The following is a 57,359-nucleotide window of genomic DNA, read 5'->3' as shown; positions in this document are numbered from 1 at the left end:
CAGCGCGTGCACCCGCAGCTGGTGCGTGCGCCCGGTCTCGGGCCGGAAGCGGATCAGGCTGTGGGGGCCGAGCTGCTCGACCAGCTCCCAGTGCGAGACGGCGGGCTTGCCCTTCTTGGCCGCGATCATCCGCCAGCCTTTCTCGGCCGAACTGATCTTGGCCAGCGCAAGTTCGATGGTGCCGCCCGTGCCCGGCGGGTGCCCGGCGAGGATCGCGAGGTAGGTCTTGCCCACCAGCCGTTCTTCAAAGGCGCGGTTGAAGCGGGCGAGCGCCTTGGGGTTGCGCGCCAGCAGCAGGCAACCCGAGGTGTCGGTATCGAGCCGGTGCACCGCCACCGGCGCGCGCTGGAAGCCCAGTTTCAGGCGCTCGAGGTGGTCCTCGAGGCAGATCCCGCCCTTCCTCGGCCGGTCGACCGCCATGCCCGAAGGCTTGTCGATCACCAGCGCCTCGCCGTCTTCGTAGAGGATCGGCAGGCTCATGCGAGCACCGCCTTCATCAGCCCGCGCAGCGCGTTGCCGACGAGGAAGCCGCCGGAGAGGTCATCGAGGGTGAGGTCCCCCTCGCGCGCGCGGCCCCGTGCGATGAGGCTCGCGCGCAGCACCCCGGGCAGCAGGCCGAGGCCAAGCGGCGGGGTGACGAGCACGCCGTCCGGCCCTTCGGCGAACACGCTGGTCCAGCTGCCCTCGGTGACCAGACCCCCACCCGCTTTGGCGCCGCGCACCAGCAGCGCCTCGTCCGCGCCCAGCCCGCGCGCGGCGGCGAGCGCGTCCTCGTAGAAGCCGCGATCGGAGGTCTTGTGCATGAGGCGCCAGTCGGAGGGATCGAGCGGATGCGGCAGGGCGGCGAGCTTGACCGGCGCGGGGACAGCGGCGGGGAGCGGCGCGGTCTCGAGCGCGCTCGCCCCGCTGCGCGCCACCAGCAGCCGCACCTTCGCGGGCGCATCGAGCTCGAAGCACAGCGCCTGGATCTGGTTGCGCAAGCCATGGCGGTCGAAGGCGAAGCCGAGCGTGGCCGCGCTCGCCTTCATCCGCGCGAGGTGGTCTTCAAGCAGCGCAATGCCGGTGTCGGGCTCGAAGCGCATCGTCTCGATGAGGTCGCACTGCGGGGCGGCGAGGCCGGGCGCCGCCCGCCGCACGAAGCCTGCCTTGACCTCGCACTCGCGCCGTTCGGCGAGGGGATCGCTGTCGGCAACGATCGCCGAGCCGATGCCGAGCACCGCCGCGCCTTGCCCGTTCTCGATAGGGGTGAGCCGGAGCGTGCGGATCGCGACGTTGAACGCCGCGCTACCGTCTGCATCGATCCGGCCGATCGCTCCGCAATAGGCCCCGCGCGCATCGCGCTCGGTTTCGGCCAGCAGCTCCATCGCGCGGATCTTGGGCGCGCCGGTGATCGAGCCGCAGGGGAACAGCGCGCGCACCAGATCGACCGCGCCCTTGCCGGGGCCGAGCCGCGCGCGCACCGTGCTGACCATCTGGTGCACCGTCGGGTAGCTCTCGACCGCGAAGGGCGCATCGACCCGCACGCTGCCCGCCTCGGCGACGCGCGACAGGTCGTTCCTCATCAGGTCGACGATCATCAGGTTCTCGGCGCGGTCCTTGACCGAGGCCGCCAGCTCTTCGGCCGCAGCGCGGTCCGCCTCGGGCGAGGCGGCGCGGGGGCGGGTGCCCTTCATCGGCTTGACCTTGGCCTCCTGGCCGTTGAGAGCCACGAACAGTTCGGGCGAGAAGCTCAAGAGCCAGTGCGTCCCGTCGAACACCAGCCCGCCATAGCCCGCTGCCGCCGCGCCGCGCAGTGCGGCGTAGAGCCCCACGGGGTCGCCGCGGTAGGAGCCGGCGAGCGGGTAGGTGAGGTTGGCCTGGTAGATGTCGCCGGCAGCGATCGCCTCGCGCAGCGCCGCGAAGGCCGCGCCGTAGCCGCCGGGCGAGAGCTGCGGTTCCAGCGGGCCGAGCGTGCCCGGCCCCTCCGCCCGCTCCGCCAGCCACGCGGGCACAGCGGCGGCGGCGATGCGCTGCGGGGCGCCGAACAGGCCGAGCCACACCAGCGGGCCGTTCGCTCCGGAGCGCCGCGCGGCGCGGGCGACCAGCCGCGGTTCGAGCGCCAGCCCCGCCTCGTAGGCGATCACCCCTGCAAGCGCGCCGCCCTCCGCCAGCCGTGCGGCTTCCGCCGCGGCCAGCACGGTCCCGACCTCCTCGGGCCGGTGCGCGACGAACAGCGCGCGCGGCGCCTCGTAGAGCAGCGCATCGGCAGCGCCTGCGCCGGAGCGGGCGTCATCGAGCAGCACGAACGGAGCAGGCGATCCCATCACGCCGCCCGCCTTGGCCCAATCGCGTTGCGAAGTCGAGCGCCGCGCGGCCTGCGGGCGCCTGTAGGAGACACATGAGACACTGTCCTGGGCCCGAAATCCGCCCCCCGCGCGCCGCGCCCGGGGCAGGGCTGCGGCGGGGCGTTGCGGGGCAATCGGCACGTCATCCCCGCACCCCTAACAGACCGTGCGCGTGTAGGAAACGCCTGCCCGCGCGCTCGACAGGCGAGCCAATTGCGATATGGGAGAGCATCGACACCAGGGCGACGGGGGACAGGCACATGAGCGAACAGACCGGCGACATCTTTCTCGGCCTCGGCGCGGACGGATCGCGCCAGACGCTGCTGCTCGGCCGCGCCAACCGCCACGGGCTGATCGCGGGCGCGACCGGCACCGGCAAGACCGTCACCCTCCAGGGCATCGCCGAAAGCTTCTCGGCTGCGGGCGTCCCGGTGTTCCTCGCCGACGTCAAGGGCGACCTGTCCGGCATCGCCATGCCCGGTTCGCCCACCTTCAAGCATGCCGACAAGCTGGAGGCGCGGGCGAGGGAACTGGGCATCACCGATTACGCCTACCGCGACAATCCGGTGATCTTCTGGGACCTCTACGGCGAACAGGGCCACCCGATCCGCACCACGGTGTCGGAAATGGGCCCGCTGCTGCTCTCGCGCCTGCTCGACTTGAACGAGACGCAGGAAGGCGTGCTCCAGATCATCTTCCGCCATGCCGATGAAAACGGCCTGCTGCTGCTCGATTTCGAGGATCTTTCGGCGCTGCTTGCCTGGGCGAACGAGAATGCTGCCGAGCTTTCGGGCCAATACGGCAATGTCACGCGGCCCTCGGTCGGGTCGATCCAGCGGCAATTGCTGAGCTTCGAGGCGCAGGGCGCAAACCACTTCTTCGGCGAGCCGGCATTGGAGATCGGCGATTTCCTCAAGCTTGATGACCACGGGCGCGGCTATGTGAATGTGCTCGCCGCCGACAAGCTGATGAGGAGCCCCAAGCTCTATGCGACCTTCCTGTTGTGGCTGCTCGCCGAGCTGTTCGAGGCGCTGCCCGAGGTCGGCGATCCCGACAAGCCCAAGCTGGTGTTCTTCTTCGACGAGGCCCACCTCTTGTTCGATGATGCGCCCAAGGCGCTGATGGACACGATCGAGCAGGTGGTGCGCCTGATCCGTTCGAAGGGCGTGGGGGTGTATTTCGTGACCCAGAACCCGATCGACATTCCCGAGGAGGTCGCCGGCCAATTGGGCAACCGCGTCCAGCACGCGCTGCGCGCCTTCACCCCGCGTGACCAGCGCGCGATCAAGGCGGCGGCGGAGACCTTCCGCGTCAACCCCAAGCTCGATGTCGAGAGCGCGATCACCGAGCTGAAGGTCGGCGAGGCGCTGGTCTCGACCCTCGACGATGACGGCGCGCCGAGTGTGGTCGAGCGCACGCTGATCCGGCCGCCATGCTCGCGCCTCGGCCCGGTCGAGCCCAAGGAGCGCGCGATCATCCAGTCGGTGAGCCCGCTGGAGGGCAAGTATGACACGCCGGTGGACCGCCAGAGCGCCGCCGAAGTGCTCGCCGCCAAGGCCGCCGATGCCGCCGCGACCGCCGAGGAAGTGGCCGAGAAAGGCGTGGAAGAGGTCGCCAGGCGCGAGCGCCGCACGCCCTCGGTCTGGGAGAAGGCCGGCAAGAGCGCGATGACCGCGGCGAGCGGCTCGCTTGCCTCGATGGCGGTGGCGATGGTGCTGGGCAAGAAATCGGGCGCCGATCCGCTGCGCACCGGGGCGACCGCCTTCGTGCGCAACCTTCTGGGCGGGCTGATGCGCTGACAGCCCGTGCCGGCGGCACGGGCGACGTGGCCGCTGGCGTGGCGCCCCACCCCCCGGACCCCCTCGCCGCGGAGAGGGGGAGAGGCGACGTGGCCGCTGGCGGAGGCCCCTGCGCCGGGCGGGGCGGGCGCGGCTCTAGCGCGGCCGGTGCTGGGTGCCCTCGCCCGCGGTGATGAAGATCGCGGTCGCGCTGTCGGGCACATCGGCGGTGTGCCACACGCCCGGCGGGTTGATCGCATATTCGCCCGCCACGAGCGGCGTCGTCACCACCTGCCCGCCGGCAAATTCCTGCACCAGCGCCATCGCGCCATGCGTGCAGATCACCACCTCGTCGCCCGCCGGGTGCATTTCCCACGCGGTCCAGCTTTCGGTGAAGGTGTATTGCGACACCAGCCGGCCTTCCGCGCCGTCTGCGGCATGGCGCGCGCCATAGGCCGCATACCACTCCATCCCGGCGAAAGGCGGCTCTTCCACCGCCTTCGCGCCGAGGCCCAGATGGATGAAGCGCTCCGAGAGGTGCGGCGCGCTCACGAGCCGTCGCCGACCGGTGCGGCCTCGGGCGCGACCATGCAGAAGGCATTCAGTTTGTTGCCGTCCGGATCGCGGAAATAGGCGGCGTAGAAGCCGTCATTGCCGCGCGGGCCGGGTGCGCCCTCGCAAGCGCCGCCATGGGCGAGCGCGGTTTCGTGGACCGCGTGGACGACCTCCGGGGTCTTGACCTCGAGCGCGACCATCACCCCGTTGCCGACCGTGGCGGGCTGGCCATCGAACGGCAGGGTCGCCGCGATGCCGGGCGCGCCGCCCCATTCGCCCCACGCGATGAAGGCTTCGGTGTCCATCATCCGCCCCACGCCGAAATGGGCGGCAAGCGCGTCATAGAAAGCCGCCGCGCGGGGCAGATCATTGGTGCCGAGGGTGACGTAGCCGATCATGTGAGTTCCTCCCTTACCGCGACTCGGTGTTGGAGAACATTACTAGAACATTGAGGTGGTCACAAGGTTTGACGAGATCGCATGATCGGCCCGCCAACGGACGGGCCGCAAGGCCGACCGGCCGCCCGCAGGCGCCCGGACCCCGGACTTGATCCGGGGGGAGGAACAGCGCCGAGGACGAACGCGCGGAGGCGCGTTCGCAACCAATCAAAGCGGCGCGGTTTCCCGCTCCAGCCATGCGAGTTCCTCGCCCGCGAGGCGCGGCGCGAGCAGGGCGCGGACCTCGGCATGGTAGCCATCGACCCATGCGATCTCGCCGGCCGTCAGCAGGCCCTTCTCGATCAGCTTGCGGTCCAGTGGCACGAAGGTCAGCGTCTCGAAGCCGAGATACCGGCCTTCCGCGCCGGCAATCTCGCGTTCCTCGACCAGCACGAGGTTTTCGATGCGGATGCCGTAGTGGCCCTGCTTGTAGTAGCCCGGCTCGTTCGAGAGGATCATCCCGGCGTGCAGTTCGGTCCCCGTCCCCGCCTGCCCGCCAGAGGGCTTGGCGATGCGCTGCGGGCCTTCGTGGACGGCAAGGAAGCTGCCGACGCCGTGGCCGGTGCCGTGGGCGTAATCGACCCCCGCCTCCCACAGATATTGCCGCGCCAGCACATCGAGCTGCGCTCCGCACGTCCCTTGCGGGAAGACCGCGCGGGCGAGCTGGATGTGGCCCTTCAAGACGCGCGTGTTGCGGTCGCGCATTTCCTGTGTCGGCGCTCCGGGGCCGACCCAGACGGTGCGGGTGATGTCGGTGGTGCCGCCGCCATGCTGGTCGGCGTATTGCCCGCCGGAATCGACCAGATAGATCGAGGAGGGCGGCACCGCGATATTGCTGTCCGCATCCACCTTGTAATGCGGCAGCGCGGCGTGGCCGGCGGCTGCCGAAATGGTGTCGAAGCTGAGGTCCTTGAGGCCCGCGTCCTCGGCGCGGAAGGCGGCGAGGCGCGCGGCGGCGCCGAGTTCGTCGACGGTGCCCTTCGGCCCCTCGATCTCCAGCCAGCGCAGGAATTTGGCTACAGCCGCCCCGTCGCGGGCCTGCGCGTCGCGGTGGCCCGCCTGTTCGGCAGCGTTCTTGATCGCCTTGGCAAGGATCGTCGGGTCCTGCTTGAAGGCAAAGCGCGCCCCGCCTGCCCGCAGCGCCTGGGCGATCCCGACCACTGCGAAATCGGGGTCGAGCGCCACGCTCTTGCCCGCGAAGGCCGAGGCCAGCGCCCCCTCGAACGCATCGCGATCACGGATCGTCACCGCGTTGCCCAAGTGCCGGGTGAGCTCGGGCGTGACCTTTTCGGGCGCGATGAACAGCTCGGCGCTGCCGTCCTTATGCGCGATCACATAGGAGAGCGCGACGGGGGTGTGCGCCACGTCGCTCCCCCGGATGTTGAGCAGCCACGCGACCGAATCGAGCGCGGGGATGACCACCGCATCGTGGCCTTCTGCCGCCAGCCAGTCGGCGATCGCCGCGCGCTTGTCGGCCGACGAGCGGCCCGCCAGCGCCTCGTCATGGGGCACGGCGAGGGCGGGCGAGGGGGCGGGGCGGTCGGCCCACACGGCGTCCACCGGGTTGCCCACCGCCGGGACCAGCACGATGCCCTTGGCCGCGAGCCGCTTCTCCAGCGCCTCGACCCAGGCCCAGGTGTGGAGCCAGGGATCATAGGCGATTGTCGCGCCGCTCTCCGCCACCTCGGCCAGCCAGCCGCCCAAGGTGTCCTTCGGGACGCTCCGGTATTCGAACAGGTTGCCGTCGACCTGCTCCCTCACCTGCACGGTGTAGCGCCCGTCGACGAAGATCGCGGCGTGGGTGAGCGTTACGCAAGCGAACCCCGCCGAGCCGCCGAAGCCCGTCAGCCAGCCGAGGCGCTGGGCATAATCGCCGACATATTCGCTCATGTGTTCATCGCTGATGGGGACGATGAAGCCGTCCAGTCCCCGGCGCTTCAGCTCCTCGCGCAGGGCGGCAAGGCGGGCTTCGTGAGTGGACATAAGCATATCGTCGTTCCTCGGGCGAGGCGCGGGCACTTGCCGCGCACCAATGTCGCATTACAACCGCATCATAGGCCCGATGGGCTTGTCTTTCCACCCAGACCGACACACGGGAACCTGCATCCAGATGGCTCGCCTGACCAGCCTTCACGCTCTTGCCCTTGCGCTTGCCGCCACCACCTTTGCCCCGGCCGCCATGGCCGAGACCCGAGAGGATTCCGCCCCTGTGACCAAGCCTGCCTCCGCCTCCGAGAATATTGGCGATATCAAGCCCCCCGTCGCCGCCAAGCGCCCGCACACCTACACCGTGCACGGCATCACGGTCGAAGACCCCTATGACTGGCTCTACGACAAATCCTATCCGACCGTGGACGATGCGCAGGTGCTCGATCACCTCAAGGCCGAGAACGCCTATTTCGAAGCGCAGATGGAAGGCCGCAAGGCGCTCACCGAGGCGCTGTTCGCCGAGATGCGGGCGCGCATCAAGGAGGAGGATTCGACCGTGCCCCAAAAGGACGGCGACTATCTCTACTGGAGCGAGTTCGAAGAGGGCGCGCAGTATCGCAAGCACTACCGCAAGCCTGTTGCGGGCGGCGAGGCGGAGCTGCTGATCGACGAGAACGCGCTTGCCGAAGGGCAGGAATATTTCCGCCTCGGCGCGGCTTCGGTGAGCCAGAACGGGCGCTTCCTCGCCTATGCCACCGACACCAGCGGCGGCGAGCGCTACACCGCGCGGATCAAGGACCTTGTGACCGGCGAGCACCTGCCCGACGTGTTGGAAAACCTGCGCGGCGATCTGGTGTGGGTGAAGGGCGATACCGCGCTGGTCTACGGTCCCTCGACCGAGGAATGGCGCACATTGGAAGCGAAGATGCACGTCATCGGTACGCCGGTGGAAAGCGACGTCACGCTCTACAAGGAGGAGGACCAGAGCTTCGGCGTCGGCACCGGGCTTTCGGCGCAGGAAGACTGGCTGATCATCGCCACCGGCGACAACGAGACGAGCGAGGTGCGCCTCGTCCCCGCCAGTGACCCGACCGCCGCCCCGATCCTCGTGCGCCCGCGCAAGAAGGGCGTCGAATACGGCGTCGATGTGCGCGACGGCGAGCTGTGGGTGTGGACCAACGAGGATCACATCAACTTCCGCCTCGCCAAGGCGAAGCTGGGGACGCCGGGGGAATGGCAGACCGTCATCCCCGGATCGGACGATTTCTATCTGACCGGTTTCGAGCTGTTCAAGGGCTTCTTCGTCACCGAGGGGCGGCTGAACGGCCTCGACCAGATCCAGCTGCGGCAATATGCCGACCCCGCGCAGATCACCCCCGTGACCTTCCCCGAACCGAGCTACACCGCGGGCCTTTCGAGCAACCCCGAATATGACGTGGCGACGCTCAGGCTCTCCTACCAGTCGATGGTGACGCCCGGCACGGTCTATGACTACGACGTCGCCACCGCCTCCCTGACGAGGCTGAAGACGCAGGAAATCCCGAGCGGGTATGACGCGTCGCAATATGTCTCGCAGCGCCTGACGATCACCGCGCGCGACGGCACGCAGGTTCCGGTCAGCGTGCTGATGCGCCGCGACCGGGCGGAGATCCTCAAGAAGGCGGGGATCGAGGGACCGGGACCGCTCCACCTCTATGCCTATGGCGCCTATGGCTATGCCGTGCCGCCGGGCTTCTCGACCTCGCGGCTGTCGTTGGTGGATCGCGGCTTTGCCTATGCCATCGCCCATATCCGCGGCGGCGACGATCTCGGGCGGCGCTGGTATCTGGGCGGCAAGCTGTTCGAACGGCGCAACACCTTCAACGATTTCGTCGATGCAGGCAGGGGCCTGATCGCGGCGGGCTACACGGCGGAAGGGATGGTGACCGCGAGCGGCGGCTCGGCCGGCGGCGAGCTGATGGGGGCCGTCATCAATCAGGACCCGGCGCAATATGGCGCGGTGGTGGCGCATGTGCCCTTTGTCGACGTGGTGGGCACCATGCTCAACGCAAAGCTCCCCCTCACCCCGGGCGAATGGCAGGAATGGGGCAACCCGATCACCGACAAGGCGGCGTTTGCCTATATGCTGTCCTATTCGCCCTATGATCAGGTCAGCGCCAAGGCCTACCCGCCGCTGCTGGTGACCGCCGGGCTCAACGATCCGCGCGTCACCTATTGGGAACCCGCCAAGTGGGTCGCCAAGCTGCGCGAGCTCAAGACCGACGACAACCTGCTGCTGTTGAAGACCAACATGGGCGCAGGCCACGGCGGGCAGTCCGGGCGCTGGAACAGCCTCAAGGAGACAGCGGAGGAATTCGCCTTCATCCTGTGGCAGATGGGGATGGCGCCCAAGGCGGCGGGCGAGTGAAGGCGCCTAACTACGATCGTGGCTTGGCCGCAATTGCGATGGGACTGGTGCTGTTGCCGTTCGCGCTCTGTCTGATCCTTGAACTGTTGATCCGCTTCGTGCCGGAATAACCCGCCCGTGCCCAACCGCTTCACCCGCACCTTCCGCGCCGAGCCGCAGCACATCGACGCGCTCGGCCACGTCAACAACACCGTGTGGGTGCAGTGGATCCAGGACATGGCGACCGCCCATTGGGATGCGGTGGCGCGCCCCGAGGATCGCGCCGCCTTCTTCTGGGTCGTGGTGCGGCACGAGATCGACTACCGGGGCAACGTGTCCGAGGGCGAGACCGTCCATGCCGAGACATGGATCGAAGGCCCCGCCCAGGGTGCCAAGTCGCTCCGCCGGGTCGAGTTCACCGATGCCGCGGGCAAGCGCCTCGTCAGCGCGGCGACCACCTGGGCGATGCTCGACCGCGCCACCGGGCGGCTGGCGCGGGTGCGGCCCGAGGTGCTCGCGCCGTTCGCATGATGTCGCCAGCCCCTCCTCCGGGGGAGGCGCCGCTCATGCCGCCCGTTCGTCCTTGCGCCGGCCTTCGGGCGCGCTGCGGAACACGGTGAGGCGTTCATAGGCCATGCGGTTGCGCCCGCTTGCCTTGGCCTCGTACATCAGCGCATCGGCGCGGGCGTAGAATTCGCTGAACGCCATCTTGTGCGCATTGGCATCGGCGAGCACCACCACGCCCATGCTCGCGGTCACCGGCAGGTCGAGCCCGGGGACTTCCTTGGCGATCCTGAGCGGGATCGCCTGGCGCAGCGCCTCGGCGCGTTCGAGCGGGCGGGGGCCGCGCAGCAGCACCACGAATTCCTCGCCGCCCAGTCGCACCGCCACCGCATCGCGGTCTCCAGAGGACCGGATCGCGCTCGCGCAGGCGACCAGCGCGGCATCGCCGACCTGGTGGCCGTGGACGTCGTTGATCGTCTTGAAGCGGTCGAGATCGACCAGCGCGAAGGTATCGTAGCCCTGCGCCAGCAGTTCGTCGAAACGCGCCTCGATGGCGCGGCGGTTCATCAGCCCGGTGAGCGAATCGCGCGCCGAGAGCTGTTCGAGCATCTTCGCCTCGGTCAGCGCCGCATCGCGCTCGCGGCGCAGCGCGAGGAAGCGGTCGGCGATGGCGAGGCTGATCACCACCACCTCGATCCCGATCGCGACGTAGAGCATCTGGTCGAGGCTCGAAGGGCCGGTGTGCCAGCCCAGCCCGCGCAGCAGGCGTTCGCTCGAGGCGGCGATGATCGGCGCCCAGGCGGCGGCGATGAACCGCGCCGAACGGCTGCCGCGCAGCAGCGCCTCGATCACCGCGGCGCTGAACACGATGATCGCAGGCAGGAAGGCGACGAAATAGCCGACATCGTCGAAGCGCTGGGTGGCATCCAGTTGCAGCGCGAAGAAGCCGGGCACGATCATCGTGAACCAGCCGGTCGCGATGGTCACATGGCGCATCGTGCCCGACTGCGCGCCGCGTTCGAGAAAGTGTGCAAGGAACAGCGCCGAAAGCCCCGCACCGATCGCCCAGGACAGCGCGCCCGCCACCGCCATCACCGGCACCGGCAAGGTGACGAAGGCCGAGGCAAGGCCGCCTGCGGTCAGCACATAGATCATCATCGCGCTGACCATCGCCGCGTGGAGCACCACGAAGCGCTCGCGCAGCACCACGAAGAAGCTGATGTCGAACAACAGCGGCAAGATCAGCATCCCGGCGACAAAGGCGAGCAGCATCATGTCGATCTGCGACCAGTCGGCGTGGCCCGGATCATGGGTGATGCGCGCCTCGGTGAGCAGCGGCACCGAATGCGGCGCCTCGATCCGGGCGACGAGCGCGGTGGTCGCGGGCGTGATCGCGGGGAGCGGGAGCTGGAATACGGGGCCTGCCGCAAAGGGCGTGCCGTCGGCCTCGCGCAGCACCAGGCTGCGCACCGCGCCGCCCTTGTCGATGGCGTGGAAGGTGATCGTCTCGAAGCGCGCGTTGCGGGCGAAGAAGTAGCGCGGAAGCCGGTGCTGCTGCCAGTCCCTCGCCTCGAAGCGCAGCCACACGGCGGGCACGTCCGAGCGCCAGCCGGTGTCGTTGCAGGTCCACCCGGCGCGCGGGCCCATCGCGGCAAGGCTGGTCGCAAGCGCGGTCGCCGCGTGGCAGGCAGGGGCATGGGTCGGCACGACGTGGTCGTCTGCCGCCACCGGTCGGGCAGCGAGCAGCACCAGCATCGCGGCGACCATGCCGAGCCGGGTAAGGAGGCGCAGAAGTGCCATACCTCGCAGCCCTACCATGCAAGCTCTTACGATGCTGTTAAGCCAGTTCCCTGCGTTTTGGAGGCAATCTGCCGCGATTTGAGAGGCTTGGCCTGCCCGGCAGGCCGCGCTGGACCGGGTATGCTGCGCAGAGTAACGGACCTGTCACGAAAGGCTCCTAGCCCACATTACGCCATACCTCGCGCCGCTGGCGCCGACCGGGATCCGACATGCTCCAATCTATCTCTGCCCTGTGCACGTCCGGCCTCCGCCGGACCGGCGCCGTCCTGGTGCTTGCCGCGATCACGCTGTCCGCCTGTGATTCGACCGGGGCCGCGGGCGCGCAGTCGGTCCATGCGGTGGGCTCCTCGACGGTCTATCCCTTCGCCAAGCTGGTCGCCGAGAACTTCTCGCGCAACTATCCCGACATGCGCTCGCCGCTGATCGAATCCACCGGCACCGGCAACGGCATCCAGCTGTTCTGTTCGGGGCTCGGCCCCAACACCCCCGACATGGTCAACGCCTCGCGGCGGATGAAGCCGTCCGAATTCGATACCTGCGCATCGAACAAGGTCGACGAGGTCATCGAACTCCAGGTCGGGCTCGACGGGATCGCCTTCGCCTCGGCCAAGGGCGGGATCATGCTGAACCTCTCGCCCGTCACGGTCTACAAGGCACTGGCCGCGCGGCCCTATGGCAAGCCGCAGACCGCAAAGACCTGGGCCGATGTCGATCCGGCGCTGCCCGCCCAGCCGATCCTCGTCTACGGCCCGCCCAGCACCTCGGGCACCCGCGATGCCTTGAAAGAGCTGATCCTCCATGTCGGCTGCGACGCCGATCCGGCAATGAAGGCGCTCAAGGAACGCGACGAGACCGAATACACCCAGATCTGCACCGAGATCCGCGATGACGGCGCCTATTCGGACCAGGGCGAGCAGGACAACCTGATCGTCAACAAGATCGTCGCCAACCCCGGCATCGTCGGCATCTTCGGCTATTCCTACCTCGAGGAAAATCTCGACAAGGTGCAGGACCTGCCGATGAACGGGGTGCAGGCGACCTACGAGAACATCGCGAATTTTTCCTACCCCGGCGCGCGGCCGCTCTACGTTTACGTCAAGAAGTCGCATATGCGCGCTATCCCGGGCCTTGAGGATTTCATGAAGGAGTGGGTCAAGAGCTGGGGCAAGGACGGGCCGCTCGCGCGCGTGGGCATGGTGGCGATGCCCGCCGAGACGATGGCCGCCAATGCCGCCAAGGTGCAGAACCTGACGATCCTCACCAAGGCCGAGCTCGCGGCAAAATAGACCCGCTTCTCCATGGTCTCATGACCACAGGGGGAGGGTATGATGTCTGAAGCAAACGGGAAAAAGGTGATCGGACGCACGGCTGCCATGGCGCTGGCGCTGGCGGCAATGTCGGCATTGCCGGCCTGCGGCGACAATCCGCAGGATGCCGCCGCCAAGGCGATCAGCGTGGTCGGCTCCTCGACCGTCTATCCCTTCGCCAAACAGGTCGCCGTGGATTTCCTCGCCGCCAATGAAGGGCTCGCCCCGCCGCAGGTCGCCTCGTCGGGCACGGCGGACGGGATCAAGGCCTTCTGCGCCGGGATCGGGGCGACCACCCCCGATATCGTCAACGCCTCGCGCCGCATGACCCGCGCCGAATTCGCCGATTGCGCCGCACGCGGCGTGGGCGACATCATCGAGATCGAGGTCGGGCTGGACGGGATCGTCTTCGCCTCGGCCACCGACCGCGGGATCGACATCAAGCTGACCCGCGACAATGTCTACCGCGCGATTGCCAACAAGCCCTTCGGCCGCGAGCAGACCGCCAAGACCTGGGCCGATGTCGATCCGTCGCTGCCGGCCATGCCGATCGTGGTCTATGGCCCGCCCGAAAGCTCGGGCACGCGCGAGGCGCTGCTCAATCTCGTGGTCCAGCCCGGCTGCCGCCAGAACAGCGCGATGGCCTCGTTCGAGAAGAGCGATCCGGAACGCTTCCAGCGCGATTGCCACGCGCTGCGCAGCGACAGCGGCTACAGCAGCCAGGGCGAGCAGGACGACCTGATCGTCCGCCGCGTCGCCTCCAACCCCGAGGCGATCGCCATCGTCGGCTATTCCTATCTCCTCAAGAACAGCAAGGCGATCAAGCCGCTGGCGCTTGATGGCGTGCTGCCGACCTCGGCGACGATCGCCGACGGCAGCTACGAGGCCAGCCGCCCGCTGTATATCTACGTCAAGAAGGCGAACCTGCCGGTCACCCCGGGGCTCGACACGTTTCTCGCCCAATGGGCCAAGAGCTGGGGCGCCGATGGTCCGCTCGCCAGGATCGGGCTGGTGCCGCTGCCCGCCGACCGTCAGGCCAAGGCCGCAGCCGCGATCCAGAACCAGACCGTGCTGACGGTCGCCGCGCTCGAAGCGGCGCAGTAACGCTCGCGCGTGATTGCGGCATGGCGGGGAGGCGGCTAACCTCTCCGCCATGAACGCGCGCAAGATCGCCGAATGGCATGCGGCCGGCCTGATCGATGCGGCCACGCGCGATGCCCTCATCGCCTATGAAGCCGCGCACACCCGCCCGCTGCTGCTGTGGGCGGTGTGGGGCATCGGCGCGCTCGCCATCGGGCTGGGCATCGTCTCGGTGGTCGCCGCGAACTGGGAGGAGATCCCGGGACTGGTCCGGCTGGCGGTGCACCTGGCGCTGATCGCGGGCCTGCTGGGGCTGGTGTTCGCGCGCGAGGAGCAGATCGACGCGGCCTCGCCCTGGGCGCTCGAGGCGCTGGTGTTCATCGCCGCCGCGCTGGGCCTCACCTTTTTCGGGCATCTGGGGCAGGTCTACCAGACCGCCGCACCCTTGTGGCAGCCGTTGTCGATGTGGCTGGCGCTGCTTGCCCCGCTGCTGCTGCTGACCGGGCGCGGCTGGCCCACCGCGCTGGCGGTGCTGGGCGGGATGGTGTGGACCGCGTGGGAATATGCCGGCGCCGCCGCGCCGCCGGGGGCGCAAGGCACCATCGGCTGGGGCATCTGGCTCGCCTTCGTCATCGCCCTGCCGGTGCTGGCCGCGCCGCCTGCCGCTGCCCTGCGCGCGCGCAGCCGCCGCCCCGATTTCTGGCTGGCGCTCGAGCAGCTGGCGCTCGCCTATGCGGCCTCCGGGGCATCGCTGGCCGCGGGGCTCGCGAGCATCGGCGGCATCGAGGCGGACCCTTCGGGCAGCAAGCTTGCCGCGGCGGCGACCTGCGCGCTCACCGGTCTGGCGGCGGGGGCGGGGGTGGCGGCCCTGCGCCCGGGCCGTTCGGGGCAGATGACCGGCGCGATCCTCGCCGGCGCAGGCGCGGCGATGCTGCTCGCCTATCCCGCCGATGACCGCAACATCGCCGCCGCGCTGGTGTTCTTCGCGCTGTGGACAGGGATCGCCGCCGCCGCGCTCGGCGCGCAGTGGCGCGGGGTGTTCCAGATCGCGGTGGGGGCGATTGCGCTGCGGCTCGTCATCCTCAGCTTCGAACTCGCCGCCGACCTCTTGACGAGCGGCTTCGGGCTGATCCTTGCAGGGCTGCTGATCCTCGGCGTGGCGTGGGGCGCGGTGCGGGTGTCGAAGCGCTTCGCCCCGGCGCGGGAGGGCAAGGCGTGATGCGCTATGCCCGTCTCGCCGCCGCGGCCTTGCCGCTGCTCGGCCTCGGGGCGCTGTGGGCGATCGGCGACCGCACCTACAATTCGGGCACCGAATGGGAGGTGCCGATCCAAGGCTACGACCCGCGCGATTACCTGCGCGGGCACTATGTCGAATTCAGCTATGATTGGCCCGGTTACGACGAGGCGCGTGACGGGGCGCTCACCGGACTGTGTCTCGCCGGAGAGCCGCCGCGGCTGCACGAGGCCACCCGGCTTGTCGAAGGCCGGCTTGTCGAAGGGCAGCCTTGCCCTCACCCGGTGCGGGTCGATGAGGCAGGCGTCTACCGGATGAACGGCCTCGTCACCGGGCGCCTCTATATCGGGCAGGCCCGCGCCGCGCAGCTTCAGGAGCAGCTCCGAAACCGCGACCAGCGCGGGATCGTGACGATCCGCCAGCGCGGGGACGGCAGCTTCACGCCCGTCGCCATCCGCTTCCGCCCGCTCACCCCCGCAGAAATCGCCGAGCGCGATGCCCCGGCGGGCGCCGCCCCGCTGTCCCCCTTCGATCCGCTCGGAGCCCCCGCGGTGATGGAGAAATGAGCTAACGGAAATCCTCGCCCGTCGCCGCGATCCGGCTCTTCAGGCCCGCCTGGCAGATGTTCTGGATCTCGATCCCCGGGTGGGCATTGACCTCGATCACCAGCGGGCCGTCGTTCACGTCGAGCACGATGTCCGCCCCGCAATAGCCGAGGCCGACCGCCGGCCCGCATTTCGATGCCAGCTCCAGCACCCGCTTCCAGCCCGGGATCTCGAAGCCGATGAGGTTCACCCCGGTATCGGGGTGGCGGGTGATCGGCACGCCTTTCACCACCGCGCGGGTGATCCTGCCGGTCTCCATGTCGATCCCCGCGCCTATCGCGCGCTGGTGCAAGTTGGCCTTGCCGTCGCTCTCGATGGTGGGAAGGCGCACCATCGCCATCAGGGGCGTGTGGTGCAAGCTGATGACGCGCAGGTCCGGCAGGCCTTCGGGCACGATGCGCGAGAGCGCCGGGTCGGCGATGATCAGCGGCTCGATCAGCGCGGCGTCCTCGGCGGCGGAATCGCCAGAGAAGCCGCCGTCGACCACCTTCTGGATGTGGTGCATCACCATGTCTTCGGGCAGCGCCGCGCCCGAGCCCTTGTACCAGGTGTTCCCCTCACGCCGCACCGCGAGCAGGATGCCGTCGCCCTGCGATCCGCGCGCGGGCTTGATCGCCCAGGCATCGGGCATGTCGCGGCTGGGCTTGAAATCGGCGACCTGCTGGTGATCCTCGAGCACCGCGACCGTGCCGGTGCAGGATATCCCCGCCGCCTCCAGCGCGCGTTTGGCGGCGACCTTGTCGCGCGCGCGCTCGATGGCGTGGCGCGGATTGTATCTCTGGATCAGCGCGTTCCTCATGTTGATGCCGAGGATCTCGCCCTCGATCAGCCCGCCCTCGCCAAGGCCGAGCCAGCGGTTGAGTGCCTTGAACATCTCAGACGTCCTCCACCTTGCGGATCACCCAGGCATTGTGGACCGGCGGACGCTGCGCGGGCCCATCGGCGGCCCGGCCGTCCACCGCGCGGCCCCCGGATGCGACAAGGCGGGGCCGCGAACGGGCCCCGCGATCGGGGAGAGGCTGGGGCACGCGGCGCCTTGTGCCCGGCCTCAGCTCGTCAGGAGAGCCGATCACCCACATGCCGCGCAAGGGTGGCGCCCGCCCCGCGAGCGCGGCGAGCACCATGCCGTGACTGCGGTGGAGCGGGGTGAGCCGCGGGGTGCGATAGGCGGCGAGGGCCGGCACGGGCACGGGCTCGGGCACAGGTTCGGGCGGGGGCTGGGGCGGGGGCTCGGGCATGGCCTCGGGTTCGGGCACCCGGCGCGTATCGGGCAGGCCCTTGCGGCGATCCTCGCTGACCCCTTCGGGCAGGGCCACCGCTTCGCCCGCCGCCTCTGCCGCGGCCGCCCGCGCCCGGCGGCGGCGCTCGAGCCAGATCGGGGCGAAGCGGCTGATTTCGGAGAGGCGCAGGCCGCGATACCGGCCGAGAATCGCGATCGCCACCGCGGTCGTCGCGGGCATCAGCAGCGGCGACCATTCGATCAGCGCCATCGCGAAGTCCGAAACCATCACGAATTCGATCATCAGCGCCAGCACGAAGGTGTTCAATGCCATCCTGGCGGCGGGCTTGGCGCCGTCCTTGCCCCACTGCTTCCACCACCGCTCGACGCACAGCGCGCAGACGATGACGGGGAAGGCACCGACCTGAAGCTGGGTATCGAGCACCATCTGCAAGCCCACCAGCACCAGCACGATCAGCGAGATCAGCACGCCGAGAAAGCCGACGCGGGTCATGCGCAGCTTCAGCAGGGTGGGGGTGACGATCATCCCCACCAGCACCGAGGAGCACAGCACCACCGGCCCCATCACCGGGCCGATCTGGAGGAAGGCGAGCGCGATCAGCTTCGGGGTGAACAGCCCGAAGGCCTTCAATCCGATGAAGCTCCTCGCCAGCACCACCAGGAACGCGCCGAGCGGCAGCACCATCAGCAGGTTCGAGGGCTTGAGCCCCCAGATCGCCTGCGATGCCGCCACGCCCTCGAAGGATGAAGGCAGCGCGAGGAAGGTTTCGGTATTGGCGACCCCGAGGCCGACCAGCACGGCGAGCACCGCCGCGACCGCCAGCCCGATATAGAACGGGCGGCGGACCTGCGGCGTTGCGTTCGCCCAGATCTGGCCGACGCGGGCGATCATCTCAGAATGCGTAACCGACCGACACCGTCAGGCGATAACCCTCGCGCTCGCGCGCGCTCTCGTTGCTGGCGAAGAACACGTATTTCGCCTCGGCCTCGATCCGCCACTTGCCCGGCCACCACAGCAGCTCGATTTCGGGGACGATCTGGCGGTCGCGGCGCAGCGTCCCGTTGTCGGCGATGCGGCCATCGAAGCGGGTCTTGATCAGCTCGACCGCCGGGCGCAGGCGCAGGTCCGGGCCGATCGGGCGGGTATAGGCGACCCCGGCCGAATCCCGCTCGTAGCCGCGCTGCGGATCGTCCGAACGGATCGTCTCGCTGCGCAGATCGAAGGCGAGGTAGTGGTAGGCACCGAAACGGCGGCGGTATTGCGCATCGAGCCGCAGCCCGTCGCCGGTGGTCGCGGGCCCCGCGCCGTTATCATATTGCCGCTCGCGCCAGGTGCCCTGCACCCGGAAGCGGTTGTCCTGCGTCGGCTCGAAGGTCGCGCGGGCGGAATATTCCCAGCCATCGGTATCGGCGGATTCGACCGTGACGAGATCGTCGTAGCGCCGCACCTGCGCCTGCATCTCGAAGGTGTCGGTGACGTCGTGCTCGACGCTCGCGGTCAGCCGGTCGCGCGAGACATCGTTGCGCCCGTTGCCGAGGCGGAACACCTCGATCCGGTCGGCCTCCAGCCGCACGCGGGTGTGCCTGCCTTCGATGCCGAGCCCGACCTGTCCGCGCACCGAGATCGCCTCGCCGTCGATCACCAGCTCCTCGTCGCGGGTGGTGGTCTGGGCGCTGACCGCCTGGACATCGATGCGGGCATCGGGTTCGAGCTTCCAGCCCGGTTCGTCGGCCGCGGCAAGCGGTGCGCCCGCAGCGAGGCCCAGCGCCAGCGCCGCCGCCACGCGCCATGCCTTGCGGGCGGGCTGCGGATCGCGTGCAAATCTCGTGAAGAACATGGTGAAGCCCCCGTTAACCACGTCGGCTTACGGGGTGCACCGTTTAGAAAATGCTAACTCTGAACGTAAACTTTCGAGGCCGGGGGCGCCGCCCGCCATCCCCTTGCCAAGCAAAGCGGCGGGGAACCCGAGGGTCCCCCGCCGCGATGGGCCGCAATCGGGCGCGATCAGAACTTCGCGGTCACTTCCACCCCGTAGAAGCGCGGTTCGGCGGGGATGAAGGTGGGGATGGTGAAGGCCCCGCCGGTGTTGCCGGCATCGAGCAGGTAGTCTTCATCGGTGGCGTTGCGGATGAAGCTGGCCACTTCGTACTTGCCTTCGGCAAAGCTCACCCCGGCGCGCGCATTGACCAGCGTCACCGCGTCCTGCGAGATCAGCGGGTTGTTGGGCACCTCGAAGAAGATCTGGCTGCGATAGGTCACGCTCGGCGTGGCGAAGACGCGGATGCCGTTCCCGAACTCCTTGTCGATGGTGATCCCGCCCGACGCCTGCCATTCCGGCTGGAGGCGGAAGCGCGCGCCCGAGAAGGCCGGCGAGAAGGCGCCGTCCTTGTCGATGCCGCCGTCGATATAGCCGACATTGCCGAACACCTTCAGCCAGTCGGTCACGTCCACGGCCAGTTCCGCCTCGACCCCGAGGTTCGAGGCCTTGCCGGCGCTCGCGGTGACGAAGGCGCCGGTCGGGTTGCCGTTGGCATCGAGCTGCGCGACCGAGACCTGGAAGTCGTTGTAGACCTGGTAATAGACCCCGACCGAGCCCGAGATGCGGCCCGTGGCAAGCTTGAGGCCGCCCTCGTAGTTCCACACGGTTTCTTCGGCGATGTTGGTGACATTGGGCTGGGGCGCCCCGGCCACACGCCGCGCGGCGACGCTGATGACCGGCGAGCGGCGGCCCTTGGAGACCGTGGCAAAGACGTTCACGTCATCCGAGATGCGGTAGAGCGCGTTGAAGCGCGGCAGCCAGGCGTTGAAGCGGCCATCGGCGGTGAAGGTCCGCCCCGCCGTGTCGATCTGCCCCGGGATCAGCGGGGCGAGGCTCAGCACCGAATTGGGCACGTTGGCGAAGAAGCCCGAGCGGCGGTATTCGTTGAGCCAGCGCAGGCCCGCGGTCAGCTCGAGCTTGTCCCACAGGATGTAGGTCGCATCGGCGAACAGCGAATAGGCCTCGTTGCGGCCCTGGTTCTCGAACACCGAGCTGTAGGGGATCGCGGTGCGCGCGCCGCCGGTGGCGAGCGCGGTGACGCCGGCCGCCGGCACGGTGCCGCCCGGGGCGACGCAGGCGATGCCCGGGATCAGCGGCGCGCCGAACAGCGAGGTGAGGCACTGGAGGAAGGTGCCCTCTTCGGTCGCGAAGGGCACGTTCTGGCTGCCGTCCTCGATGAAGGCGTTCCAGCCGAAGCTCGCGCGCAGGGACTTGCCCGAATAGGTGAAGCGCCCTTCGTGGCTGACCTGCCAGCCATCGGCGATCTCGGCGAATTCGAGGAACGGCGCGGCCGAACCGTCGGCGTCGAACACTTCGGCGCTGTCGAATTCGCGGTAGCCGTTGACGGTGGTGAAGCTCCAGTCGTCCTCGAACTGGTGGTCGATGGTGAGGTTGAAGTCATAGACTTCGCGGTTGAGACCGAGCTGGTCATCGCCCAGCGCCGCCGCGCCCGCGGGATTGCCCGAGAGGTTCGCGTCACGGAAGGCATTGGCCGCACCGCCCGGCGCGCCGAGGAAGGCGGGGAAGCGGCCCGAGACGAAGGGCGTGCCGCCATTGCGCTGCTGGTCGTAGGTGCCGACAAGGTCGACCGTGGTGCGGTCGCCCGGCGTCCAGCGCAGCGAGGCGCGCAAGCCCAGCTGGTCCTGCGCGTAGAGTTCCTCTTCCTGGTTGGGGTTGAGGTTCTCGACATAGCCGTCGCGCGTGCGCCATTCGCCCGCGAGGCGGAAGGCGAGGCTGTCGCTGCCGATGTTGACATAGCCGCCCAGCAGGGTCTGGTTGTAGTTGCCGTAGCCGGCGCGCACCTCGGCCGAGAAGCCGGGCTTGGGCTTGGCCGAGACAAGGCTGATCGCGCCGACCGCGCTGGCGGTGCCGAACAGGGTCGCCTGCGGGCCCTTGATGACCTCGACGCGCTCCAGATCGTAGATCGCCTGGTAGCTGCCGCGCGAGCGCGAGATATCGACGCCGTTGTAATAGAGCGTGACGCGCGGGCCCTGCTGCGCCGAGCCGCTGTCCGAGGTGATGCCGCGGATCACGACGCCGGGGTTGTTGGCGCTCTGCTCCTGGATGAGCAGGCCCGGGACGTAATAGGACAGCTCGTCAAGATCGCCCACGCCAAGCTCGCGGATCCGCTCGCCGGTGGTGGCGGTGATGGTGATCGGCACGTCGAGCGCGCGCTGTTCGATCTTCTGGGTGGTGACGATGATCTCGTTGCCCGAGGCGGTGTCATCCTCGGCGGCTGCGGCGTCGTCCTGCGCCAAGGCGACCTGCGGCGCGGCGGCGAGGGTTGTGGCGAGCGCGATCAGCGAGGCGCGCGTGAAGCGTGTGCGAAGCATGGGGGAAAGCCCTTATCCGTGGAGAGAGGCCTTGCCCGTGACAGCGCCGGATGACGCCGAAGCGACGGCGCGGTGACGCGCGCGTTACGGCGGATTTACAATTTCGGGACGTTGCAGAATTGCATCGGCGCGCTGCCCGCAGTCCTCTCCCCACACACGCTGTCATCGCCGCGCAGGCGGGGACGACAGGGGGATAGCCAAACGGCTTGGCCCCTGTCACCTCACAAGGGGTTGCCGTCCTTGTCGCGATAAATCTCGCGGCGGCCGACATGGTTGGCCGGGCCAACGAAGCCGTCTTCCTCCATCCGCTCGATCCACTTGGCCGCGGTGTTGTACCCCACGCCCATCTGGCGCTGGAGCCACGAACCGGAGGCCTTCTGGTTCTCGAACACGATCTGGCAGGCCTGGCGATACTTGCGTTCTTCCGGGTTGTCCGAGGCGGTGAGATCATCGTCGAACCCGAAGCCGAAGCCTTCCTCGGGCTCTTCGGTGACGGCATCGACATATTCGGGCGCGCCCTGGCCGCGCCAGTGATCGGCGACCGCCTCGACCTCCTCGTCGGACACGAACGGCCCGTGGACACGCACCATCGCGCCGGTATTGGGCTTGTAGAGCATGTCGCCCTTGCCGAGCAGCTGTTCGGCGCCCTGTTCGCCGAGGATCGTGCGGCTGTCGATCCGGCTGGTCACCTTGAAGCTGATGCGGGTCGGCAGGTTCGCCTTGATGACGCCGGTGATGACATCCACCGAAGGCCGCTGGGTCGCCATGATGAGGTGGATGCCTGCCGCGCGGCTCTTCTGGCTGAGGCGCTGGATCAGCACCTCGATTTCCTTGCCGACGGTGACCATCAGGTCGGCCAGCTCGTCGACGATCAGCACGATCTGGGGGAGCGGCTGGTAATCGAGCTGTTCCTCCTCGAACAGCTCCTCGCCGGTTTCGGCATCGAAGCCGGTGCGCACCCGCCGGCCCAGCGGCTTGCCCTTGGCGATCGCGGCGCTGACCTTTTCGTTGAAGGAGTTGATGTTGCGCGAGGAAATCGCGCTCATCATCCGGTAACGCCGCTCCATCTCCTCGACCGCCCATTTGAGCGCGCGCACCGATTTGGCCGGCTCGGTCACCACGGGGGAGAGCAGGTGCGGGATATCGTCGTAGGTCTTGAGTTCGAGCACCTTGGGATCGATCAGGATCAGCCGCAGCTCGGCCGGCGTGAAGCGGTAGAGCAGCGAGAGCAGGATGACATTGAGGCCCACCGACTTGCCCGAGCCGGTGGTGCCCGCGACCAGCAGGTGCGGCATGGCGGCCAGATCGGCGATGATCGGCTCGCCCGCGATGTCCTTGCCGAGAATCACCGGCAGGTTGCCCTTGGCATCGACGAAGGCGGCGGCCGCGGCGAGCTCCTTGAGCATCACCACCTGACGGTCCTGGTTGGGCAGTTCGATCCCCATGACGGTGCGCCCCGGGATCGGCGAGACGCGCGCGGAGATCGCGCTCATGTTGCGGGCGATATCCTCGGCAAGGCCGACCACGCGGCTGGCCTTGATCCCGGGCGCAGGCTCCAGTTCGTACATCGTCACCACCGGGCCGGTGCGCACCGCGGTGATCTCGCCCTTGACGTTGAAATCGTCGAGCACGTTCTCGAGCAGCCGCGCATTGCGCTCCAGCGCCAGCTTGTCGAGCTTGGGGCCCTTGTCGGCGGGCGGCTCGGCGAGGAGGTCGAGGCTCGGCAGGGCAAAGCGCGCGAACATGTCGGTCTGCGCGCTCCTCCCGGCGGCGGCGCGCTTGGGCGGGGCCGAGGGGTCGGAGATTTCGGGCGGGCGGCGCGGGCGCTCGTCGGCGACCGGCACTGCCGCGGCCTCGGCCTTGACGGGGCGGCGCGGGCGGGCGGGGGCGGCGTCATCCGCGTCATCGGCGTCGACATCGCCCGCATAGGCGAGCGCGCCCTCGGCCTTGCGTCCCGGCAGCGGCAGGCGGCGCATCAGCCCGGCGAGCGAGCCGCCGCCGAGGAAATCGGGCAGGCTCACCAGCACCCGCCAGTCGATCGCGAAGATGCGCGTGAGCAGCGCCACACCCGCGCCAAGGCAGACGAGCGCGAGGCCGAGGATCACCCAGCCCTCGGCAGCCTCCCCGAAGCGCGCCGCCACCGCGCGGATCGCGCCTGCGCCAAGCAGGCCGGCAAGACCCCCCGATTGCGCCGGCAGCGTGCCGCCCGGCCCTTCGAAGACGAGGCTGAGCACCGTCGCCACCAGCGTCATCGCGATCAGCAGCAGCGCGGTCGGCATCCACCAGGCGGTGGTCTCCGGCGCGTCACCATTCTCGACATCGCGCCACAGCTTGCGGGCGCTGACATAGAGCAAGGGCAGCAGCAGCACGCCGGGCAGGCCGAACACCAGCAGCACGCGGTCCGCCGCCCAGGCCCCGGCGCGGCCCATCCAGTTGGCGACCTCGGCCGGGTCGGCAGCGGTCGAGGGGCTGGGATCGGTCTGGGTGTAGCTGGCGAGCGCGAGGGCGAGGAACACCGCCGCCCCCAGCAGCAACCCCGCGCCGGTCATCTGCGCGATGCGCCGGATCGAACGGCGCAGGCCAGCGCGCCACTCGGCGTCGGTCTGGCGAACGGGTTTATTCGGTGCGACCGCGCGGCTGGCCATGGGGGTTCTCCTGTGCGGAACACATGATGAATCCTAGCCGGACTCCGGTCAAGGAAAGAGCGATGAACGACATGGGGGCGGGGATCGCCCCTAGCGGCTAGGACAAGCCGTCGATGGCGGCCCAGCGCGGCCAGTCGAGCTCGCGCGCGCGCTCTGCCGTCATGCCGCCGAGCGCGATGACCGGAGCCTCGGCCAGCGCCGCCAATTCGCGGAAAAGGCTCGCACCGAGACAGGTGCCGCCCGGGTGCGAGCGGGTCGGAAAGACGGGTGAGAGGAAGATGCCGTCCACCTCTGTCCGATCGGCGCGGTGAATCGCGAAGGCACTGTGGGCGGTGGCGAGGCGGATCAGCCCGGGCAGCTTGCCAAGCTTGCCGGGCGGACCGTAGATCCCGTCCGCTCCCCAATCCCGCGCCATTTCCGCCGATCCGGAGAGGATCACGAGATGCCCGCCTGCACGCGCCACAGCAGCGAGCGCATCGAATCGGGCGCGGCGTGCTTTCTCGTGCAAGTGATAGTGTCGGAACACGAAGGCGTTTTCCCGCGGCAAAGTGGCAAGCGCCCATTCGAGCTTCGAGTCATTGCGCTCGTCACTCAGAAGCCACAGGGCGGGGAGGGTCTTTGCGCAGGCCACGGCTCCGCTATAGAGCGCCCCCATGGAAAATGCAGCCACCCGCCTCGATACCGTCCGCGCCAATATCGCCCGGATGTGCAAGCCCGCGCGGCGCGAGCCCGGGGATGTCACGCTGATCGCGGTCAGCAAGACCCACGATGCGCCCGCAATCCAGCCGCTGATCGGCGCGGGCCAACAGGTCTTCGGGGAGAACCGCGTGCAGGAGGCGCAAGGCAAGTGGCCCGCCTTGCGCGAGGCCCATCCGGGGATTGCGCTCCATTTGATCGGCCAGCTGCAATCGAACAAGGCCGAGGAAGCCGTCGCGCTGTTCGACTGCATCCATTCGCTCGACCGGCCGAGCCTGCGCAACGCGCTCGCCCGCGCGATGGACAATGCGGGGCGGCAGGTGCCCTGCTTCGTGCAGGTCAATATCGGCGACGAGCCGCAGAAGGGCGGCTGCCCGATCGGCGATCTGCCCGCCTTCCTCGCCGAGGTCCGGCAGACCGCCATCCCGCTTGCCGGGCTGATGTGCATTCCCCCGGCGGGCACCGAAGCCGCGCCGTTCTTCGCGCTGCTGGCGAAGCTTGCCGCCGATCACGGGCTCTCGGGCCTCAGCATGGGGATGAGCGGCGATTACGAGACCGCCGTGATGCTGGGTGCGACCCATGTGCGGGTGGGGACGGCGCTGTTCGGCAGCCGGGGCTGAACCCAAAGAGAAAGGGGCGCCCTTGCGGACGCCCCTCCCCGAATTGCACTGGTGGCCCCGATCAGAAGTTGACGCGGCCCGTCACGCCGTAGACGCGCGGTTCGGCGAGGAACTGCGAGAACAGCTGGCGCCCGCCCGGATAGACCGGATCGGTGAAGGGCGCCGCGGTCGTGCCCGCCTGGAACGGCGTGTTGAACGCGACCTGGGCGTAGTCCTTGTTGAAGATGTTCTGGCCCCAGAACTCCAGCGACCACTTCTGCTCGGGCCCGCGGATGCCGATGCGGGCGTTGAACAGCGCGAAGCTTTCCTGCTCCTTCTGCGGGAACAGGTCGGAGCCGGTGTTGTAGCCTTCGGTGTAGCGACCGTCGAAGTAGAAGAGGCCGCTGAGGCCGGTCGAGCCGATTGCAGGGGTCCAGGTGATGCTGCCGGTGGCGACCCATTCGGGGGCGTTCGACAGGTTGTCGCCCGGCAGCTTGCGCAGCGCCGGATCGAGCGGGGCGCCCGCGCTGTTGCCGACCAGATCGTTGACATAGCGGGTGCGCGCATAGGTCACGCCGCCGCCGATGTTGAGATCGTCGAACGGGTTGATCTGGGTTTCGATTTCCAGACCCTGGGTGCGCACGCCGTAGCTGACATCGCTCGCCGCGCACGCGCCGGTGGCAGCGCTGGTGTCGGTATCGGACGAAGGTCCGCCGACGAGGTCGCCCTTGCAGCCGTTGACGTTCTGCACGAGGAACACCGTCCCGTTGAAGGTGTTCAGCTGGAAGTTGCTGAAATCCGAACGGAAAGCGGCAACGCTGAGGCTGAACGGACGGGTCGCGTACTTGATGCCGAGCTCGTAGCTGTCGACCAGCTCGGGATCGAACTGAAGGTTGCGGACCAGCGCCTGCGCACCGCCGACCGAGGCGAAGCTCGCGATCGGCGACTTGAGCGCCGAACGGTCGAGGTTGAAGCCGCCCGCCTTGTAGCCGCGCGCGAAGCTGGTGTAGACGAGGAGGTCGTCGGTCGCCTTCCACGACAGGATGCCGGTGCCGGTCCATTCGTCTTCGCTGCGGTCATCGCTGATCGAGACGTTGTTGAGCTCGGCGGTCGAGTTGCCCTGGCACGATAGGCCGATGAGGCCGCCCGCCACCGCCGCAAGGCTGGGAGTGGCGAGGAGCGGGCTGACCAGACCCTGCACCGTGGTGCAGGCGGTGTTGTCGTTGCGGAAGGTTGCCGAGAAGTCCTTCTTGTCATTGGTGTAACGCACGCCGAACGTCAGATCGAGGCGATCGGTGATGTGGAAGATGTTGTGCGTGAACAGCGCCCAGTTGCTGCCGTCCTGGTTGTACTGGTCGTCTACCGAACCGCGGTTGCGCAGCCCTTCGAGGGCGTCGTAGGCGGCGTAGATCGCCGGCGATGCGGCCCCGAAGGCGGCGGGACGGGCGGCAAGGCAGCCCGGCGAGGTCGGCGAATAGAGGCCCGCCAGACCGCCGCCCGAAACCAGACGGCAGCTGGCAAAGCGGCCGTAATCATTGCCGAAGCGCAGGTTGTCGCGCACGGTCAGCTTCTCGTTGGCGTAGAAGCCGCCGACCAGCCAGTCGAGCTTGCCGTCGAAGGCCTCGCCCTGGAGGCGCAGTTCCTGGGTGAAGGTGTGGAACTGGCGGTAGGCATCGTCGCTCGGGGTGCGGAACAGGATGTCGACGGTGCCGTAATCGACATCGCCGCCCTGCCCGGAACGGTATTCGCGGTAGGCGGTGATCGAGGTCAGGTTCGCGCCGCCGAGGTCATAATCGACCTGCGCCGAGAAGCCGTAATCCTTGGTCTTGCCCGCGTAGCTGCGGCCCGGCGTAACCGAGACGTTGCGGCTGTAGCCCTGGTTGAACGCCGCCACGTTCTGCCCGAGATCGCGCAGCACGTTGATGATGTTGTTGCCGTTGGTCTGGAGCGGGGTGAGCGGGGTCGAGGGGTTGTTGAGGTTGCCGATGAACGGGTTGACGCTGCTGTCGACATAGGTCGCCGCGCAGCACTGCTCGTCACGGAAGGTGTAGTCCGCGATCAGCCGGATCGACAGCGCGTCGTTGGGCTCGATCAGCAGCTGGCCGCGCAGGAAGTAGCGATCACGGTCGTTGATGTCGGTGTTGTTGGCGGTGTCGGTGTAGAAGCCGTCCCGCTTGACGTAGATCCCATCGAGGCGGGCCGCGATGTTCTCGGCGACCGGTCCGGTGATGCTGCCGCCGAGGCGGAAGAAGTTGTAGTTGCCGTAGCTCGCCTCGGCGGTGCCGCCGAAATCGAATTCGGGCTTCTTCGAGAAGATGCTGATGAGACCGGCCGAGGAGTTGCGCCCGCCGAGCGTGCCCTGCGGGCCGCGCTGCACTTCGACGCGGTCGATCTCGCCCAGTTCGTTGAGGCCGATCCCCGAACGCGAGCGGTAGACGCCGTCGATGAACACCGGGACCGAGCTTTCGAGGCCGGGGTTGTCACCCACGGTGCCGATGCCGCGGATACGCGCCGAGCCGTTGGCTTCCGAACCGGTCGAGGACACCAGCAGCGAGGGCGCGACCTGGTTCAGCTGGCGGATGTCGTTCGCGCCCGAATTGATGAGCGTGTCCGAATTGATCGCCGAGATCGCGACCGGCACGTCGGCCAGCGCCTGCTGGCGGCCCTGCGCGGTGACGATGATGACGTTGTCGGGCTGGAGTTCTTCCTCGCCTTCGGCATCCTGTGCGAAAGCGGCGGTCGGAACCAGGGCCATGCCGGCGCCAAGCAGCGCCATCGCCCGCAGCGAAGTGAAGGTATTCATCAGGTTTCTCTCCCAGAGTGTGAACTGGCTTGTTTTGCCAGTGGACTAACCCGATCGCGCGCGCCTGCAAACGGGGCATTCACGCAAATGTCAAATTTCCCCGCAGGTGTGGCATTTACGCCTTTTCGAGCTGCTCCTGGCGCTGGTCGCTGGCAGCGGCGAGCAGCGCGGCCTCGATCTCGGCGAGGCGTTCGGGGGCCTTGATCTTCGCGGCGGTGAGGTCGGTCACATAGAAGGTGTCCGCCGCCGCCTCGCCGTAAGCGGTGATATGCGCCGAATGGACGATGAGATTGGCCTTGTAGAGCGCGTGGGCGAGGCGGTTCAGCAGCGCGGGCCGGTCGCGCGCGGTCACCTCGATCACGGTGAAGTGGTTCGAGGCGTCATTGTCGAAGCCGACCAGCGGCGCGACATCGAAGGCTTTCGCGCGCGAGTGCGCCAGCGGTCGTGCCGCCAGTTTCGGCACGAGTTCGACCTGCGCGAGCAGCGCGTCGCGGATGCCCTTCTCGATGCGCGCCATCTGCGCGGCCTCGCGGAAGGGCTGGCCGCCCTGATCCTGCACCAGGAAATTGTCGACCGCATAGCCCGAGCGTGCGGTGTGGATGCGCGCGTCGATGATGTTCGCGCCGGCCAGGTGGATGCCGCCCGCCATGCGGTAGAACAGCCCCGGGTGGTCCAATGCGATGACGCTGACGCGGGTCGCGCCGCGGGTCTCGTCGACCTCGCAGGCGATCGAGAGCGCCTCGCCTGCGGCTTCGGCGGCGTCGTACTGGGCAAGGTTGCGGGCGATGATCTCCTCGGGCTCGGCGATCCAGTAGGCATCGCCGAGCAGCGCGCCGACCGTATCGACGAGGTGGTCCTGATCCCCCAGCAGCCGGGCGACCGCGTCCTTCTTGGCGGTGACCCGCGCCTTGCGCCCCGTGCCCTTGTGGCCGAGCCGGAGGCGTTCCTGCGCGGCGTCGTAAAGCTCGCCCAGAAGCTGGCCCTTCCACGAATTCCACGTCCCCGGCCCGACCGCGCGGATATCGACCGCGGTGAGGATCGCGAGGTTGCGCAGGCGTTCAAGGCTCTGCACTTCGCCGACGAAATCCTCGATGGTCTTGGGATCGGTGAGGTCGCGCTTTTGCGCGGTGCGGCTCATCAGCAGGTGATGGAGCACCAGCCAGGCGACAAGATCGGTCTCGCGCGCGTCGAGGCCGAAGCGCGGACACAGGCGGTAGGCGACATCCGCGCCGAGCACCGAGTGGTCGCCCCCGCGCCCCTTGGCGATATCGTGGAGCAGCACCGCGACATAAAGCGCGCGGCGCGAGGCGAGCCTCGGGAACTCGGCGGTCGCGCGCGGGTGATCGTGGCCAAGCAGCCCGCGCTCGATCTGGCTGAGCAACCCGATCGCGCGGATGGTGTGCTCGTCGACCGTGTAGTGGTGATACATGTCGAACTGCATCTGCGCGTTGACCCGGCCGAAATCGGGCACGAAGCGGCCGAACACCCCCGCCTCGTTCATCCAGCGCAGCGCGGTCTCGGGGTCCTTGCGGCCCGCCAGCAGATCGAGGAACAGCGCATTGGCGCGCTTGTCGCGGCGCAGCTTGCCGTCGATCAGCTTCGCATCGCGCCCGGCCTGGCGCATGGTTTCGGGGTGGACTTCGAGCCCCTCGGCCTCGGCGAGCTGGAACACCTCGATCAGCCGCACCGGATCGGCCCGGAACCAGTCATCGCCCGGCGCGCGCAGCCGCCCGCCTTCGACGGTGTAGCCCTTGAACTGGCGGGGGCGCTGGGTCCAGCCGGCGAAGAACCCGGTGCGCGGGCGCTTTTTCGCCATCTCCTCGTCGAGGTGGGCGAGAAACACGCCGGTCAGGCTGCCGACGCGTTTCACCTGGAGGAAGTAGTATTGCATGAACCGCTCGACCGCGCTCTTGCCCGGGCGGTCGGCGAACAGCATCCGCTCGGCCACCTGGCGCTGGAGGTCGAAGGTCAGCCGGTCCTCGGCACGGTCGGTGATGATGTGCATGTGGCAGCGCGCCGCGAGCAGGAAGCCCTCGGCGCGGCGGAAATTGCGGTATTCGCTGGTGGTCAAGAGGCCCACATCGACCAGCTGCGCGGCATTGTCGACGCGGTGGACATACTTGCCGATCCAGTAGAGCGTCTGGAGATCGCGCAGGCCCCCCTTGCCCTCCTTGATGTTGGGCTCGACGACATAGCGGCTGTCGCCCATCCGCTTGTGGCGGGCATCGCGCTCGGCGAGTTTCTGGGTGAGGAACTGCCGTTCGCCGCCCCTAGCCACCTCGTTCCAGAACCGCGTGCGCAGCTCCTCGTAGAGGGCCTGTTCGCCCCACACCAGCCGGCTTTCGAGCAGCGCGGTGCGGATCGTCAGATCCTCCTTGGCCATGCGGATCGTGTCGGAGACCGTGCGGCTCGAATGGCCGACCTTGAGGCCGAGATCCCACAGGATGTAGAGCATCGTCTCGATCACCTGCTCGCACCACGGCGCGCGCTTGCCGGGGGTGATGAAGGCAACGTCGACATCCGAATGCGGCGCCATCTCGGCGCGGCCATAGCCCCCGACGGCGAGGATCGCGAGGCGTTCGGCCTGGGTGGCGTTGGGGACGGGGTAGAGATGCGTGGTGACGTGATCGTGGATCACCCGCAGCAGCTGGTCCATCAGGAAGCTGAAACCGGCGGTGACCTCGTGGCCGGCCGAGGGGGTTTCGAGCAGCCGCCGCGCGAGCTCGGCGCGGCCCTCGTCAAGCGCGCTGCGCAGCGCGGCGACGATCGCGGGGCGCGCGCCCGAGCCGCCGCGCGCGAACAGCGCCTCGATCTCCTCGGCCAGCGCGCGCCGGTCGATGATCGCGCGCTGTCCGGGGACGCGGCCGGGGCTCATGTCCCGGTCACGCCGGGACCGCCTGCCCGAGATAGCGGGCCTTGACGGTGCGCTTGTCGATCTTCTGCGTGCCGAGCCGCGGCAGGGCCTCGGCGGTGAACCAGATATGCGCCTCGAGCGGGACCTTGAAGGGGGCGATTCGCTCGAGCAGGAAGGCGCGCAAGGCCGCCGGGCTGACGGGGGGGCGGCCCTCCTTCATCGCAAACACCGCCGCGGGCACCTCGCCGAAGCGTTCGTCGGGCAGGCCGAAGACCGAGCATTCGCCGATATCGTCATGCGCATAGATCGCGTCTTCCACCTCGATGCACGAGATGTTCTCGCCGCCGCGGATGATGATGTCCTTCTTGCGGTCGACGATGAACAGGTAGTCGTCCGCATCGAGGTAGCCGAGGTCGCCGGTGCGGAAAAAGCCGGTGTCGGTGAAGGCGGCCCTGGTCGCCTCCTCGTTCTTCCAGTAACCGCGGAAATTGCAGACCGTGCGGATGCACACCTCGCCCACCCGCCCGCCCGGCAGCGGGTTTCCGGCATCGTCGAGGATCGCCAGATCGACCATCGGCTTGCTCGCGCGGCCCGTGGAGCCCGGCTTGGCGAGGTAGTTCTCGTTGAAATTGCCGCAGCCGACCGCATTGGTTTCAGTGAGGCCGTAGCCCAGCAGCGGGAAGCTGCCCGGGAAGGCTTCCTTGATGCGGGTGACATGCTCCACCGGACGCGGCGCGCCGCCCGCAGCGAAGCTCTTGCACTTCGACAGGTCGTATTGCGCGCGGTCGGGATGATTGGCGATCTCGTAGCTCATCAGGGGGACACCGACAAAGTAGGTGACGTTTTCCTCGGCCATCAGCCGGATCGCAAGTCCGGCATCCCACTTGGGCATCAGCACCAGCTTCCTCGCAATGGCGAAGGACTGGAGGAACAGCGGCACCTCGCCCGTCACGTGGAACAGCGGCACGGCCACCAGCGCGCAGGGCTGGTCGGTCAGCACCTCGCCCGTGCTCTCGACATGGACCTTGGCCATTGCCGACTGGGCGACATAGTTCATCACCGCGTTCACCACCCCGCGGTGATCGGACCATGCGCCCTTGGACTTGCCGGTCGAACCCGAGGTGTAGAGGATCGTCGCAAGGTCATCGGGGCCTAGCTCGCCGAGCAGCGCGGCCGCCGCAGGGGTGCCCTCGGGCACGGCCCAGGTCGCGGCGAGGCCTTCGGCGGGGGCATTGCCATGGGAGAACAGCACCACGGCGGCGCCGTGGGCGTGGCCCTCGAGCCGCGCGGCGCGGCCCTCGTCGGCAAGCAGCAGCCGGGCCTCGGCCAGATCGACCGCATAGGCGAGCTCCTCGCCGCTCGAAAAGCCGTTGAGCAGGGTCGCGCAGCCGCCCGCCATGATGATCCCCATATAGGCGATCATCCAGTTGGCCGAATTGCGCGCGGCCAGCCCGATGCGGTCGCCCCTGCGCACCCCGTGGGTCTTCACCAGCCCTTCGGCGACATGGGTCGCGGCGGCATAGGTCTCGCCGAAAGTGAGGCGGATGTCGCCATCGACGAGGAAGGGGATGTCCTGGTTCTGCCCGGCGAAATGGGCGAAGTAATGGGCAAGCGTCGGCGGCGCGGCGGCAAAGGCGGGCATTTCCACCCCGTCACGCACGAAGGGCACGGTGGCAAAGGGCTGGCCCTCGGCGGTGAGGCCGGCGATGATCGCTTCGAGCGCATTGTCCAGCTGGGTGGGCATGCGGATGTGTTCCTCTCTCTCGTGTGCGGCATCCGGTGTCCGGATCGCCTGTCCCATTCCGTCAGATGGCGGCCCCTCGCCCCTTCCCCTGACCCCTCGGCTGTGCCAGAAGCGCCAGCGCGACCGGGGGCCGGGAACGAGGCCGGTTCGGGCCCGCCGTTACGGCATATCATTGCAATAAGAGGTTCGCTCCGTGCTGTCACTACTTGCCGCAAGCGCCGCCGCCGCCCAACCGATCAAGTTCGCCGATCTGCACCTTGCCAGAGCCATCGACCTCGGCGTCTTCGAGCTGCGGTTCTATTCGCTGGCCTATCTGCTGGGGGTGATCTTCGCCTACTGGCACACCTCGCGCGCGCTGAACGAGCCCGGCGCGCCGATGGCGCAGCGCCATGCGGACGATCTGTTCTTCTACTGCACGCTGGGCGTCATCTTCGGCGGACGGCTGGGCTATGCGACCTTCTACGAGCCCGCCTTGTGGACCACCTTCGCCAATGACAGCTGGCTGAGCTGGCGGCTGGTGCGCCTGTGGGAGGGGGGTATGAGTTTCCACGGCGGGCTGATCGGCGTGACGGCGGCGATGCTGTGGATTGCGTGGCGCGACAAGCTGAACTTCATCCGCGTCGTCGATTACGTGAGCGTCGGCGTGCCGATGGGGATGCTGCTCGGCCGGCTCGCCAACTTCGTCAACGGCGAACTGTGGGGCCGGGCGACCGACGTGCCGTGGGGCATGGTGTTCTGCGACGGGATCGCGCGCGAGGGTGTGAAGTGCGCCACCACCGGCATCGTGCGCCACCCCAGCCAGCTCTATCAGGCCGGGCTCGAAGGGCTGGCGATGCTGGTCATCATGCTCGCGCTGTTCTGGCTGACCCGCGCGCGCTACCGCCCCGGACTGCTCGCCGGCGTGTTCACCACCGGCATGGGGGCGGCGCGCTTCATCAATGAATTTTTCAGAGAGCCGGATCAACAACTGGCTGACTTTGCAGCCCGTACGGGGCTATCGATGGGGCAATGGCTGACCATACCGCTTATCCTGACTGGGTTGATTGTCGTCGTCTTCGCGCTGCGCCGGAAGCCGCTGGCAGCGGGGACGGCAGCGCCGGCCTGAACGGTGCCGGGGGCGCGCGGGTCTGGACCAGCGCGCTCCGGCTGATCGATCCCGAACCCGGCCTTGCCGCTGACGGCCGCGCTGCCGCGCGCGCCGCGGCCAAGGCGCGTGAGGAGGCGGCCGCGCTCGCCAAGGCCGATGCCGAAGCCCGCGCCCGCGCCGAACGCGAGGCCCGCGCCAGAAAGCTCGCCGATGCCGAAGCGCGCGCCAGGGCCGCCGCCGAGGAGAAAGCCCGCCGCGAGGCCGAGGCCAAGGCGAGGAAGGACGCCGAGGCCAAGGCCCGCCGCGCGGCCGAGGAAGCCGCAAGGATCGCCGCCGAGGACGCCGCGCGCCGCGAAGCCGAACAAGCAGCGCGCAAGGCTGCCGAGGAGGAAGCCGCGCGGATCGCTGCCGAGGACGCCGCCCGCCGCGCGGCCGAGGAAGCCGCCGCTGCCCAGCAGGCCCGGCTCGAGGCCGAGGTGCTCGCCCGCGCGGCTGTCGATGTGCCCGCCGTCCTCAAGCGCCTGATCCGCGAGACCGGCCCGATCACGCTGGCGCAATACATGGGCGAGAGCAACGCGCGCTACTATGCCAGCCGCGATCCGCTGGGCGAGCAGGGCGACTTCATCACCGCGCCCGAAATCAGCCAGATGTTCGGGGAACTGATCGGCCTGTGGCTCGCCGACCTGTGGGTGCGCATGGGCAGCCGCAAGCGCATCCATTATGTCGAGCTTGGCCCCGGGCGCGGGACGCTGGCGAAAGACGCGCTGGGTGCGGCCGCGCGCTATGACTTCGCGCCCGAGGTGCACTTCGTCGAGACCTCGGCGTCGCTGAGGAAGCTCCAGCGCGAGGCCTTCCCCGATTGCCACCACCACCACGATCTTTCGACCCTGCCCGATGATGCGCCGCTGCTGATCGTCGCCAACGAATTCTTCGATGCCCTGCCGATCCACCAGCTGCTGCGCAGCGCCGACGGCTGGTTCGACCGGCTGGTCGGGCTTGATGGCGAGGCCTTCACCTTCATGGCCGGCAAGGAGCGGATGGACCACATCGTCCCCCCCAGCTGGGTGAGCGCGGCGCAGGGCGCGATGATCGAGACCAGCCCCGCGGCGGCCGCGCTGATGGCCGAGATCGCGCGGCGCCTGCGCGAACAGGGCGGCGCGGCGCTGGTCATCGATTACGGTCACATGGAACTGCGCTCGGGATCGACCTTGCAGGCCTTGAAGAGCCACAGGAAGGTCGATGTTTTCGCGCATCCGGGCGAGGCCGACATCACCGCCCATGTCGATTTCGAGCTGTTGAAACAGGTCGCCGAGGATCACGGCGCGGACGTGATGGGCCTCACCTATCAGGGCGAATGGCTGCGCCAGATGGGGATCGACACCCGCATGGAGGCGCTCCAGCGGCGCAACCCCAAGGAAGGCCAGGTCATCAAGCGCCAGCGCGACCGGCTGGTCGAGGACAGCCAGATGGGCACGCTGTTCAAGGTGCTCGGGATCTGCGGGCGGCGCTGGCCGTTCGGAGTGGGGTTTCAGTGAGAAGGGGTAAGGTGATGAAGCAGGCAGGCGTACTCGCGGCGTGTCTCGCAGCGGCGGCGATGGTGCCCGCGGCTTTCGCGGCGGAGCCGATCACCGGGCGCTGGGTGACGGGCGGGAAGGACGCGGTCGTCGCGATCGCGAAGTGCGGCGCGGCGCTGTGCGGGCGGATCGAGAAGTTCCTCGTCCCCCCGCCGCAGGGCAACGACCAGCGCGATGTCAACAACCCCGATGCCGCCAAGCGCAGCCGCAGGTTGATCGGCACCGCGATCCTGTTCGGCCTCACCGCCGATGGGGACGTGTGGAAGGGGCAGGTCTACGACCCGAAGAAGGGCAAGACCTACACCGCCTATGTGCGCCGCAAGCCCGACGGAACGCTGGAAATGAAGGGCTGCGTGGGGCCTTTCTGCCAGGCGCAGGTGTGGAACAGAGCGTCTTGATTTGCGCGGGCCCTCCGGCCCGCGATATCCTCGCTCACGCGTCCTGCGGGCGCGTCGCTGCGGGCGGCCGTTCGGCCTTGCGGGCCTATGGCCCGAGATCGCGGATTAATCCCCCTCCCGCTTGCGGGAGGGTTCAGGGGTGGGCGCGAATCACAACCCCGCCTGCTTCGCCAGCGCGTCTGCCGCCTGCTTCGGCGTCAGCTTGCCCGCATCCTCGCGGTCGACGGCGAAATTCGCCTCGCGCATCGCCTCGACGCTGATCGCGCCCAGCAGCGGTTGCAGCGCGGCGGCGATGCCCGGATCGTCCGCGATGCGGGGGGAGAGCATCAGCAGCGCATCATAGCCCGGCAGCGCGCCCTTGGGGTCGGCGAGCACCACCAGGCGGTCAGCGGCGATCCGCCCGTCCGAGGTATAGGCGCTGATCACGTCCGCCTCGCCCGAACGCAGCGCGTCATACATGAAGGTCGGCGCGAAGTTGCGGGTCTTGCCGAACCTCAGGCCATAGGCATCGCGCACCGCCAGCCATTCGGGGCGCTCGAAGAATTCGGGATCGCCCCCCACCGTCAGCGCGCCGCCCTTGCCGACAAGGTCCGCAAGGCTGGTGACCCCCAGCGCCTTCGCCCGGTCCGCGCGCATCGCGAAGGCATAGGCGTTCTCGAAGCCCAGCCGCCCGAGCACCTTGACCCCGTTGGTCTCGGCCTCCCAGCTGCGGATCGTCTCGACCATCGCCTCGCGGCCCGGGTTGTCGGCGCGCTTCAGGTAGTTGGCCCAGATCGTGCCCGTGTAATCGACCGAGATGTCGATGCTCGAGGAGGCGAGCGCCGAATGCACCACCGCGCTCCCCAGCCCGTCGCGATATTCGACCTTGTAACCCGCCGCCTCCAGCCGCGATCCGATCAGCTGGGCAAGGATGTATTGCTCGGAGAACTGCTTGGAGGCGATCACGACCGGCCGCCCGGTCTCCTCGGTGCGCTGGCCCGACAGGGCGGCAAGGATGCCGAGGATGACAAGTCCCATCCCGCCATAGGTCATCCAGCGCTTGCGCCGGGCAAGGCCGACCTCGATCACCCACAAGAGGTTGTCCGCCGCCAGCGCCAGCCCCGCGCTGGCAAGGCACCCGGCAAGCACCAGCGCCCAGTTCTGCGTTTGCAAGCCGGCAAAGATCGGATCGCCGAGGCTCGGCTGGCCGATGGTGGTGGCCAGCGTCGCCGCGCCGATGGTCCACACGCTCGCGGTGCGGATGCCGGCCATGATGAAGGGCGCCGACAAGGGCGCTTCGACCAGCACCAGCTTCTGCCACTTGGTCATGCCGACGCCATCGGCGGCTTCCAGCACGCCTTCATCGAGGTTCGCCTGCGCGGTCACGGCATTGCGCAAGATCGGCAGCAGCGCATAGAGCGTCAGCGCCATCAGCGCCGGCAGGAAGCCGAGCGTGGGCAGCCCCTCGCCGAACACGCTGCGCAAGCTCAGCAGCAGCGGGAAGAACAGCGCCAGCAGGGCCAGCGCGGGGATGGTCTGGACGAGGCTCGCCAGGCTCAGCGCGATCCGCGAGACCGCGCGCGAGCGCCCCGCCCACACCGCCAGCGGCAGCGCGATCAGCATGGCAAGCGCGATCGCGCTCGCCGCCAGCACCACGTGGGCGGCGAGCTTGTCGCCGAGCCCGGGGAGGATGTCCCAGATTTCCTGCATCAGCCGCCCGGAACCTCCCCGAGACCTTCCATCGCGGCGAGCTTTTCCGCCTGTTCGCGCGGCACCCGTACCAGCCGCTGGGCGACCGTGCCGCCCTCGCCCGCGAGCAGGCCTCGCGGGGTCGCGTCGGCGACCATCGCGCCCTTGTCCATCACCACCACCCGATCGGCCAGCAGCAGCGCTTCGGCCATGTCATGCGTCACCATCACCGTGGTGAGGCCGAGGGTATCGTGCAATTCGCGCACCTTGCGGCCCAGCGCGTCGCGGGTGACGGGATCGAGCGCGCCGAAGGGCTCGTCCATGATGAGGAGTTCGGGCTCCCCCGCCAGCGCGCGCGCCACGCCCACGCGCTGGCGCTGGCCGCCGGAAAGCTCGTCGGGCATGCGCGCACCGAAGACGGGATCGAGTTCGACCAGCTCCAGCAGTTCGGCGATGCGCGCCGGTGCCAGCTTCTCGCCTGCAAGGCGCGGGCCGATGGCGATGTTCTCGGCCACCGAGAAATGCGGGAACAGGCCGATCCCCTGGAACACATAGCCGACCCGGCGGCGCAGCTTGGCAGGCGGCAATCCGCTCACGTCCTCGCCGCCGAACAGCACGCGGCCGCCGGTCGGCACGACCAGCGTGTTGACCGTTTTCAGCAGCGTCGACTTGCCCGAGCCCGAGGCGCCGACCATCGCCACGAAGGTGCCACTGGCGATGTCGCAGGTGACGCCCCCCGCCCCGGACCCGACGGCGGTGACCTCGCCGAAGCGGCAGGTGACCCCGTCGAAGCGGAGCAGGGGCGGGGCGGTTTCCATTCCCTGTCCGATTAGCGATAGTCGCGCCGCTGCGCCAGCGTCCCCGATTGGCCTTTGCCCGATGGCTTGCTATGCGGGCGTGTCAGAACAAACATTGCTGGCCAAGGAACTATTCATGCGCGCCACCCCCGATTTCGACTTCCAGCTGGGCGAGGCGGCTCAGATGATCCGCGAGAACACCGCGCGCTTCGCCGACGAGCAGATCGCGCCGCTGGCCGAACGCACCGACCGCGAGGGCCGTTTCCCCCGCGAGCTGTGGGAGCCGATGGGCGCGCTGGGCCTCCACGGCATCACGGTCGAGGAGGAATGGGGCGGGCTCGGGCTCGGCTATCTCGAGCACGTGATCGCGGTCGAGGAAGTCAGCCGTGCGAGCGCCAGCGTGGGCCTCAGCTACGGCGCGCATTCCAACCTGTGCCTGAACCAGATCCGCCGCTGGGGGGACGATGACCAGAAGGCGAAATATCTCCCCAAGCTGATCTCGGGCGAGCATGTCGGCAGCCTCGCCATGTCCGAAGCCGGGGCGGGCAGCGATGTCGTCTCGATGAAACTGAAGGCCGAAGCTAGTGCCAAGAACGGGGAATCCGGCTACGTCCTCAACGGCACCAAGTTCTGGATCACCAACGCTCCGCAAGCCGATACGCTGGTGGTCTACGCCAAGACCGATGGCCACGCCGGATCGCGCGGCATCACCGCCTTCCTGATCGAAAGGCAAGACGAGGGGTTCTCCATCGGTCAGAAGATTTCCAAGGTCGGCATGAAGGGCTCGCCCACCGCCGAGCTGGTGTTCACCGACTGCTTCGTCCCCGAAGATCGCATCATGGGGCCGCTGAACGGCGGCGTCGGGGTGCTGATGAGCGGGCTCGATTACGAGCGCGTGGTGCTCGCCGGATTGCAACTCGGCATCATGCAGGCGTGCCTCGACACGGTGATCCCCTACCTGCGTGAGCGCAAGCAGTTCGGAAAGCCGATTGGCTCGTTCCAATTGATGCAGGCCAAGGTCGCCGACATGTATGTCGCGCTGCAATCGGCGCGCGCCTACACCTATGCGGTCGCCAAGGCGTGCGACGCCGGGCAGACGACGCGCTTCGACGCGGCGGGCGTGATCCTGCTCGCGAGCGAAAACGCCTTCAAGGTCGCCGCCGAGAGCGTGCAGGCGCTGGGCGGCGCGGGTTACACCACCGACTGGCCGGTGGAGCGCTACATGCGGGACGCCAAGCTGCTCGACATCGGCGCGGGGACCAACGAGATCAGGCGGATGCTGATCGGGCGCGAATTGATCGGGGCGGCGGGGTGATGAGCACCGACGAAGACTACGTCTATGACGAGGCGAGCGGCGAATGGCTTCCCGCTTCCGAGTTCGCGGCCCAGCGCGCGGCGGAGGATGCCGTCGAGGTGCGCGATGCGGTCGGCAATATCCTTGCCGATGGCGATGCGGTGACGCTGATCAAGGATCTCGAGGTCAAGGGCGCAGGGCAAACCTTGAAGCAGGGCACGCTGATCAAGTCGATCCGCCTGACCGGCGATCCTCAGGAGATCGACTGCAAATATCCCGGCATCAAGGGCCTCGTCCTGCGCGCCGAATTCGTGCGGAAACGCTAAGGACGACACGATGACCGCCCCCACCCTCACCACCAAGCTCGACCGCGAGAGCCCTGAGGCCAAGGCCCGCTTCGCGCACAACCATGCCCTCGCACAGGAGCTTCGGGCCCGGGTGGCCGAAGCCGCGCTGGGCGGGCCGGAGAAGCACCGCGAACGACACGTGTCGCGCGGCAAGCTGCTTCCCCGCGAGCGGGTGGAGCGGCTGCTCGATCCGGGGTCGCCCTTTCTGGAGGTGGGCCAACTGGCCGCCAACGGGATGTACGAGGGTGACGTCAACGGCGCCTCGATCATCACCGGCGTGGGCCGCGTCTCGGGTCGCCAGTGCATGATCGTGTGCAACGACGCGACCGTGAAGGGCGGCACCTATTACCCGATGACAGTCAAGAAGCACCTGAGGGCGCAGGAGATCGCGGCCGAGAACCGCCTGCCGTGCATCTATCTGGTCGACAGTGGCGGCGCGAACCTGCCGCATCAGGCCGAGGTGTTTCCGGATCGCGACCACTTCGGCCGCATCTTCTTCAATCAGGCCAATATGAGCGCCCTCGGTGTGCCCCAGATCGCCTGCGTCATGGGAAGCTGCACCGCGGGCGGGGCCTATGTGCCCGCCATGTCCGACGAGACGGTGATCGTCCGCAATCAGGGCACCATCTTCCTCGCCGGCCCGCCGCTGGTGAAGGCCGCGACGGGCGAGGAGATCACCGCCGAGGACTTGGGCGGCGGCGACCTTCACGCCAAGAAATCGGGCGTGGTCGATCACCTCGCCGAGAACGACGAACACGCGCTCACCATCGTGCGCGACATCGTCAGCCACCTCGGCGCGAACACCGGGGCGGCCAAGGACGTCGCGCTCAAAGACCCGCGCCCGCCGAAATACGACGCCGAAGACCTCTACGCCCTCATCCCCGAGGACGTGCGTGCGCCCTATGACGTGCACGAAGTGATCGCGCGGCTGGTCGATGGCAGCGAGTTCCACGAGTTCAAGCAGCACTACGGCAGCACGCTGGTCTGCGGCTTTGCGCATATCTGGGGGATGCCGGTCGCGATCCTCGCCAACAACGGCGTGCTGTTTTCCGAGAGCGCGCAGAAGGGCGCGCATTTCATCGAACTCGCCTGCCAGCGCCGCATCCCGCTGCTGTTCCTCCAGAATATCAGCGGCTTCATGGTCGGGGGGAAATACGAGGCGGAGGGGATCGCCAAGCACGGCGCAAAGCTCGTCACCGCCGTCGCCACCGCGACCGTGCCCAAGGTCACCGTGGTGATCGGCGGCAGCTTCGGCGCGGGGAACTACGGCATGTGCGGCCGCGCCTACTCGCCCCGCTTCCTGTTCACCTGGCCCAATGCCCGCATCTCGGTGATGGGCGGAGAGCAGGCCGCGAGCGTCCTCGCCACCGTCCACCGCGACGCCGAGAGCTGGACCCCCGAGCAGGCCGAGGCCTTCAAGCAGCCCATCCGCCAGAAATACGAAGACGAAGGCAACCCCTACTACGCCACCGCCCGCCTGTGGGACGACGGCGTGGTCGACCCCGTGCAGACCCGCGATGTGCTGGGGCTGGCGTTAGCGGCGTGTCTCGAAGCGCCGATTGCCGACCGGGCGGCGTTTGGCGTGTTTCGGATGTAGCCCAAGCCAGGGAAGATGAACGCCGACTGAAACCCTCCCCCGCCCTCTTGCGTAGCTAACCCAAGTTAGGCCACAAGGCTCCCAAGCCTTTTGGGAGAGGGCAGGGACATTGCCGCATATGCCGACCGCCGCCGCGCACCCCCGTGCGCCCTCGATCCTTTCGCGCATCGTGCGCCGGATCATCCTTGCGATCTGGTATGTCCAGGGCTGGAAGGTCGACTCCCCGCTGCCGAGGCACCTCAAGAAATTCGTGCTCGCCGGCGCGCCGCATACCTCCAACTGGGACTTCGTGTTCTTCACCGGCGCGACCCATGAAGAGGGTATCCGCCCCAACTTCATGGGCAAGCACACGCTGTTCCAGTGGCCGATGCGCCGCTTCATGCTCGACATGGGGGGCATCCCCGTCGACCGCCGCAGCCGGCTCAACGCCACCGAGCAGGTCGCCGCCGAATTCGAGCGGCGCGACGAGCTTGCGCTGGTCATCGCCTGCGAGGGGACGCGCAAGACCGATGGCAAGTGGAAATCGGGCTTCTACCACATCGCCCGCGCGGCGAACGTGCCGATCGTCCCCGCCTTTGCCGACAACGCGAAGAAGCGCATCAGCTTCGGCCCGCCGATGATCCCCACCGGCAATTACGGCGAGGACCTCCTCAAGATCGCCGAATGGTTCCGCTCCAGGCTCCCCGATTACGAGCGCTTCAAGGTGCTGGAACAACAGGCGCGCGACATTATCGCAGGGAAGAACGATGTTTGAACTCCTCGCCGTCAACGCCGCGATCCTGATCGTGCTGGTGCTGGTCCAGTGGGCGATCAGCGTGTCGATCAATGACGTCTCCTTCATCGACGCCTTCTGGGGGGCGGGCATGGGCCTGCTGGCGCTGGCGAGCTGGCTGCATGTGCGCGGCGGGCCGGGCGACCTCGCCACGCTGATCTTCGCGATGACCGCGCTGTGGGGCTTCCGGCTCGGCGGTTACCTGTTCCTGCGCTGGCGCCGCGAGGGCGAGGACAAGCGCTACAAGCTGATCCTCAAGAAGGCGCGCGAGAAGGGCCAGTTCGCCCGCGCCGCGCTGACCAATGTGTGGCTGATGCAGGCCGTGCTGCTGTTCATGGTCTCCTCGCCTGCGCAGGTCGGTATCCTCGCCAGCGGCGCGCCCGCCCCGATCCCGCCGCTGGCATGGGCGGGCTTTGCGCTGTGGTGCATCGGCGTGTTCTTCGAATGGGTCGGCGACTGGCAGCTCGCCCGCTTCAAGGCCGACCCGGCGAACCACGGAAAGGTGCTCGACACCGGGCTGTGGCGCTACACCCGCCACCCCAACTATTTCGGCGATTTCGCCGCGTGGTGGGGCATCTGGATCGCCTGCGCTGCGGCGGGCTGGCACTATGCCGCCGCGACCGTGATCGGCCCGCTGTTCCTGAGCTTCACGCTGACCAAATGGTCAGGCGTCACCCTGCTGGAAAAGGGCCTCGACAAGTCCAAGGGCGACAAATACGCCGATTACAAGCGGCGCACCTCGGCCTTCCTGCCGATGCCGCCGCGCAGCTGAAACGGCCGCCAGCCGCCTCGCCACCATGACATTTCCGTTGCTGCGGCGCACAAAATTCGACGAGCGACCCTTTAAGCCCGCTCGCGCTTGGCCTATGTTGCTGCCCGCGCGAGGAGGCGCAGACGACATGGCACTCACCCAAACCGCCCGGGAAGCGGAGCGCGAGCGGATCGCGCGCCATGTGCTCGACCTCGTCAAGGAGCGCGGCTGCGAGGTGCCGTGGACCGTCGCCATGGCCGAAAGCGGGCTGACCCGCGCGCGCTTCGAGGCGCTGTTCGCCGATTATGACGACCTGTTCGATGCGGTCGCGCAGACCTGGCTCGCCCCGCACATGCAGGTGATGGAGGAGGTGCTCGCCAGCCATCTCCCCCCGCAGCGCAAGATGTACGAATTCTTCCGCCGCCGCTTCGCGATCTCGCAGGCGCGTTTCCGTGAGGATCCGCATTTCTTCACCATCCTGTGCGAGATGGGCGCGGCCAATTTCGAGCGGGTGAGGAGCTATGTCGACCTTGCCGACCACTACCTGTGCGAGCTGATCGCCGAGGCGCAGGCCGAAGGCTTCTTTGCCGGGCTCGGGATCGACGAGGCGCTGTCGCTGATCAACCAGATGGTCACGGTCTACACCATGCCCGACGCGCTGATCTATCTCGGCGACAAGCTGAACGAGGCGAAGCTGGCGCGGATCGTCGACACGATGTTCATCGGCCTGTCGGGCGAGGCTGGGGCGGGCGCCGCCGGTGTCAATGCGCTGAAGGTCGCCTCCTAGGCACGGGCGGGGCGGCGATTCGCGCGCGGTGCCGGTTGGACGAGCGCCGCCGTCCGCTCGGGCAGATCGGCGCTTTCCTACTTGCCGCAGGGCTGACAGGATCGCCCGATGACCCGCGCCGTGCCCCGCCCTTCGACCCCGGTGATCGCGGCGTGCCGGGCGGGCGGGATTTCCGGCCCAGGACAGTGTCTCATGTGTCTCCTACAGCGGCCCACCAGGCGCTTGCCGGATCGGCTGCGCCGCGCGCGCCGCGTCGCTGGAGGCCGCCCAGCAGCCCGCCTTCGAGCGCCATCGTGGCCGGGACCGAGCGGTTCCAGTCCATCACGTAGAGCCGCTCGGCGATCAGCCAGCGGCCCGCGCGCCGCGCGAGCGTATCGAGGTAGCGCCCGCCCACCGTCAACTCGGTCTCGCCCTCGGGGCCGGGGATGATGTGGAGCGCTACGCAGCTGGTCTCGGCCCGGGCGGTGTCGCCGGCGATGCGGATGACGGTGTTGGTGATGTTGTGCTGCGTGAGGCGCATCGCGCCGAGGCCCGCCATCAGCCCCGGGATGACCGCGGCGACGGGGTGCGCGCCATCGCCGTAGTCGATCACGGCCTCCGGCGTGAAGGCGGCGGCGAGCTGGTCGGCATCGCAGCGGTCGATCCCGCGGCAGTAGAGGGCGAGGGTCTCGGCAATGGCGAGGCGGTCGGCGAGTTCGGCGGTGTCCATGGACGCAAGGCTACTCCCGCCGGCGCGCGCGCCGAACTGGCCAAAGCGTCAGCGGCGCCTGAACTGGAGGACGTTGGCAGGCAGCTTGCGCGGCGGCGGCCCGCGGCGCTTGTCGGCGAGGGCATAGCGCAGCGCGGCGAGGAACATCGCGCCCGAGGCCAGCAGGATCGCGCCCGCCCAGAACCAGTAGGGCAGGCCGATCACCGCGGCGATCGCGCCGGTGTCGGAGAGCTGGGACTGGCCCTCGATCACCACCTGCTCGGTGAGGAAGTAGCGCCACGCACCGAACACGCTCCACGCGGCGGTGAGGCCGAGGAACTGGAGGGTGAAGCGCTGGAGCCCGCCGCTCCCGCGCCAGGCGACAAGGCCGAGGATCGCCGCGGCAACCGGCAGCGCCCACCACCCGGTCGCCGAGCGGACCCAGATGATGGTGCTGGCCAGGATCGCGACGACCATCGCCCACAGCACCGGGCGCCAGGCGCGCGGGTGGGCGCTGGCGACGATCAGCGCGGCGCCGGCGATGCTGGGGCCGAGCGGGCCGCCGATCGCGATCGCGGCGTGGGTCAGCCGCGGCGCGTTGCCGCCGACCGCGAACTCGGCGACGCCCGATCCGTTGGGGAAGATCGCGAGGCGGTAGAACTCCTGCCCCGTCGCCAGTGCGGTGAGGCCGTGGCCCATCTCGTGGAACCAGGTGGTGAGGATCAGGAAGGGGTAGGCGAGCACGTCCCCGAAGGGCAGCACCGGCAGCAGCGAGACGACGATCCCCGCCAGTGCCAGCCGGCCGATCGCCTCGCCGCGCGAGCCGGGGGTGACGAGCGAGGCCATGGCGTGCCTCAGCCCTCCGCGCCGCTTGGCGTGTGGCCCGAGGCATCGACGCGCACCCCGCCGCCGTTGCCCATCAACGCCTCCTCGTCCTCCTCGCGCTGTTCGCGCAGGATCGACCAGCTGGCGAGGAACAGCCCGGCGACCAGCGGCCCGAGCACGATGCCGGAGAAGCCGACGAGGCTGATCCCGCCCAGCGTGGTGATGAGGATGATCCAGTCGGGAATGCCGGTGTCGCGGCCGACCAGGATCGGGCGCAGCACGTTGTCGGCGGACGAGATGATGAAGAAGCCGACCAGCAGCACGAAGATCCCCTGCCAGGTCGCGCCGGTGACCAGCAGCCACAGCCCCGCCGGCAGCCACACCGCGCCCGCGCCGATCACCGGCACCAGCGCGAAGATCGCGGTGACGACGCCGAACAGCAGCGCCGAGGGCACGCCCGCGATCAGCAGGGTGATCCACCCCAGCGCGCCCTGCACCAGGGCGACGACGCCGGTGCCCTTGATGGTTGCGCGCACGATGCCGAGGAAGCGTTCGGCGAGCCGGTCGGCGATGCTCCGCTCGACCGGCACGGCGCACAGCACGGTGCGCCCGATCCGCTCGCCATCGCGCAGCAGGAAGAACATGACGTAGAGCGCCACGCCGAAGGACAGGAAGAAGGACAGCGCGCCGCTGCCGATCGACACCGCCTGGCTGGCGATCATCCCCGCGCTCTGGGTCAGCAGCTCCTGAAGGCGGGTCTGGACCATGGTGATGTCCGCCCACCCGCTGCGGTCGACCGCGTCGCGGGCGAAGCCGGGGAGCGCGGTGTAGACCGTGTCGAACAGCGCGGCGAGATCGACGGGCTCCTCCTGCAGGGTCGTTACCAGCACGAAGGCCTGTTCGACCACCATCGAGGCGATCCACGCGGCGGGGATCAGCACGACGATGAAGATGATAAGCAGGCTCAGCCCCGCCGCCGGATTGCGCCGTCCGCGCAGGCGCCTGAGGACCGTGCGGTAGAGCGGCTGGAACATGATCGCCGCCAGCGCCGCCCACAACAGGGGCTGGGCGAAGGGCCAGACGATCACGGCCATCAGCAGGCTGACCACCGCGAGGATGATCAGGAAGCTCGCCTGTTGCAGGTCCTCGGTGCGGTTGGGCCCAGCTTTGTTGAGGGGTTCGGCCATGGGGTCCTCAGGGCTCTAGACGTCGCGGTTGGCGACGTTCAGCGCCCCGTGGCGAACCCGGATCGCTGCGTCAGACATCGAGGTTCGCCACATTCAGCGCCCCGTGGCGAACCCGGATCGCTGCGTCAGACATCGAGGTTCGCCACATTCAGCGCATTGTCCTGGATGAACTCGCGGCGCGGTTCGACGATGTCGCCCATCAGGCGGGTGAAGATCTCGTCGGTCACGTCGGCATCCTCGACCTTCACTTGCAGCAGCACGCGGGCTTCCGGATCAAGGGTGGTCTCCCACAATTGTTCCGCGTTCATTTCACCCAGCCCCTTGTAGCGGCTGATCGAGAGACCCTTGCGACCGGCGGCGAAGATCGCCTCGAGCAGCTGGCTGGGGCGGCTGATGGTGCCATCGAAGGCGGGGGCTGCGGGGGCCTGTGCGGCCTCCTCCGCCTCGCCGGCGAGCGGATCGCCCGCGGCCGGGGCGGGTTCGGGCTCGGGCTCTTCGGCCTCGGCCCCGGCGCGCACCAGCCTGACCGGCTCGGCATAGGCTTCGGCCTGTGCGGCAGCGAGGCCGTGGAGCTTGTGCGCCTCGGTGCTGGAGAGGAAGCGCGCCTCGATCTCGTGCACGTCCTTCACGCCGCGCCACAGGCGCTCGAACACCACGGTGCCGTCCTCGCGCTGATAGGCGCTCCAGCGCGCCTCGCGGTCGCCTGCGCCCAGACGCCCGGCAGCGCGGCCCAGCGCGGCGGCCAGCGCCTCGCCGGCGAGGCCGGGTTCGAGCGCGCCCACCAGCGCCATCTGCTCGACGATCCCGCTGTCATAGCGGCGCGGCACGAAGGCGAGGAGGTTCTTCAACCGCAGCGCTCCGTCCACCAGCGAACGCAGTTCCTCCGCGCCGCGGGTGCCGCCCGCGGTCTCGAGCACACGGCCGTGGAGCCCGGCATCGACGAGGTAGCGATCGAGCGCGCCCTGATCCTTGAGGTAGACCTCCGAGCGCCCCTTGGCGACCTTGAACAGCGGCGGCTGGGCGATGAACAGGTGCCCGGCCTTGATGATCTCGGGCATCTGGCGGTGGAAGAAGGTGAGCAGGAGCGTGCGGATATGCGCGCCGTCCACGTCCGCGTCGGTCATGATGACGATCTTGTGGTAGCGCAGCTTGTCGAGCGTGAATTCGTCGCGGATCCCGGTGCCCATCGCCTGGATGAGGGTGCCGACTTCCTTGGAGGAAATGATCCGGTCGAACCGCGCGCGCTCCACATTCAGGATCTTGCCCTTCAGCGGCAGGATCGCCTGCGTCTTGCGGTCGCGCCCCTGCTTGGCCGAGCCGCCTGCGGAATCCCCTTCGACCAGGAACAGCTCGGACTTGGCGGGATCACGCTCCTGGCAATCGGCAAGCTTGCCGGGCAGCGAGGCGACGCTCATCGCCCCCTTGCGGCTCATCTCGCGGGCGCGGCGGGCGGCTTCGCGGGCGGCGGCGGCGTCGATGATCTTCTGGATGATGGCGCGCGCGTCGGCGGGGTTTTCCTCGAGCCACTCGCTCATCTTCTCGCCCATCAATGTCTCGAGCGGCGAGCGGACTTCGGAGCTGACCAGCTTGTCCTTGGTCTGGCTGGAGAACTTCGGGTCAGGCAGCTTGACGCTGACGATCGCGGTGAGGCCTTCGCGCATGTCCTCGCCCGCAAGGCTGACCTTCTCCTTCTTGAGCATCCCCGAACGCTCGGCATAGTTGTTCAATGTGCGGGTCAGCGCGGTGCGGAAGGCGGCCAGGTGCGTGCCGCCGTCGCGCTGGGGGATGTTGTTGGTGAAGGCGAGGACGTTCTCGTAGTAGGAATCGTTCCATTCGAGCGCGACGTCGATCCCGATCCCGTCCTTCTCCGCGCTGACCGCGATCGGCTCGGCGATCAGCGGCTGCTTGTTGCGGTCGAGATATTTCACGAAGGCCGCGATCCCGCCCTCGTAATAGAGATCGTGCTCGAGCTTCTCCTCGTGGCGCAGATCGCGCAGCTTGATGCGCACGCCGGAATTGAGGAAGGCCAGTTCGCGGTAGCGGTGTTCGAGCTTTTCGAAATCGAACTCGGTGACGTTCTTGAAGGTGTCGTGGCTGGCCTTGAAGGTGACGCGGGTGCCCTTCTTGAAGCCGTTGGGGTCCGCATTGCGATCCGACTTCGGCGCAACGCCCACCACCTTGAGCGGCGCAACCGCATCGCCATGCGCGAAGCGCATCCAGTGCTCCTGCCCCTCGCGCCAGATGGTGAGTTCGAGCCATTCGGACAGAGCATTGACCACCGAGACGCCCACCCCGTGGAGCCCGCCCGAGACCTTGTAGGCATTGTCGTCGCTGGTGTTCTCGAACTTCCCGCCTGCGTGAAGCTGGGTCATGATCACCTCGGCCGCCGAGACGCCTTCCTCGGCGTGCATGCCGGTGGGTATGCCGCGGCCATTGTCTTCCACCGAAACCGAGCCATCCGGGTTCAGTTCGATCAGCACAAGGTCGCAATGGCCCGCCAGCGCCTCGTCGATCGCGTTGTCGCTGACTTCGAACACCATGTGGTGCAGGCCAGAGCCGTCGTCGGTGTCGCCGATATACATGCCCGGCCGCTTGCGGACCGCGTCCAGACCTTTAAGAACCTTGATGGAATCCGCGCCATATTCGTTGGCGTTGGGCACTTTGGCGGGGGGCGTGTTGGTGTTCTCGTCCATGGCCCATCATATAGGGGCTGCGCATAGGAAACCCAACTGCGGGAGGGTCCTTGGGCCTGCTTTTCCACGAATGTTCGGGGGCGTCCGGCGAGCGGGTCAGAAGGCAGGGCGGAAATGCACCTTGCCGCGCCAGATCGTCGCATCGAACATCGTCATCATGCCGTCGCGGCTGTAGGCATCGAACTGGGTCTCGTGGCACTGCGCAGCCCTTGTCGCGGCGGCGAGATCGGCGGGGGTGTAGGCGATGCCCTCGCTCAGCAGCTCCGGATCGGTGGTCGCCCAGCTCGACATCTGCGGCAGCGGCGGGAGGGTGCCGTTGGGGATGCCGACATAGAGCAGCCGGGGCCGGGTCCCGCCCGTGACGGCCTGCACGCTCTGGGTGACGAAGGCGCTGACCATGCGGTGATCGGCGTGGCCATAGCCGCCATCCGGTCCCCAGGTCAGCACGAGATCGAAGCCCGGTGCGATGCGGGCAAAATCGCCGAGCGCCTGGTTCGCCGCGCTGCCGGAAGTCTGGACATCAATCCCCATCCGCCCGTCGCCGCGGTTGAAGCTGACGAGATGCTGCGCGCCGAGTGCCTTTTGCGAGCACCGCGCCTCGCCGAGGCGCACTGCGGCCAGCTTCGCGCCCTTCTCCATGCCCGACACCCCCGGCCCGACATCGCCCTGCGTGGCATAGGCGAGCGTCACCTCGGCCCCCTCGCGCACGAGGGCGGCGATGGCGGGGGCCATGAACAGCTCGTCATCGGGATGGGCGAGCGCGACCAGCACCCGGCGCGGGGCGTGGGCCTCCTGTGCGGCAGCAGGCGCAAGCGCGGTGGCCGCAATTGCGGCAGCGATGGCGGCGGCGGTCATGCGGATCATGTCTCTCTCCCTCGGGCCGCTTCCTGCCACTTGTGCGGGGCGTTCCGCAATTCCTTTGCGCCGCGCACTCGCCCGATTATGCATGGCGCCCATGAGCAGAGAGAGCATGATGAACCGCCTTGCCGAACCCTTCGGCAGCTTCCCCGACATCCTGATGGAATGGAGCCGCCTCAAGGGCGACGACCTCGCCCTCGTCGACGAGAACCGCGAGGTCTACTGGGCCGAGCTGGTGGGTCTGGTCGAACGGCTGGCGGCGCGGCTGGTGGAGACGGGGCTCGCGCGCGGGCAGGCGGTGGCGATCCTCGGGACGTCGAGCGTGGAATATGCGCTGGTGTTCCTCGCCGCGGTGCGCGCGGGCGGGGTGGCGGCGCCGCTCACCACCAGCGCGAGCGCTGCGCAACTTGAAGGGATGGCGCGGGATTCGGGCGCGGCCCACCTGTTCATCGACGCGGCCAAGGCGGCCGAGCTGGGGCCCGATTTCATGGCCCATCTTCAGCGGGTGCCGCTCGAAAGCATCGACCGGTGGTTGGCCCCTCCCGGCAGCCGCGCGCCCGAGTTCGTTCCGGAACCGCAAGACCCGTTCAACATCATCTATTCCAGCGGCACCACCGGCACGCCTAAGGGCATCGTCCATTCGCACCGGATGCGCTGGCGGCAGTTTGCCCCGACGGCCCTGTCCTACCTCGGCGCCGGGATCGCGGTGCGCTCGCTCGCCTCGACGCCGCTCTATTCGAACACCACCATGGTCGCCTTCCTCCCCGTGCTGCTGGCCGGGGGCTGCGTGCGGGTGATGGGCAAGTTCGATTGCGCCAAGTGGCTGGCGCATGCGCAAGGCGACCGCACCACCATCACCATGCTGGTGCCGGTGCAATACCAGCGGCTGATGGATTTTGCCGGGTTTGGCGATTTCGACCTGACCAGCCTCAAGCTCAAATACTGCACCTCGGCGCCGTTCTCCGCCGACCTCAAGCGCGAAGTGCTGCGCCGGATGCCGGGGGGGCTGATCGAGATCTACTCGATGACGGAAGGGGGCGTCGTCTGCCTGCTTCCGGCCCACGAATTCCCCTACAAGCTCCACACCGTCGGCCGGCCTGCTCCCGGGAGCGAATTGAAGGTGCTGGACGATGACGACCGCGAGGTGCCGCCGGGCACCCCCGGCAATCTCGTCGGCCGCAGCCTCACCATGATGAGCGGCTACCAGAACCAACCCGAAAAGACCCGCGAAGGCTACTGGACCGATCCCGAGGGCGGGGTGTGGCAGCGGATGGGCGATATCGGCCGCGTGGATGCGGAAGGCTTCGTCGAACTCGTCGGCCGCGCCAAGGACATGATCATCTCGGGCGGGTTCAACATCTATCCCTCCGACCTCGAAGCCGAACTGGCCAAGGAGCCCGGCGTGGTCGAGGCCGCGGTGGTCGGCGTGCCCTCGCGCGCATGGGGGGAGACGCCGGTGGGCTTCGTGGTGCTGAAGGACGGCGCCGGCGATACGGGGGCGATCATGGCGGCGGTCAACGCGCGGCTCGGCAAGACCCAGCGCCTCGCCGCGCTGCACCCGATCGCCGAAATGCCGAGGAGCCACATCGGCAAGCTGCTCAAGACCGAATTGCGCGAGGAAGCCGAAAGGCTCGGCGGCACGGACTAGTGTTTCGCGGTCGCGTGATTTTTCGACAAAAACCGGTTCCCATTTTTTGTCATCACGCTTCGCAAACAGCTCGGCCCGGCTCCTCTGGTGAGGGGCCGGGCCGGTTGATTGGCTTTTGCCTGCCTTTGTTCAGACGATAAACGTGTTGAACGCGGTGCCGCTGAGCGCAACGGCGAGCAGCAGGGCGACGGCCTTTTCGCTGATCATGGTCATGGTTCTGGTTCCCTGTTCTGTTGTGGTCGGGGTGGCCCGGACGATCGGGGGGTGAGAGGGAGCGTCCGGACCAAGCACGATATAGAAAACGGAGCACAATTTTCAATCTCAAGTGCGACTGAAAATAATTCATCACCGCAATAGAATATGGCAATGATCCGGGCCCGAATGGCCGCGCAGGGCAGCTCGAGACGCGGCCACCAGTTCAGGGGGGAGTGCGGTAGCCGCGTCTCTTTCGCTGCATGCCGGGGCGGGAGCCCTGGCAATGACCGGTCAGGAGGGCCGAGCAGGGGGGGCGCTGGCCAGTCCTTCCAGTCGGCAGGCGGGCGGGGCCGTTTCCGGCCCGTGTCGCCGGGCTATGCGTCCGTGAAGGAACCGCGCGGGGATGGAGAGGAGGCCCCGCACCGCATCGCTCGAGGGCCAAGTGGTGCCGGGGGGCGCCCATTTCAAATGAGAAAACCCCAAGGCTACTTGCATCGAATGCAACAAATAAAGGTGCATCCCATGCAAAACAGCCGCCGGATCGCTCCGGCGGCTGCTGCAATTTCAAGGACTTGTGCCCGGTCGGTTGGCGGCGACTTCACGCCCGCCGCGCTGGAGCATCGCAACCGCCTTGTCGAGTTCGGCGATCGCGGCGACCCGCGCATCGGCGAGGCACTTGCTGTCGACCGCGTTGCGGTTGAGGGTGTAGCGGCCTGCGCCGGGCGCCGCGCAGGCCTTCTTGAGACGCGCATCAATGCGCGCTTCGAGCGCCGCGCGGCCCTCGGTGGTGGTCACGTCGACATCACCATAGCCGATCTTGACGGTCACAACCTTTTCGGCGGCGGCAGGCGCGGTCAGAGCGACGAGGGCGAGCAGGGGAAGAGTGAAACGTATGTGATGACCTTTCCGAACATTGAGAGAGGGTTTCGGGATTTGCGATGCCGCTGGCCGGCATTCGGTTGCTGTTTGAAACTCTGGTGCAGTGCACAAGAGTCATGTGCAAATGCGAAATGCGCGAAGTTGGTTCCAAAGTTTGCAACCGGAATCGGTCATTTTGTCGGGCACCTCCTGAATTCGCGCGGAGCTTTTATTGTTGCACTGCAAAATCACGGAGCCTGCGCGCGGGGTGCTGGACAGCGCGGGCCGGGCTCCTTAATCCGCCGCCATGAGCGCACACACCCTTGGCGGCGAGTCCGCCGTCTCCGACCCGATCCTCCCCGATTCGATTCTGATTATCGACTTCGGCTCGCAGGTCACCCAGCTGATCGCCCGCCGGGTGCGCGAGGCGGGGGTCTATTCCGAGATCGCGCCTTTCACCCAGGCCGAGGCCGCGTTCCACCGCATGAAACCCAAGGGCATCATCCTGTCGGGCTCGCCCGCGAGCGTGCCGGAGGACGGCAGCCCGCGCGCGCCCCAGGTGCTGTTCGAGGCCGGCGTGCCGATCCTCGGCATCTGCTATGGCCAGCAGGTGATGACCCACCAGCTGGGCGGCGAGGTCAAGCCGGGGCACGAAACGGGTGAAGGCGGCGAGTTCGGCCGCGCCTTTCTCACCGTCACCGCCGAATGCGCGCTGTTCAACGGGCTGTGGGAGGTCGGCGAGCGGCACCAGGTGTGGATGAGCCACGGCGACAAGGTCACCGCCTTTGCGCCCGGCTTCGAAATCGTCGCCACCTCCGATGGCGCCCCCTTCGCGGTGATCGCGGACGAAGCGCGCAAGTTCTACGGCACCCAGTTCCATCCCGAGGTGGTCCACACCCCCGATGGCGCGCGCCTGATCGCCAATTTCGTGCGCCATGTGTGCGGCCTTGCCGGCGACTGGACCATGGCCGAGTTCCGCCAGACCAAGATCGCCGAAATCCGCGCCCAGGTGGGCAAGGGCCGGGTGATCTGCGGCCTTTCGGGCGGGGTCGATTCGGCGGTCGCCGCCGTTCTCATCCACGAGGCGATCGGCGACCAGCTCACCTGCGTCTTCGTCGACCACGGGTTGATGCGCATGAACGAGGCCGTCGAGGTCGTGACCCTGTTCCGCGACCATTACAACATCCCGCTGGTCCACGTGGAGGCCGAAGACCTGTTCCTCGGCGGCCTTGCCGGCCTCACCGATCCCGAGGCCAAGCGCAAGTTCATCGGCAAGACCTTCATCGACGTCTTCGAGGCCGAGGCGCGGAAGGTCGGCGGGGCGGATTTCCTCGCGCAGGGGACGCTCTACCCCGATGTGATCGAATCGGTCTCCTTCACCGGCGGGCCTTCGGTGACGATCAAGAGCCACCACAATGTCGGCGGCCTGCCCGAACGCATGAACATGGCGCTGGTCGAGCCCTTGCGCGAACTCTTCAAGGACGAGGTGCGCGATCTGGGCCGCGAGCTGGGCCTGCCTGAGGCCTTCGTCGGCCGCCACCCCTTCCCCGGCCCGGGCCTTGCGATCCGCATCCCCGGCGAAGTCACCAAGGAGCGCTGCGACATCCTGAGGAAGGCCGACGCGGTCTATCTCGAGGAAATCCGGGGCGCCGGGCTCTACGACGCGATCTGGCAGGCCTTCGCGGTGCTGCTGCCGGTCAAGACGGTCGGCGTGATGGGCGACGGGCGAACCTACGACAGCGTCTGCGCCCTGCGCGCGGTAACCTCGACCGACGGGATGACCGCGGATGTCTTCCCCTTCGACGCCGGCTTCCTCACCCGCGTGGCGACCCGCATCGTCAACGAGGTCAAGGGCATCAACCGGGTGGTCTATGACTACACGTCAAAGCCGCCGGGGACGATTGAGTGGGAGTAAACCGCGACACGCGATGATCCGGGGGATCATCGCGGCCGGTTTACTCGGCGCCGCAAGGCGCCGCAGGCAGAGCCGGGGGATCATCGCGGCCGTCTACCGCAGAGTGCGGCGCTTGAAGAACTGCAAGACCAGCTTCAGCTCTCGCTCATCGACTATCCCGCCGCCCTCTGGACGCACGCCGCAGCGCTGCCGCCGATCCACCGCGATCGGTTAGGCCGGATGATGGCCGCCCACGCGATTGCGCCCCAGTCGCCGCTGGTGACGGGGGATGCGAACATCGCGCGCTATCCCGGCCTTGCGGTTGTGTGGGAGTGAACCGAACCGGCCAGCGTCCCCAGCCTTGCGCTGTTCGCCCCCTTCCGCACCGCTCCCAAATCGCATATCGCCTCGCCCATGCGGTCGCTCCCTTCCCTCCCCCTCGCCGTTTCCCTCGCTCTGGCCCTTGCCGCCTGTGCCGGGCCCGAGGCGGAGGCGCCGCTCGCCGATGCCACCGCATCGCCGGCGCCTGTGACCGAGAGCGCATGGACGCTCGATCCCGCCACCTCGCGGCTCGCCTATGTCTCGATCAAGGCGGGCGAGGTGGCCGAGAACAACCGCTTCGACACGCTTTCCGGCAGCGTCGCGGCCGATGGCACGGCCAGCCTCGGCATCGATCTCGCCTCGGTCAGCACCGGGGCCGAGATCCGCGATGAACGCATGCGCGAGGTGTTCTTCGCAGTCGCCGAGAACCCTGCCGCGACCGTCACGGCAAAGCTCGATCCGGCGCGCTTTGCGGGCCTTGCGGTCGGCCAGTCGGTGCTCCGGCCGCTCAAGGCCGAAGTGACGATCAAGGGCGCCTCGGCCGAGGTCGAGACCGAGGTGCTGGTCACCCGCACGGCCGAAGACCGCGTGCTGGTGGTGTCGGCCGCGCCGGTGATCGTCTCGACCGACATGTTCGGCCTTACCGACGAGCTTGGCGAGCTGCGCGCGATGGCGCAGCTGCCCTCGATCACGCCGGCGGTGCCGGTGACCTTCACGCTCGCCTTCAGGCGAGGGTGACGCTACGGCGCGCGGGCGCGCGTCCGGCACCGTCAAAAGCGCGCTTGAAACGGGCGCGCAAACAGGCTTGTCTCCCCGCCAAACAGGCATCCAACGGGAGAACACACGCCATGAAAACCGCGATCACCGAAATGTTCGGCATCGAGCATCCGATCATCCAGGGGGGCATGCACTATGTCGGGTTCGCGGAGATGGCGGCGGCGGTGTCCAATGCCGGCGGGCTCGGGATCATCACCGGGCTGACGCAGGGCACGCCCGAGAAGCTCGCCAATGAAATCGCGCGCTGCAAGGACATGACCGACAAGCCCTTCGGCGTGAACCTGACGATCCTGCCGACCCTGACCCCGCCCGACTATCCGGGCCTCGTCAAGGCGGTGATCGATGGCGGCGTCAAGGTGGTCGAGACCGCCGGACGCAATCCCGTAGAGCTGCTGCCGCCCTTGAAGGATGCCGGGATCAAGGTGATCCACAAGTGCACGAGCGTGCGCCATTCGCTGAAGGCGCAGGACATCGGCTGCGATGCGGTCAGCGTCGACGGCTTCGAATGCGGCGGCCACCCTGGCGAGGACGACGTGCCCAACTTCATCCTGCTGCCGCGCGCGGCGGACGAGCTGGAGATTCCCTTCGTCTCGAGCGGCGGCATGGCCGATGGCCGCAGCCTTGTCGCCAGCCTCGCGATGGGCGCGGCAGGGATGAACATGGGCACGCGCTTCATCGCCACCAAAGAAGCGCCGGTGCACGAGAACGTGAAGCAGGCGATCATCGCCGCCAGCGAGCTCGACACCCGGCTGGTGATGCGCCCCTTGCGCAACACCGAGCGCGTGCTCAACAACGTGGCTGTCGAGCGCCTGATCCAGAAGGAGAAGGACTTGGGCGATGCCATCACCATCCAGGACATCCTCCCCGAAGTCGCCGGGGTTTACCCCAAGATCATGATGGAAGGCACGATGGATGCGGGCGCGTGGAGCTGCGGCATGGTCGCCGGCCTCATCCACGACATCCCGACCTGCAAGGAGCTGATCGACCGCATCATGCTCCAGGCCGAGGAGATCATCGCCCGCATGCAGGCCCAGGCCCGCGCCTGATCCCCCCCCCCCGCGCGCCTGATCCCCCCCGCGCCTGATCCGGCGGCGACTAGGTAGTCGTCCGCATTCTCGCCGGGGCCGCTCTGCGGCACCTTGTAAAGGTGCGACAGGCCGATTCTGGAGGGGATTGCCTGCGCGCGTGAGGCTGCATGCCTCCGGGGCGGCGCGGGATGCTCCCCGGAGGAACTGGACGGGGAGGTGGTGATGGAACTCTTGCTGGATGGCCCGGCGGCGCTGGGCGGTATCATGATGAGCGTGGCGCTGGGCGCGTGGTCGCTCGGGCGCTGGCAGGGCACTTTTGCCGTGCCGGAGGATGCAGGGCTGCGCGATGCCGCCGCGCCGGACCGGGCGGCGGCCGGGGCGGGGGCGGCAGGAGCGGCGGGGGCCGGGCCGTGCCCGCAGGCC

The 57,359-nt window shown here is 68.3% G+C and carries 46 protein-coding genes (1 of these 46 running past the window's edge); 22 read left to right on the top strand and 24 right to left on the bottom strand.

Going from position 1 to position 57,359, the window contains the following annotated elements; genetic code table 11:
• Both D620_RS0103370 and pabB read right to left on the bottom strand, forming a co-directional pair.
• Window positions 1-480: the 5' portion of an RluA family pseudouridine synthase gene (locus tag D620_RS0103370; RefSeq protein ID WP_017664378.1), read on the bottom strand. The gene continues 180 nt to the left of window position 1, outside the view; only the first 480 of its 660 coding nucleotides appear in the window; its start codon is at window positions 478-480; its stop codon lies off the left edge, out of view.
• A complete protein-coding gene (pabB, locus tag D620_RS0103365) occupies window positions 477-2,303 on the bottom strand; it encodes an aminodeoxychorismate synthase component I (RefSeq protein WP_017664377.1) in 1,827 nt (608 codons plus the stop codon). Before pabB ends, D620_RS0103370 begins: the two co-directional genes overlap by 4 nt.
• A gap of 281 nt (window positions 2,304-2,584) precedes the next feature.
• On the opposite strand from pabB, the gene D620_RS0103360 reads away from it, so the two are divergent.
• Window positions 2,585-4,123 (top strand): helicase HerA-like domain-containing protein, encoded by a 1,539-nt coding sequence (locus D620_RS0103360; protein ID WP_017664376.1) that lies wholly within the window; start codon window positions 2,585-2,587, stop codon window positions 4,121-4,123.
• Between the two features lie 135 nt (window positions 4,124-4,258).
• Here D620_RS0103360 and D620_RS0103355 read toward each other — a convergent pair whose 3' ends face one another.
• The 3 genes from D620_RS0103355 to D620_RS0103345 form a co-directional block, all read right to left on the bottom strand.
• Window positions 4,259-4,654 (bottom strand): hypothetical protein, encoded by a 396-nt coding sequence (locus tag D620_RS0103355; protein ID WP_017664375.1) that lies wholly within the window; start codon window positions 4,652-4,654, stop codon window positions 4,259-4,261.
• Window positions 4,651-5,055, bottom strand: a complete 405-nt coding sequence (locus tag D620_RS0103350; protein ID WP_017664374.1) for a VOC family protein — start codon at window positions 5,053-5,055, stop codon at window positions 4,651-4,653. Before D620_RS0103350 ends, D620_RS0103355 begins: the two co-directional genes overlap by 4 nt.
• Before the next feature lie 207 nt (window positions 5,056-5,262).
• Window positions 5,263-7,083: an aminopeptidase P family protein gene (locus D620_RS0103345; RefSeq protein ID WP_026091916.1), complete on the bottom strand. Its 1,821-nt coding sequence runs from the start codon at window positions 7,081-7,083 to the stop codon at window positions 5,263-5,265.
• A 121-nt stretch (window positions 7,084-7,204) separates the two neighbouring features.
• Between D620_RS0103345 and D620_RS0103340 the strand changes: the two genes are divergently transcribed.
• Both D620_RS0103340 and D620_RS0103330 read left to right on the top strand, forming a co-directional pair.
• The gene (locus D620_RS0103340; protein WP_017664372.1) at window positions 7,205-9,430 is read left to right on the top strand and encodes a S9 family peptidase; all 2,226 of its coding nucleotides are present in this window, start codon (window positions 7,205-7,207) and stop codon (window positions 9,428-9,430) included.
• A gap of 117 nt (window positions 9,431-9,547) precedes the next feature.
• Complete coding sequence (locus tag D620_RS0103330) at window positions 9,548-9,940, top strand: acyl-CoA thioesterase (protein WP_017664371.1); 393 nt, start codon at window positions 9,548-9,550, stop codon at window positions 9,938-9,940.
• A 33-nt stretch (window positions 9,941-9,973) separates the two neighbouring features.
• Here D620_RS0103330 and D620_RS14585 read toward each other — a convergent pair whose 3' ends face one another.
• On the bottom strand, window positions 9,974-11,713 hold the full coding sequence (locus D620_RS14585) for a GGDEF domain-containing protein (RefSeq protein ID WP_017664370.1): 1,740 nt from the start codon (window positions 11,711-11,713) through the stop codon (window positions 9,974-9,976).
• A 209-nt stretch (window positions 11,714-11,922) separates the two neighbouring features.
• Here D620_RS14585 and D620_RS0103320 point away from each other — a divergent pair, with 209 nt between their 5' ends.
• The 4 genes from D620_RS0103320 to D620_RS0103305 are packed head-to-tail and all read left to right on the top strand — an operon-like array spanning window position 11,923 to window position 15,900.
• Window positions 11,923-12,999, top strand: a complete 1,077-nt coding sequence (locus tag D620_RS0103320) for a substrate-binding domain-containing protein (protein ID WP_017664369.1) — start codon at window positions 11,923-11,925, stop codon at window positions 12,997-12,999.
• A gap of 39 nt (window positions 13,000-13,038) precedes the next feature.
• Window positions 13,039-14,124 (top strand): substrate-binding domain-containing protein, encoded by a 1,086-nt coding sequence (locus D620_RS0103315; RefSeq protein ID WP_017664368.1) that lies wholly within the window; start codon window positions 13,039-13,041, stop codon window positions 14,122-14,124.
• A gap of 49 nt (window positions 14,125-14,173) precedes the next feature.
• Complete coding sequence (locus tag D620_RS0103310) at window positions 14,174-15,319, top strand: DUF2157 domain-containing protein (RefSeq protein ID WP_017664367.1); 1,146 nt, start codon at window positions 14,174-14,176, stop codon at window positions 15,317-15,319.
• Entirely contained in the window at window positions 15,319-15,900 is a 582-nt protein-coding gene (locus tag D620_RS0103305; RefSeq protein WP_033376075.1) for a GDYXXLXY domain-containing protein, read from the top strand. Before D620_RS0103310 ends, D620_RS0103305 begins: the two co-directional genes overlap by 1 nt.
• 1 nt (window position 15,901) lies before the next feature.
• On the opposite strand, the gene D620_RS14580 is transcribed toward D620_RS0103305, so the two are convergent.
• The 6 genes from D620_RS14580 to D620_RS0103275 all read right to left on the bottom strand — a co-directional run bounded on the left by D620_RS14580 (window position 15,902) and on the right by D620_RS0103275 (window position 24,851).
• Window positions 15,902-16,813, bottom strand: a complete 912-nt coding sequence (locus D620_RS14580; protein ID WP_017664365.1) for a sugar-transfer associated ATP-grasp domain-containing protein — start codon at window positions 16,811-16,813, stop codon at window positions 15,902-15,904.
• Window position 16,814: 1 nt separating this feature from the next.
• On the bottom strand, window positions 16,815-18,071 hold the full coding sequence (locus tag D620_RS16215) for a 7TM domain-containing protein (protein WP_017664364.1): 1,257 nt from the start codon (window positions 18,069-18,071) through the stop codon (window positions 16,815-16,817).
• Between the two features lies 1 nt (window position 18,072).
• On the bottom strand, window positions 18,073-19,017 hold the full coding sequence (locus D620_RS0103290; RefSeq protein WP_017664363.1) for a hypothetical protein: 945 nt from the start codon (window positions 19,015-19,017) through the stop codon (window positions 18,073-18,075).
• 167 nt (window positions 19,018-19,184) lie between these two features.
• A complete protein-coding gene (locus D620_RS0103285) occupies window positions 19,185-21,551 on the bottom strand; it encodes a TonB-dependent receptor (protein WP_017664362.1) in 2,367 nt (788 codons plus the stop codon).
• A 221-nt stretch (window positions 21,552-21,772) separates the two neighbouring features.
• Window positions 21,773-24,196, bottom strand: coding sequence for an FtsK/SpoIIIE family DNA translocase (locus D620_RS0103280; RefSeq protein WP_017664361.1), 2,424 nt, complete (start codon window positions 24,194-24,196; stop codon window positions 21,773-21,775).
• A gap of 97 nt (window positions 24,197-24,293) precedes the next feature.
• Window positions 24,294-24,851, bottom strand: a complete 558-nt coding sequence (locus tag D620_RS0103275; protein WP_017664360.1) for a thiamine phosphate synthase — start codon at window positions 24,849-24,851, stop codon at window positions 24,294-24,296.
• Between D620_RS0103275 and D620_RS0103270 the strand changes: the two genes are divergently transcribed.
• Window positions 24,850-25,512, top strand: coding sequence for a YggS family pyridoxal phosphate-dependent enzyme (locus tag D620_RS0103270; protein ID WP_017664359.1), 663 nt, complete (start codon window positions 24,850-24,852; stop codon window positions 25,510-25,512). The two genes, D620_RS0103275 and D620_RS0103270, sit on opposite strands and share 2 nt — an antisense overlap.
• 61 nt (window positions 25,513-25,573) lie before the next feature.
• On the opposite strand, the gene D620_RS0103265 is transcribed toward D620_RS0103270, so the two are convergent.
• From D620_RS0103265 to D620_RS0103255, 3 genes are all read right to left on the bottom strand, one after another.
• Window positions 25,574-28,294: a TonB-dependent receptor gene (locus D620_RS0103265; protein WP_017664358.1), complete on the bottom strand. Its 2,721-nt coding sequence runs from the start codon at window positions 28,292-28,294 to the stop codon at window positions 25,574-25,576.
• 115 nt (window positions 28,295-28,409) lie between these two features.
• Entirely contained in the window at window positions 28,410-31,169 is a 2,760-nt protein-coding gene (locus D620_RS0103260) for a [protein-PII] uridylyltransferase (protein ID WP_017664357.1), read from the bottom strand.
• Window positions 31,170-31,176: 7 nt separating this feature from the next.
• Window positions 31,177-32,892, bottom strand: a complete 1,716-nt coding sequence (locus tag D620_RS0103255; protein ID WP_017664356.1) for a class I adenylate-forming enzyme family protein — start codon at window positions 32,890-32,892, stop codon at window positions 31,177-31,179.
• Between the two features lie 193 nt (window positions 32,893-33,085).
• Here D620_RS0103255 and lgt point away from each other — a divergent pair, with 193 nt between their 5' ends.
• From lgt to D620_RS0103240, 3 genes are read left to right on the top strand one after another with little or no spacing between them, the layout of a single operon-like run.
• Window positions 33,086-33,997, top strand: a complete 912-nt coding sequence (gene lgt, locus D620_RS0103250) for a prolipoprotein diacylglyceryl transferase (RefSeq protein ID WP_017664355.1) — start codon at window positions 33,086-33,088, stop codon at window positions 33,995-33,997.
• On the top strand, window positions 33,901-35,514 hold the full coding sequence (locus D620_RS16905) for a class I SAM-dependent methyltransferase (RefSeq protein WP_017664354.1): 1,614 nt from the start codon (window positions 33,901-33,903) through the stop codon (window positions 35,512-35,514). Before lgt ends, D620_RS16905 begins: the two co-directional genes overlap by 97 nt.
• Before the next feature lie 14 nt (window positions 35,515-35,528).
• Window positions 35,529-35,951 (top strand): DUF2147 domain-containing protein, encoded by a 423-nt coding sequence (locus tag D620_RS0103240; RefSeq protein ID WP_017664353.1) that lies wholly within the window; start codon window positions 35,529-35,531, stop codon window positions 35,949-35,951.
• 150 nt (window positions 35,952-36,101) lie between these two features.
• On the opposite strand, the gene D620_RS0103235 is transcribed toward D620_RS0103240, so the two are convergent.
• Together D620_RS0103235 and D620_RS0103230 are read right to left on the bottom strand one after the other, a co-directional pair.
• Window positions 36,102-37,640: an ABC transporter permease/substrate-binding protein gene (locus D620_RS0103235; RefSeq protein ID WP_017664352.1), complete on the bottom strand. Its 1,539-nt coding sequence runs from the start codon at window positions 37,638-37,640 to the stop codon at window positions 36,102-36,104.
• A complete protein-coding gene (locus D620_RS0103230) occupies window positions 37,640-38,437 on the bottom strand; it encodes an ATP-binding cassette domain-containing protein (protein ID WP_017664351.1) in 798 nt (265 codons plus the stop codon). The genes D620_RS0103235 and D620_RS0103230 overlap by 1 nt, the downstream gene beginning before the upstream one ends.
• 115 nt (window positions 38,438-38,552) lie before the next feature.
• Here D620_RS0103230 and D620_RS0103225 point away from each other — a divergent pair, with 115 nt between their 5' ends.
• From D620_RS0103225 to D620_RS0103200, 6 genes are all read left to right on the top strand, one after another.
• Complete coding sequence (locus D620_RS0103225) at window positions 38,553-39,731, top strand: acyl-CoA dehydrogenase family protein (protein WP_017664350.1); 1,179 nt, start codon at window positions 38,553-38,555, stop codon at window positions 39,729-39,731.
• On the top strand, window positions 39,731-40,036 hold the full coding sequence (locus D620_RS0103220; protein ID WP_017664349.1) for an alkylphosphonate utilization protein: 306 nt from the start codon (window positions 39,731-39,733) through the stop codon (window positions 40,034-40,036). Before D620_RS0103225 ends, D620_RS0103220 begins: the two co-directional genes overlap by 1 nt.
• 10 nt (window positions 40,037-40,046) lie before the next feature.
• Window positions 40,047-41,654, top strand: a complete 1,608-nt coding sequence (locus D620_RS0103215) for a carboxyl transferase domain-containing protein (RefSeq protein ID WP_017664348.1) — start codon at window positions 40,047-40,049, stop codon at window positions 41,652-41,654.
• A 118-nt stretch (window positions 41,655-41,772) separates the two neighbouring features.
• Window positions 41,773-42,408 (top strand): lysophospholipid acyltransferase family protein, encoded by a 636-nt coding sequence (locus D620_RS0103210; RefSeq protein WP_017664347.1) that lies wholly within the window; start codon window positions 41,773-41,775, stop codon window positions 42,406-42,408.
• The gene (locus D620_RS0103205) at window positions 42,401-43,198 is read left to right on the top strand and encodes a DUF1295 domain-containing protein (RefSeq protein ID WP_017664346.1); all 798 of its coding nucleotides are present in this window, start codon (window positions 42,401-42,403) and stop codon (window positions 43,196-43,198) included. Before D620_RS0103210 ends, D620_RS0103205 begins: the two co-directional genes overlap by 8 nt.
• 127 nt (window positions 43,199-43,325) lie before the next feature.
• Window positions 43,326-43,964, top strand: coding sequence for a hypothetical protein (locus D620_RS0103200; RefSeq protein ID WP_017664345.1), 639 nt, complete (start codon window positions 43,326-43,328; stop codon window positions 43,962-43,964).
• A 190-nt stretch (window positions 43,965-44,154) separates the two neighbouring features.
• On the opposite strand, the gene D620_RS14570 is transcribed toward D620_RS0103200, so the two are convergent.
• The 5 genes from D620_RS14570 to D620_RS0103175 form a co-directional block, all read right to left on the bottom strand.
• The gene (locus D620_RS14570) at window positions 44,155-44,673 is read right to left on the bottom strand and encodes a nuclear transport factor 2 family protein (protein WP_017664344.1); all 519 of its coding nucleotides are present in this window, start codon (window positions 44,671-44,673) and stop codon (window positions 44,155-44,157) included.
• Between the two features lie 48 nt (window positions 44,674-44,721).
• On the bottom strand, window positions 44,722-45,498 hold the full coding sequence (locus D620_RS0103190) for a M50 family metallopeptidase (RefSeq protein ID WP_017664343.1): 777 nt from the start codon (window positions 45,496-45,498) through the stop codon (window positions 44,722-44,724).
• A gap of 8 nt (window positions 45,499-45,506) precedes the next feature.
• Complete coding sequence (locus D620_RS14565) at window positions 45,507-46,664, bottom strand: AI-2E family transporter (protein WP_017664342.1); 1,158 nt, start codon at window positions 46,662-46,664, stop codon at window positions 45,507-45,509.
• A gap of 125 nt (window positions 46,665-46,789) precedes the next feature.
• The gene (gene gyrB, locus D620_RS0103180) at window positions 46,790-49,357 is read right to left on the bottom strand and encodes a DNA topoisomerase (ATP-hydrolyzing) subunit B (RefSeq protein WP_017664341.1); all 2,568 of its coding nucleotides are present in this window, start codon (window positions 49,355-49,357) and stop codon (window positions 46,790-46,792) included.
• A gap of 96 nt (window positions 49,358-49,453) precedes the next feature.
• The gene (locus tag D620_RS0103175) at window positions 49,454-50,221 is read right to left on the bottom strand and encodes a PIG-L family deacetylase (RefSeq protein ID WP_017664340.1); all 768 of its coding nucleotides are present in this window, start codon (window positions 50,219-50,221) and stop codon (window positions 49,454-49,456) included.
• Window positions 50,222-50,303: 82 nt separating this feature from the next.
• Between D620_RS0103175 and D620_RS0103170 the strand changes: the two genes are divergently transcribed.
• Window positions 50,304-51,863, top strand: a complete 1,560-nt coding sequence (locus D620_RS0103170; RefSeq protein ID WP_017664339.1) for a class I adenylate-forming enzyme family protein — start codon at window positions 50,304-50,306, stop codon at window positions 51,861-51,863.
• A 129-nt stretch (window positions 51,864-51,992) separates the two neighbouring features.
• Here D620_RS0103170 and D620_RS16740 read toward each other — a convergent pair whose 3' ends face one another.
• The gene (locus tag D620_RS16740; RefSeq protein WP_233991951.1) at window positions 51,993-52,154 is read right to left on the bottom strand and encodes a hypothetical protein; all 162 of its coding nucleotides are present in this window, start codon (window positions 52,152-52,154) and stop codon (window positions 51,993-51,995) included.
• A gap of 468 nt (window positions 52,155-52,622) precedes the next feature.
• Window positions 52,623-53,048: a UrcA family protein gene (locus D620_RS16865; RefSeq protein ID WP_081596511.1), complete on the bottom strand. Its 426-nt coding sequence runs from the start codon at window positions 53,046-53,048 to the stop codon at window positions 52,623-52,625.
• 175 nt (window positions 53,049-53,223) lie between these two features.
• Here D620_RS16865 and guaA point away from each other — a divergent pair, with 175 nt between their 5' ends.
• The 4 genes from guaA to D620_RS14560 form a co-directional block, all read left to right on the top strand.
• Window positions 53,224-54,831: a glutamine-hydrolyzing GMP synthase gene (guaA, locus tag D620_RS0103155; protein WP_017664337.1), complete on the top strand. Its 1,608-nt coding sequence runs from the start codon at window positions 53,224-53,226 to the stop codon at window positions 54,829-54,831.
• Window positions 54,832-55,224: 393 nt separating this feature from the next.
• A complete protein-coding gene (locus tag D620_RS0103145; RefSeq protein ID WP_017664335.1) occupies window positions 55,225-55,869 on the top strand; it encodes a YceI family protein in 645 nt (214 codons plus the stop codon).
• Window positions 55,870-55,979: 110 nt separating this feature from the next.
• Window positions 55,980-56,954: an NAD(P)H-dependent flavin oxidoreductase gene (locus tag D620_RS0103140; protein ID WP_017664334.1), complete on the top strand. Its 975-nt coding sequence runs from the start codon at window positions 55,980-55,982 to the stop codon at window positions 56,952-56,954.
• A gap of 204 nt (window positions 56,955-57,158) precedes the next feature.
• Window positions 57,159-57,359, top strand: a 201-nt coding sequence (locus D620_RS14560) for a hypothetical protein (RefSeq protein WP_033376070.1), incomplete at its 3' end; no start/stop codon positions are given.

It is taken from the genome of Porphyrobacter sp. AAP82 (assembly GCF_000331285.1).
GTDB lineage: Bacteria > Pseudomonadota > Alphaproteobacteria > Sphingomonadales > Sphingomonadaceae > Erythrobacter.
Note: the sequence above shows the minus strand (reverse complement) of the source record. Positions and strands in the feature narration are given on the sequence as shown.

Excerpts from the sequence above, each read along its gene's own strand:
- pabB (WP_017664377.1), bottom strand. The coding sequence starts at position 2,303 with ATGGGATCGCCTGCTCCGTTCGTGCTGCTCGATGACGCCCGCTCCGGC.
- D620_RS0103360 (WP_017664376.1), top strand. The coding sequence starts at position 2,585 with ATGAGCGAACAGACCGGCGACATCTTTCTCGGCCTCGGCGCGGACGGA.
- D620_RS0103350 (WP_017664374.1), bottom strand. The coding sequence starts at position 5,055 with ATGATCGGCTACGTCACCCTCGGCACCAATGATCTGCCCCGCGCGGCG.
- D620_RS0103345 (WP_026091916.1), bottom strand. The coding sequence starts at position 7,083 with ATGCTTATGTCCACTCACGAAGCCCGCCTTGCCGCCCTGCGCGAGGAG.
- D620_RS0103340 (WP_017664372.1), top strand. The coding sequence starts at position 7,205 with ATGGCTCGCCTGACCAGCCTTCACGCTCTTGCCCTTGCGCTTGCCGCC.
- D620_RS14585 (WP_017664370.1), bottom strand. The coding sequence starts at position 11,713 with ATGGCACTTCTGCGCCTCCTTACCCGGCTCGGCATGGTCGCCGCGATG.
- D620_RS0103320 (WP_017664369.1), top strand. The coding sequence starts at position 11,923 with ATGCTCCAATCTATCTCTGCCCTGTGCACGTCCGGCCTCCGCCGGACC.
- D620_RS0103315 (WP_017664368.1), top strand. The coding sequence starts at position 13,039 with ATGATGTCTGAAGCAAACGGGAAAAAGGTGATCGGACGCACGGCTGCC.
- D620_RS0103310 (WP_017664367.1), top strand. The coding sequence starts at position 14,174 with ATGAACGCGCGCAAGATCGCCGAATGGCATGCGGCCGGCCTGATCGAT.
- D620_RS0103305 (WP_033376075.1), top strand. The coding sequence starts at position 15,319 with ATGCGCTATGCCCGTCTCGCCGCCGCGGCCTTGCCGCTGCTCGGCCTC.
- D620_RS14580 (WP_017664365.1), bottom strand. The coding sequence starts at position 16,813 with ATGTTCAAGGCACTCAACCGCTGGCTCGGCCTTGGCGAGGGCGGGCTG.
- D620_RS16215 (WP_017664364.1), bottom strand. The coding sequence starts at position 18,071 with ATGATCGCCCGCGTCGGCCAGATCTGGGCGAACGCAACGCCGCAGGTC.
- D620_RS0103290 (WP_017664363.1), bottom strand. The coding sequence starts at position 19,017 with ATGTTCTTCACGAGATTTGCACGCGATCCGCAGCCCGCCCGCAAGGCA.
- D620_RS0103285 (WP_017664362.1), bottom strand. The coding sequence starts at position 21,551 with ATGCTTCGCACACGCTTCACGCGCGCCTCGCTGATCGCGCTCGCCACA.
- D620_RS0103280 (WP_017664361.1), bottom strand. The coding sequence starts at position 24,196 with ATGGCCAGCCGCGCGGTCGCACCGAATAAACCCGTTCGCCAGACCGAC.
- D620_RS0103270 (WP_017664359.1), top strand. The coding sequence starts at position 24,850 with ATGGAAAATGCAGCCACCCGCCTCGATACCGTCCGCGCCAATATCGCC.
- D620_RS0103275 (WP_017664360.1), bottom strand. The coding sequence starts at position 24,851 with ATGGGGGCGCTCTATAGCGGAGCCGTGGCCTGCGCAAAGACCCTCCCC.
- D620_RS0103265 (WP_017664358.1), bottom strand. The coding sequence starts at position 28,294 with ATGAATACCTTCACTTCGCTGCGGGCGATGGCGCTGCTTGGCGCCGGC.
- D620_RS0103260 (WP_017664357.1), bottom strand. The coding sequence starts at position 31,169 with ATGAGCCCCGGCCGCGTCCCCGGACAGCGCGCGATCATCGACCGGCGC.
- D620_RS0103255 (WP_017664356.1), bottom strand. The coding sequence starts at position 32,892 with ATGCCCACCCAGCTGGACAATGCGCTCGAAGCGATCATCGCCGGCCTC.
- D620_RS16905 (WP_017664354.1), top strand. The coding sequence starts at position 33,901 with ATGGCTGACCATACCGCTTATCCTGACTGGGTTGATTGTCGTCGTCTT.
- D620_RS0103240 (WP_017664353.1), top strand. The coding sequence starts at position 35,529 with ATGAAGCAGGCAGGCGTACTCGCGGCGTGTCTCGCAGCGGCGGCGATG.
- D620_RS0103235 (WP_017664352.1), bottom strand. The coding sequence starts at position 37,640 with ATGCAGGAAATCTGGGACATCCTCCCCGGGCTCGGCGACAAGCTCGCC.
- D620_RS0103230 (WP_017664351.1), bottom strand. The coding sequence starts at position 38,437 with ATGGAAACCGCCCCGCCCCTGCTCCGCTTCGACGGGGTCACCTGCCGC.
- D620_RS0103225 (WP_017664350.1), top strand. The coding sequence starts at position 38,553 with ATGCGCGCCACCCCCGATTTCGACTTCCAGCTGGGCGAGGCGGCTCAG.
- D620_RS0103220 (WP_017664349.1), top strand. The coding sequence starts at position 39,731 with ATGAGCACCGACGAAGACTACGTCTATGACGAGGCGAGCGGCGAATGG.
- D620_RS0103215 (WP_017664348.1), top strand. The coding sequence starts at position 40,047 with ATGACCGCCCCCACCCTCACCACCAAGCTCGACCGCGAGAGCCCTGAG.
- D620_RS0103210 (WP_017664347.1), top strand. The coding sequence starts at position 41,773 with ATGCCGACCGCCGCCGCGCACCCCCGTGCGCCCTCGATCCTTTCGCGC.
- D620_RS0103205 (WP_017664346.1), top strand. The coding sequence starts at position 42,401 with ATGTTTGAACTCCTCGCCGTCAACGCCGCGATCCTGATCGTGCTGGTG.
- D620_RS0103200 (WP_017664345.1), top strand. The coding sequence starts at position 43,326 with ATGGCACTCACCCAAACCGCCCGGGAAGCGGAGCGCGAGCGGATCGCG.
- D620_RS14570 (WP_017664344.1), bottom strand. The coding sequence starts at position 44,673 with ATGGACACCGCCGAACTCGCCGACCGCCTCGCCATTGCCGAGACCCTC.
- D620_RS0103190 (WP_017664343.1), bottom strand. The coding sequence starts at position 45,498 with ATGGCCTCGCTCGTCACCCCCGGCTCGCGCGGCGAGGCGATCGGCCGG.
- D620_RS14565 (WP_017664342.1), bottom strand. The coding sequence starts at position 46,664 with ATGGCCGAACCCCTCAACAAAGCTGGGCCCAACCGCACCGAGGACCTG.
- gyrB (WP_017664341.1), bottom strand. The coding sequence starts at position 49,357 with ATGGACGAGAACACCAACACGCCCCCCGCCAAAGTGCCCAACGCCAAC.
- D620_RS0103175 (WP_017664340.1), bottom strand. The coding sequence starts at position 50,221 with ATGATCCGCATGACCGCCGCCGCCATCGCTGCCGCAATTGCGGCCACC.
- D620_RS0103170 (WP_017664339.1), top strand. The coding sequence starts at position 50,304 with ATGGCGCCCATGAGCAGAGAGAGCATGATGAACCGCCTTGCCGAACCC.
- guaA (WP_017664337.1), top strand. The coding sequence starts at position 53,224 with ATGAGCGCACACACCCTTGGCGGCGAGTCCGCCGTCTCCGACCCGATC.
- D620_RS0103145 (WP_017664335.1), top strand. The coding sequence starts at position 55,225 with ATGCGGTCGCTCCCTTCCCTCCCCCTCGCCGTTTCCCTCGCTCTGGCC.
- D620_RS0103140 (WP_017664334.1), top strand. The coding sequence starts at position 55,980 with ATGAAAACCGCGATCACCGAAATGTTCGGCATCGAGCATCCGATCATC.